49 protein-coding genes and 4 pseudogenes (1 of these 53 running past the window's edge) are annotated in these 57671 nt (G+C 69.2%); 23 read left to right on the forward strand and 30 right to left on the reverse strand.

The genetic code is table 11. The annotated features are described in order from the left end of the window. Positions 1-456: 456 nt before the first annotated feature. Positions 457-956, forward strand: a pseudogene (locus tag OG588_RS00005) (DEAD/DEAH box helicase family protein); the annotation flags it as partial. Positions 957-1005: 49 nt separating this feature from the next. Here OG588_RS00005 and OG588_RS00010 read toward each other — a convergent pair. Then, complete coding sequence (locus OG588_RS00010) at positions 1006-1218, reverse strand: hypothetical protein (RefSeq protein WP_405945420.1); 213 nt, start codon at positions 1216-1218, stop codon at positions 1006-1008. A gap of 130 nt (positions 1219-1348) precedes the next feature. On the opposite strand from OG588_RS00010, the gene OG588_RS00015 reads away from it, so the two are divergent. Both OG588_RS00015 and OG588_RS00020 read left to right on the forward strand, forming a co-directional pair. Continuing rightward, the gene (locus tag OG588_RS00015; RefSeq protein ID WP_405945421.1) at positions 1349-4273 is read left to right on the forward strand and encodes an NACHT domain-containing protein; all 2925 of its coding nucleotides are present in this window, start codon (positions 1349-1351) and stop codon (positions 4271-4273) included. 628 nt (positions 4274-4901) lie between these two features. Then, positions 4902-6473: a hypothetical protein gene (locus OG588_RS00020; protein ID WP_405945422.1), complete on the forward strand. Its 1572-nt coding sequence runs from the start codon at positions 4902-4904 to the stop codon at positions 6471-6473. Between the two features lie 207 nt (positions 6474-6680). On the opposite strand, the gene OG588_RS00025 is transcribed toward OG588_RS00020, so the two are convergent. Further along, complete coding sequence (locus OG588_RS00025) at positions 6681-7124, reverse strand: hypothetical protein (RefSeq protein ID WP_405945423.1); 444 nt, start codon at positions 7122-7124, stop codon at positions 6681-6683. 202 nt (positions 7125-7326) lie between these two features. On the opposite strand from OG588_RS00025, the gene OG588_RS00030 reads away from it, so the two are divergent. From OG588_RS00030 to OG588_RS00050, 5 genes and pseudogenes are all read left to right on the forward strand, one after another. Then, on the forward strand, positions 7327-8187 hold the full coding sequence (locus OG588_RS00030) for a hypothetical protein (protein WP_405945424.1): 861 nt from the start codon (positions 7327-7329) through the stop codon (positions 8185-8187). After that, positions 8187-10841: a Helicase associated domain protein gene (locus OG588_RS00035; RefSeq protein WP_405945425.1), complete on the forward strand. Its 2655-nt coding sequence runs from the start codon at positions 8187-8189 to the stop codon at positions 10839-10841. The genes OG588_RS00030 and OG588_RS00035 overlap by 1 nt, the downstream gene beginning before the upstream one ends. A 130-nt stretch (positions 10842-10971) precedes the next feature. Further along, the gene (locus OG588_RS00040) at positions 10972-11706 is read left to right on the forward strand and encodes a hypothetical protein (RefSeq protein ID WP_405945426.1); all 735 of its coding nucleotides are present in this window, start codon (positions 10972-10974) and stop codon (positions 11704-11706) included. Positions 11707-12191: 485 nt separating this feature from the next. Further along, positions 12192-13031 (forward strand): hypothetical protein, encoded by an 840-nt coding sequence (locus tag OG588_RS00045; RefSeq protein ID WP_405945427.1) that lies wholly within the window; start codon positions 12192-12194, stop codon positions 13029-13031. A gap of 689 nt (positions 13032-13720) precedes the next feature. Then, a pseudogene (locus tag OG588_RS00050) lies at positions 13721-14080 on the forward strand (helicase); the annotation flags it as partial. A 56-nt stretch (positions 14081-14136) separates the two neighbouring features. Here the strand turns inward: OG588_RS00050 and OG588_RS00055 are convergent. Genes OG588_RS00055 through OG588_RS00070 form a run of 4 tightly spaced genes read right to left on the reverse strand, consistent with a single transcriptional unit; the run spans position 14137 to position 17442 of the window. Then, on the reverse strand, positions 14137-14613 hold the full coding sequence (locus OG588_RS00055; RefSeq protein ID WP_405945428.1) for a Mov34/MPN/PAD-1 family protein: 477 nt from the start codon (positions 14611-14613) through the stop codon (positions 14137-14139). Beyond that, on the reverse strand, positions 14610-15887 hold the full coding sequence (locus OG588_RS00060; RefSeq protein WP_405945429.1) for a HesA/MoeB/ThiF family protein: 1278 nt from the start codon (positions 15885-15887) through the stop codon (positions 14610-14612). Before OG588_RS00060 ends, OG588_RS00055 begins: the two co-directional genes overlap by 4 nt. Continuing rightward, positions 15881-16468, reverse strand: a complete 588-nt coding sequence (locus OG588_RS00065) for a hypothetical protein (protein WP_405945430.1) — start codon at positions 16466-16468, stop codon at positions 15881-15883. The genes OG588_RS00060 and OG588_RS00065 overlap by 7 nt, the downstream gene beginning before the upstream one ends. Next, complete coding sequence (locus tag OG588_RS00070) at positions 16465-17442, reverse strand: SMODS domain-containing nucleotidyltransferase (RefSeq protein ID WP_405945431.1); 978 nt, start codon at positions 17440-17442, stop codon at positions 16465-16467. The genes OG588_RS00065 and OG588_RS00070 overlap by 4 nt, the downstream gene beginning before the upstream one ends. A gap of 468 nt (positions 17443-17910) precedes the next feature. On the opposite strand from OG588_RS00070, the gene OG588_RS00075 reads away from it, so the two are divergent. Together OG588_RS00075 and OG588_RS00080 are read left to right on the forward strand one after the other, a co-directional pair. Further along, positions 17911-18570 carry a hypothetical protein gene (locus tag OG588_RS00075; protein WP_405945432.1) on the forward strand — a complete coding sequence of 220 codons (660 nt, stop codon included), beginning with the start codon at positions 17911-17913 and terminating at the stop codon, positions 18568-18570. Positions 18571-18623: 53 nt separating this feature from the next. Then, complete coding sequence (locus tag OG588_RS00080; protein ID WP_405945433.1) at positions 18624-18995, forward strand: hypothetical protein; 372 nt, start codon at positions 18624-18626, stop codon at positions 18993-18995. A gap of 15 nt (positions 18996-19010) precedes the next feature. Here OG588_RS00080 and OG588_RS00085 read toward each other — a convergent pair whose 3' ends face one another. Next, complete coding sequence (locus OG588_RS00085) at positions 19011-20480, reverse strand: SAVED domain-containing protein (RefSeq protein ID WP_405945434.1); 1470 nt, start codon at positions 20478-20480, stop codon at positions 19011-19013. A gap of 367 nt (positions 20481-20847) precedes the next feature. Here OG588_RS00085 and OG588_RS00090 point away from each other — a divergent pair. Further along, positions 20848-21686, forward strand: a pseudogene (locus OG588_RS00090) (helicase associated domain-containing protein); the annotation flags it as partial. Positions 21687-21753: 67 nt separating this feature from the next. On the opposite strand, the gene OG588_RS00095 reads toward OG588_RS00090, so the two are convergent. Continuing rightward, the gene (locus OG588_RS00095; protein ID WP_405945435.1) at positions 21754-22737 is read right to left on the reverse strand and encodes a hypothetical protein; all 984 of its coding nucleotides are present in this window, start codon (positions 22735-22737) and stop codon (positions 21754-21756) included. A gap of 84 nt (positions 22738-22821) precedes the next feature. On the opposite strand from OG588_RS00095, the gene OG588_RS00100 reads away from it, so the two are divergent. Next, complete coding sequence (locus tag OG588_RS00100) at positions 22822-24174, forward strand: helix-turn-helix domain-containing protein (protein ID WP_405945436.1); 1353 nt, start codon at positions 22822-22824, stop codon at positions 24172-24174. A 403-nt stretch (positions 24175-24577) separates the two neighbouring features. Here OG588_RS00100 and OG588_RS00105 read toward each other — a convergent pair whose 3' ends face one another. Both OG588_RS00105 and OG588_RS00110 read right to left on the reverse strand, forming a co-directional pair. Next, entirely contained in the window at positions 24578-25414 is an 837-nt protein-coding gene (locus OG588_RS00105; RefSeq protein WP_405945437.1) for a hypothetical protein, read from the reverse strand. A gap of 429 nt (positions 25415-25843) precedes the next feature. Continuing rightward, positions 25844-26320, reverse strand: a complete 477-nt coding sequence (locus OG588_RS00110) for a hypothetical protein (RefSeq protein ID WP_405945438.1) — start codon at positions 26318-26320, stop codon at positions 25844-25846. A gap of 834 nt (positions 26321-27154) precedes the next feature. On the opposite strand from OG588_RS00110, the gene OG588_RS00115 reads away from it, so the two are divergent. From OG588_RS00115 to OG588_RS00125, 3 genes are all read left to right on the forward strand, one after another. After that, the gene (locus OG588_RS00115; protein WP_405945439.1) at positions 27155-27940 is read left to right on the forward strand and encodes a hypothetical protein; all 786 of its coding nucleotides are present in this window, start codon (positions 27155-27157) and stop codon (positions 27938-27940) included. An 84-nt stretch (positions 27941-28024) separates the two neighbouring features. After that, a complete protein-coding gene (locus OG588_RS00120) occupies positions 28025-29449 on the forward strand; it encodes a hypothetical protein (RefSeq protein WP_405945440.1) in 1425 nt (474 codons plus the stop codon). Further along, positions 29394-30185: a replication-relaxation family protein gene (locus tag OG588_RS00125; protein ID WP_405953026.1), complete on the forward strand. Its 792-nt coding sequence runs from the start codon at positions 29394-29396 to the stop codon at positions 30183-30185. The genes OG588_RS00120 and OG588_RS00125 overlap by 56 nt, the downstream gene beginning before the upstream one ends. Positions 30186-30582: 397 nt before the next feature. On the opposite strand, the gene OG588_RS00130 is transcribed toward OG588_RS00125, so the two are convergent. Then, positions 30583-30936, reverse strand: a complete 354-nt coding sequence (locus OG588_RS00130; protein WP_405945441.1) for an HNH endonuclease — start codon at positions 30934-30936, stop codon at positions 30583-30585. A 324-nt stretch (positions 30937-31260) separates the two neighbouring features. On the opposite strand from OG588_RS00130, the gene OG588_RS00135 reads away from it, so the two are divergent. Further along, on the forward strand, positions 31261-31551 hold the full coding sequence (locus tag OG588_RS00135) for a hypothetical protein (RefSeq protein ID WP_405945442.1): 291 nt from the start codon (positions 31261-31263) through the stop codon (positions 31549-31551). 164 nt (positions 31552-31715) lie between these two features. Here the strand turns inward: OG588_RS00135 and OG588_RS00140 are convergent, their stop codons facing one another. Next, a complete protein-coding gene (locus OG588_RS00140; protein ID WP_405945443.1) occupies positions 31716-32630 on the reverse strand; it encodes a hypothetical protein in 915 nt (304 codons plus the stop codon). Positions 32631-32952: 322 nt separating this feature from the next. Here OG588_RS00140 and OG588_RS00145 point away from each other — a divergent pair, with 322 nt between their 5' ends. The 3 genes from OG588_RS00145 to OG588_RS00155 are packed head-to-tail and all read left to right on the forward strand — an operon-like array spanning position 32953 to position 36871. Continuing rightward, complete coding sequence (locus OG588_RS00145; RefSeq protein ID WP_405945444.1) at positions 32953-33354, forward strand: hypothetical protein; 402 nt, start codon at positions 32953-32955, stop codon at positions 33352-33354. Then, positions 33351-35819, forward strand: a complete 2469-nt coding sequence (locus OG588_RS00150) for a caspase domain-containing protein (RefSeq protein ID WP_405945445.1) — start codon at positions 33351-33353, stop codon at positions 35817-35819. Before OG588_RS00145 ends, OG588_RS00150 begins: the two co-directional genes overlap by 4 nt. A gap of 56 nt (positions 35820-35875) precedes the next feature. Beyond that, positions 35876-36871 (forward strand): hypothetical protein, encoded by a 996-nt coding sequence (locus tag OG588_RS00155; RefSeq protein ID WP_405945446.1) that lies wholly within the window; start codon positions 35876-35878, stop codon positions 36869-36871. An 18-nt stretch (positions 36872-36889) separates the two neighbouring features. On the opposite strand, the gene OG588_RS00160 is transcribed toward OG588_RS00155, so the two are convergent. The 8 genes from OG588_RS00160 to OG588_RS00195 form a co-directional block, all read right to left on the reverse strand. Next, positions 36890-37891 carry a hypothetical protein gene (locus tag OG588_RS00160; protein ID WP_405945447.1) on the reverse strand — a complete coding sequence of 334 codons (1002 nt, stop codon included), beginning with the start codon at positions 37889-37891 and terminating at the stop codon, positions 36890-36892. A gap of 104 nt (positions 37892-37995) precedes the next feature. Next, positions 37996-38553 carry a telomere-protecting terminal protein Tpg gene (gene tpg / locus OG588_RS00165; protein ID WP_405945448.1) on the reverse strand — a complete coding sequence of 186 codons (558 nt, stop codon included), beginning with the start codon at positions 38551-38553 and terminating at the stop codon, positions 37996-37998. A 3-nt stretch (positions 38554-38556) separates the two neighbouring features. Beyond that, a complete protein-coding gene (tap, locus tag OG588_RS00170) occupies positions 38557-40827 on the reverse strand; it encodes a telomere-associated protein Tap (protein ID WP_405945449.1) in 2271 nt (756 codons plus the stop codon). Between the two features lie 17 nt (positions 40828-40844). Next, positions 40845-41231, reverse strand: coding sequence for a hypothetical protein (locus OG588_RS00175; protein ID WP_405945450.1), 387 nt, complete (start codon positions 41229-41231; stop codon positions 40845-40847). A 148-nt stretch (positions 41232-41379) separates the two neighbouring features. Further along, positions 41380-41991 carry a hypothetical protein gene (locus OG588_RS00180; protein WP_405945451.1) on the reverse strand — a complete coding sequence of 204 codons (612 nt, stop codon included), beginning with the start codon at positions 41989-41991 and terminating at the stop codon, positions 41380-41382. A gap of 75 nt (positions 41992-42066) precedes the next feature. After that, complete coding sequence (locus OG588_RS00185) at positions 42067-42819, reverse strand: ATP-binding protein (RefSeq protein ID WP_317775403.1); 753 nt, start codon at positions 42817-42819, stop codon at positions 42067-42069. Continuing rightward, positions 42816-44474, reverse strand: a complete 1659-nt coding sequence (locus OG588_RS00190) for a Mu transposase C-terminal domain-containing protein (RefSeq protein ID WP_405953027.1) — start codon at positions 44472-44474, stop codon at positions 42816-42818. Before OG588_RS00190 ends, OG588_RS00185 begins: the two co-directional genes overlap by 4 nt. 103 nt (positions 44475-44577) lie before the next feature. Next, positions 44578-45303, reverse strand: a complete 726-nt coding sequence (locus OG588_RS00195) for an AAA family ATPase (RefSeq protein WP_405945452.1) — start codon at positions 45301-45303, stop codon at positions 44578-44580. A 1231-nt stretch (positions 45304-46534) separates the two neighbouring features. Between OG588_RS00195 and OG588_RS00200 the strand changes: the two are divergent. Both OG588_RS00200 and OG588_RS00205 read left to right on the forward strand, forming a co-directional pair. Further along, a pseudogene (locus tag OG588_RS00200) lies at positions 46535-46948 on the forward strand (ATP/GTP-binding protein); the annotation flags it as partial. Between the two features lie 59 nt (positions 46949-47007). Then, positions 47008-47865, forward strand: coding sequence for a TniQ family protein (locus OG588_RS00205; protein WP_405945453.1), 858 nt, complete (start codon positions 47008-47010; stop codon positions 47863-47865). Between the two features lie 294 nt (positions 47866-48159). On the opposite strand, the gene OG588_RS00210 is transcribed toward OG588_RS00205, so the two are convergent. Continuing rightward, the gene (locus OG588_RS00210) at positions 48160-49197 is read right to left on the reverse strand and encodes a DMT family transporter (RefSeq protein WP_405945454.1); all 1038 of its coding nucleotides are present in this window, start codon (positions 49195-49197) and stop codon (positions 48160-48162) included. 160 nt (positions 49198-49357) lie between these two features. Between OG588_RS00210 and OG588_RS00215 the strand changes: the two genes are divergently transcribed. After that, positions 49358-49810 (forward strand): Lrp/AsnC family transcriptional regulator, encoded by a 453-nt coding sequence (locus tag OG588_RS00215; protein ID WP_366095571.1) that lies wholly within the window; start codon positions 49358-49360, stop codon positions 49808-49810. Positions 49811-49837: 27 nt separating this feature from the next. On the opposite strand, the gene OG588_RS00220 is transcribed toward OG588_RS00215, so the two are convergent. The 8 genes from OG588_RS00220 to OG588_RS00255 all read right to left on the reverse strand — a co-directional run bounded on the left by OG588_RS00220 (position 49838) and on the right by OG588_RS00255 (position 57259). Then, a complete protein-coding gene (locus OG588_RS00220) occupies positions 49838-51031 on the reverse strand; it encodes a histidinol-phosphate transaminase (RefSeq protein WP_405945455.1) in 1194 nt (397 codons plus the stop codon). 27 nt (positions 51032-51058) lie between these two features. Beyond that, entirely contained in the window at positions 51059-52045 is a 987-nt protein-coding gene (locus tag OG588_RS00225) for an ornithine cyclodeaminase family protein (RefSeq protein ID WP_405945456.1), read from the reverse strand. A 159-nt stretch (positions 52046-52204) separates the two neighbouring features. Next, a complete protein-coding gene (locus OG588_RS00230; RefSeq protein ID WP_405945457.1) occupies positions 52205-52798 on the reverse strand; it encodes a prephenate dehydratase domain-containing protein in 594 nt (197 codons plus the stop codon). A gap of 61 nt (positions 52799-52859) precedes the next feature. Then, entirely contained in the window at positions 52860-53858 is a 999-nt protein-coding gene (locus tag OG588_RS00235; RefSeq protein WP_405945458.1) for a branched-chain amino acid transaminase, read from the reverse strand. Further along, a complete protein-coding gene (locus OG588_RS00240; RefSeq protein ID WP_405945459.1) occupies positions 53855-55279 on the reverse strand; it encodes a phenylacetate--CoA ligase family protein in 1425 nt (474 codons plus the stop codon). Before OG588_RS00240 ends, OG588_RS00235 begins: the two co-directional genes overlap by 4 nt. A 341-nt stretch (positions 55280-55620) precedes the next feature. Next, complete coding sequence (locus tag OG588_RS00245; RefSeq protein WP_398842500.1) at positions 55621-56037, reverse strand: DUF2000 domain-containing protein; 417 nt, start codon at positions 56035-56037, stop codon at positions 55621-55623. A gap of 86 nt (positions 56038-56123) precedes the next feature. Further along, positions 56124-56417 carry a Dabb family protein gene (locus OG588_RS00250; RefSeq protein ID WP_405945460.1) on the reverse strand — a complete coding sequence of 98 codons (294 nt, stop codon included), beginning with the start codon at positions 56415-56417 and terminating at the stop codon, positions 56124-56126. Next, positions 56414-57259 (reverse strand): menaquinone biosynthesis protein, encoded by an 846-nt coding sequence (locus tag OG588_RS00255; RefSeq protein WP_405945461.1) that lies wholly within the window; start codon positions 57257-57259, stop codon positions 56414-56416. Before OG588_RS00255 ends, OG588_RS00250 begins: the two co-directional genes overlap by 4 nt. Between OG588_RS00255 and OG588_RS00260 the strand changes: the two genes are divergently transcribed. Further along, positions 57249-57398, forward strand: a complete 150-nt coding sequence (locus tag OG588_RS00260; protein ID WP_405945462.1) for a hypothetical protein — start codon at positions 57249-57251, stop codon at positions 57396-57398. The two genes, OG588_RS00255 and OG588_RS00260, sit on opposite strands and share 11 nt — an antisense overlap. On the opposite strand, the gene OG588_RS00265 is transcribed toward OG588_RS00260, so the two are convergent. Next, positions 57391-57671, reverse strand: partial view of a chorismate mutase gene (locus OG588_RS00265; RefSeq protein ID WP_405945463.1) — the 3' portion only. It continues 61 nt past the right edge of the window; only the last 281 of its 342 coding nucleotides appear in the window; its start codon lies off the right edge, out of view; the stop codon is at positions 57391-57393. The genes OG588_RS00260 and OG588_RS00265 overlap by 8 nt on opposite strands.

Raw genomic sequence — 57671 nt, forward strand, 5'->3', positions numbered from 1 at the left:
GTAACACATCGCTGCGCGATGTGCAAGTGAACACCCCCGCTTCGCGGGGGTGTTGCGGTTCGCTTCGCTCACCGTGCCCGGCTTCGCCGGGCTTGCTCGTTTCCGCTTCGCTTCAACGGCCGAGGGTACGGCCCGCGTTGTGGGCCGTCAGTCCGTGCTTCGCACGGCCTGGTTGATCGTATGTCAGGTACTGCCAATTCCTCATGCAGTATGGAGAGTTGGGGCGTGCTGCGCACTTCCCAACTGGGGTGGGTCCCCCACCCCGGGTCCTTCCGGCTGCGCCTCTCAGGACCTGGACCCGCTGCGCGGGTCCAGCCGGCGACAGGGGTGACTGGTACTCGACTGAGGGGGCTTCAGTGTAGTGCGTGTATCAGTGAGATGCGGCATGTAGGATTGGCGGAACAACAGCACGCCCCCTCCCTTCGCGACCCCGGGATATCAGACGGAGCTTTCTCGATTCCTGCAATTCGGCTTCGTGAACATCAGGTGACGCGAATTCGCGTATCCGTAAGTCGGTTGGATTCCCTTCGAATATTCCTGTGCCGGAACACGAGAGCCGTGCCACGGTCGTGTCCGCGACCAGCTCCGGGAAGACCTACACGGCCGCCGTGGCCACGCTGGACTGCTTCCGGGACGGCCGGATCCTGGTCATGGTTCCCACCCTGGACCTGTTGGTGCAGACCGCTGAGGCGTGGCGGACCGTCTGCCACCGCTCCCCGATGGTCGCGGTGTGCTCCCTGGAGAGGACGCTGTCCTGGAGCACCACCAACCCCATTCGGCTCGCCCTGTGGGCCGGGCACGGGCCGGTCATCGTGTTCGCCACGTACGCCTCCCTGGTCGACCGGGACGACCCTGAGGACGTGACGGGACAGGCCAAGGTCCGCGGGCCACTGGAGGCGGCTCTGGCTGGCGGAGAGCATCTGTACGGGCAGCAGATGACCGGCTTCGACCTGGCGGGGAATCCTCTCGGGCTTCGAGATCGACGTACTCGAACTCCACAGCGGGCTAGGTGAGCGTGCTGACCACCAGGGCGAGCAGCGCGATGAGCAGGGTGATCGTGCCGCCAAAGGCCACTCCGGCGCGCAGCAGGGCGGCTGGCAGGGAGGCGCCGTCCCAGCGGGCCAGCAGTCCGGCGGTGACGGCGGCCAGCAGCGCCAGGAGGACCGCAGTGAGCAGCGTGAGGGCGAGCAGGGTCAGGGAGGTCGGCGAAGGAGACACGGTTTCTTCCGTTCCGTCGGGCGTGTGCCGGTCAGGAAGGAAAGATGGCTGGGTGGGCGTGCGGTGGCGTTCGGGTGGATGAAGATGAACGGGTCGGAACGCGACCGGGGCTGATCGGGGAGGGGTTTGGGTGCAGACGGACGGGGGTCGGTCGGCGGCGCTGGACGAGTTGAAGGAGCGGCTGCGGCGGCTGCGGGTGGAGCGGCGGTTGTCGATGGCGGGACTGGAGCAGCGGGCGGAACTGGGCCACACCACTGCCAGCCGGGCGCTGAACGGGGCGACCGTGCCCAGCGAGGCGACGGTGGTGGCCCTGGCTCGCGCCCTGCGCACAGATGCCGTCCCGCTGCTGGAGCTGCGCCGCCAGGCCTTACCGCCCGCCCCGCCCGAAGCCAGAGCACTGGGCGATGCGGGCGGGGGTGCGGATGCCCAGTTCGAGGTCCGGTACCGGCGGTATGTAGAGCAGCGGCACGGGCAGTTGTCGGTGATCGGGCTGGATCTGTCCCGGCCGGAGCGGGCGTGCTGGCCGCTGGACGCCGCCTACCTCAGCCTCGAACTCTCCACCCCAGCCCACAGCGCCGCCCTGCCCAACGGCCCGCGCGGGATCGGAGCCGGGCCTGATGGCGGCATGGAGGTGCGGGTGGAGCGGGCCGAGCAGGCCTTGGCCGGACGGCGACGGACCCTGGTGCGGGGGCTGGCCGGCAGCGGCAAGACCACCCTGCTGCAGTGGCTCGCCCTGGCCACAGCCCGCAGGAACCTGCCAGGCGAACTCGCCCACCTGGACAGCTGCCTGCCGTTCGTGCTGCCGCTGCGCACCCTGATCCGCCGCGGAGAACTGCCCGCCCCGCAGGAGTACCTGGCCGCAGTCGGCTGCCCACTCCACGCCGCGCAACCGCCCGGCTGGGCCGACCAGGTACTGGCCGACGGCCTCGCCCTGCTGCTCATCGACGGCATCGACGAAGTCCCCCAGACGCAGCGGACCCACACACGGCAGTGGCTCCGCGAACTGCTGGCCGCCTACCCGCAGGCCGCCTACCTGGTCACCACCCGGCCCTCCGCCGTCCCCGAGGGCTGGCTCGCCGACAGCGACTTCACCGAGCTGACAGTACGTCCGATGAGCACCCGGGATGTCGCGGTCTTCGTCACCCGCTGGCACACCGCAGCCGCCGCCGGCACCAACGACCCTCAAGAACGCGCGCACCTGGCTGCCCTGGACGAAGCGCTGAAGGACACGGTGCGCTCCCAGCGCGACCTAGCCCGGCTGACCACCACCCCGCTGTTGTGCGCCCTGGTGTGCGCCCTGCACCGTGACCGCCGCGGCCACCTGCCCCGCGGCCGCATGGAACTGTACGAAGCGGCTCTGTCGATGCTGCTCCACCGCCGCGACCGCGAACGCGACATCGACGCCCCCGAAGGCCTCACCCTCACCGAACACCAGAGCATCCAGCTCCTGCAACGCCTGGCCTACTGGCTCATCCGCAACGGCCAGACCGAACTCGACCACGACACCGCCCACACCCTCATCGACGACGCCCTGCCCGCCATGCCCCACCTCGCCAGTCAGGCCGACGGGGCCGGTGTCCTCGGCCACCTCGTCGCTCGCTCCGGTTTGCTACGCACCCCAACCGCCGAAACCATCGACTTCGTCCACCGCACCTTCCAGGACTACCTCGGCGCCAAAGCCTGCGTCGAAGCCCGCGACCTGCCCCTGCTCGTCCGGCACGCCCACGACGACCAATGGGAAGACGTCCTGCGCATGGCCGTCGCTCACGCCCGCCCTCATGAACGCGCCACCCTCCTACGCCGCCTCATCGCCCGCGGAGATCGCACCCCCAAGCACCGCACCCGCCTGCACCTGCTCGCCACTGCCTGTCTGGAACACGCCACAGAAATCGACCCCGTGGTGCGCCAGGAAGTCCAGGACCGCACCACAGCGCTGCTGCCCCCACGCAGCAGCGAGGAAGCCCGAGCCCTGGTCACGGTCGGTCCGGTGATCCTTGATTTGCTTCCGGGCCCCGACGGCCTCGAGGACGACGAAGCCGAAGCCGTTGTACACACCGCACGTCTCCTCGGCGGCGACGCCGCCCTCACCGTCATGAAGAAGTTCCGCGCCAGCACCCAGGAGAACATTCAGGGGGTACTGCAGAATGCCTGGGACCGCTTCGACACTCATGACTACATCCGCGAAGTCCTCGCTCATATTCCCGGTCTCTCCGACGTGACCGTGACGTCAACGGAACAGTTGGCTGCCCTCCACCAACTGCAAACTCCCCAGTGGACGGCCTTCGTCGGAGACTTCCCCAGCAGTGCCATGACCGCCGCGCTTGACCCGAAGAAAATCCGGTCGCTGAGCTTCAACCACAATTCCACCCTGCAGAACCTGGACTTCCTCCGCCCCTACACAGCTTTGAGGAACCTCTACCTCATCAGGTGCCCGAACATCACGGACCTCACATACCTGGCCGAGTCCCCCTCCATTGACCGCCTTCAACTCTCGGATTGCGACGCGGTGCGAATCGAAGACCTCGAGGCCGTGACCGGACTCCGGGCCCTGGGCCTCGACATGGCACTCCCGTGCCAGGATCTCGGGGCGCTTCCCGTGTGTGCAGAGTTGACCAGCCTGTTTCTAGGGTCCAAGACATCCGGACACCTCCGCACGCTGCAGGGCATCACCCGCTGGCCACACCTCACCAGCCTGAACCTGCACGGACCCATCAACGACTTCGTGCAAGTGGCGGCACTGCCCAATCTGCGCGAGCTCGTACTACCGGTCGGCCCCGGTCTATCCATGTTCGAGCAGTTCCCGCCCGCCCCACAGATAGAAGAGCTCCACCTGGGCACGTGGACAGAGGGAGACGATCTAGCCCTCATCCGCAGGACACTTCCCCGGCTCAAGAGACTGAGTATCCGCTGCTACGGGGGACACCGGCACGTCGGCCTGACGCCGCTGCGAGGCATGCCCGATCTGACCATCCACATCAGCGGAGCCACCGAAGTCCTCGGCACCGAACACTTCCCACCCGAGGCCATCACCCGCAGCCCCCGCCCGCGCACCTGAAGCCCCGACGAATGGATCGCCCGGCACGTACCGAAGCCACTCCGCTCTCACAGCTCCTTGCGCCCTGCGCCCTGCGCCCTGCGCGCGGCCGGGGCACGGGGGCACGATCGTGTCCGCAACCGACTCGGGCAAGACGATCACAGCGGCGCATGCGCGCTGGAGTCCCGTGTACAACCGGGCGGTCCGCCCGGTTGTGGGCGCGGGAACCGTCGGCAAGGCGTTCTTCTCCCCCGCCGTCGGTTACCTCCCCGGGGTCTCCGCCCCGCCCCGGCCGGGGCGGTCGCCTTCGACCTCGATTCGGCCCACGCGGAGTTCCGGTCCGCCCAGACCGACTGGCTCGTAGTCTCCGGCTCCCGGGCCGTCCTCCCAGGGCTCCGGCACGGTGAACGGCAAGAGCGGCTACAGCTTCCGGATCACGGCGACGGACGGCCCGGACACCTTCCGCATCAAGATCCGGAAGACGTCCGACGGACAGGTCGTCCACGACAACAGTGCCGCAACGCTGGTCCGCGGCATCGTCACGATCGGAGTCCGCCACCGGTGGGGCAGCAGTGAGCGGCTAGGGTCATGGGCCCCCTGTCCTGTGGCAAGGGGCCCATTCCGTGGTCTTTCCTTGGGGGTTCGAGGCGTGCCGACACCTGACGAGATCTGGCAGGACGCCGACCTGCCCACCCGGCGGCTCGCCGGGCTGGCGCTGAATCCCGCCGCTCCGCTGGAGGTCCTGCTGCACCTGCTGGACGAGGCCCCGCTCGCCGTACGGATGGTGCTGTGCCGGGACCGGGTCCTGCCGTCGGCGGTCGTCGACGCCGTGATCGCGCACCCCGACCATCGCACCCGCAGCTTCTTCGCCCGCAACCCCCATGTCGATCCGGCCCAGCGGGCACAGCTCCTGGACGATCCGCACTGGTTCGTCCGCGCCCACCTCGCCGAGGGACCCGGGCCGGGGTACGACGGGCCGCCGTTGCCCGACGACGCCGTCGTGCACATGATCAACAGCTACGAGCAGGAGCACCTCGGTTCCCTCTACCGGCAGTTCTCGCCCGGGCTGCGCCGGTCCATGCCCACGCACCCGGATCCGAAAGTCCGCGCCTGGGGCGTCGGCATGTGGACGTGGCTGCCCGCCGAGACACGGGCCGCGCTGCTGACGGACCCCGACGACGAGGTCCGGTCGAGGGCTCAGCAGCATCTGCGCGACGAGGACCCGGTGTGGGTCGAGAGCGTCCTGCCCGACAGACCGTGTCACGGCCGCACCGACATCCTGATGCACCGGGCACTCAGCAGGGCGGTCGTGGACGCGGTCCTCACCGCGCCGGCCGGCCCGCAGGACCGATCGATGATCGCCGGGAACCCGACGCTGCCGCCCGACGTAGTGAGGCTCCTGGCCGCCGATCCGGACCCGGAGATCCGTGCGGAGATCGCCGGCCGCACCGACCTCGGCCCCGTCGAGCGCCGCACCCTCGCCGCCGACCCCGTGCCGGACGTGCGCAGGGCGATCGCTCGCCACCCGGACCTCAATCCTGCGGAGCGGCAAGCCCTCGCTACGGATCCCGACCCAGGCGTGCGGCTGGCGGTTTCCGTGCACCCCGCGTGGAGCGAGGAGGAGCGGGCCGGAATCGACTACACAGTCCCCTTGGACGGGCTCTTCCTGTTCCGTCCCGAGCCGTTGACGCCCCCGGACCCCGAGGCCGTCCGCCGGGACGCGCTGTCCGGTCATCCGATGCTGCGCAGAAACGCTGCGCGGGTGCACACCCTGCCGGCCGACCTGGTGGCCCGGCTGGCCGTCGACGACGACCTGGGCGTGCGCGTCCTGCTGGCCCAGAACCACCCCGACGCCCCGGCGGCCCTGCTCCTGCGCAGCTTCCTGGAGTACACCGGCCATCAGCGCGACCGCCTCCTCACCCGCCCGCACTTCCCCAGTGACGGACTGGCCGTCCACGCCGACGACGAGGATCCCGCCGTCCGGGCGCTGGCCGCCCGCGACCCCAAGGTCCCCCAGGCCGCCGTGGAGCAGCTCACCCGGGACCCCGACCCCGGCGTCCGGGCCGCGTTCGCACGCCACCCGAACCTTCCGTCGTCCCGGCTGGCGGACCTCCTCGACGACGAGGAGCTGGTCCACCATGCGGCCGCCAACCCGGCGTTGCCCGCACCGGCGATCCGTGCTCTGGTGAGCACCTGCGCCGGGTCAGCCGTCGGCGAGTAGCACTTCCAGCGCCGTCGCGGTCTCCGGGTGGCGGGCGAGCAGGGCCGCTCCGGCGGGCGACGGTCTCCCACGTCCCTTCGCAGCCCAGCAGGTCCGCGAGTGTCGGCGTACACGTGATGGCCTTGGGGCTGGTTCGGGCTCGCTGACGTCGCCGCTCTGAGCGCAAGGCCAGACAAGCGTCCTTGGCGAGCAGCAGCGCGGTGGCGGTCATGCCGCAGTTGCTGCGCGGGCCGATCCGAAGACGTCGTCGAAGCGGTGTGCTTGCTCTGTGCGTACGAGGTGGAAGGCACCGCTGCGGTGGCGCAGGGCGTGGGCGGTGTAGTGGACCACCTCGGCCGGGGTGAGGACCTTCAGGTCGCCGAAGACGTAGTACAGCGGGGTCGGGGCGTGGGCCGCGGTGAAGAAGAGACCGGCGGTCACGGTGTCGGCGCTGACGGCGTAGCGGTCGGTGTCGGTGCTGGGCATGCGGTCTTTGGCGTCGATGGTGATCAGGTCGGCGCCGCGGGCGGCGATCAGGTCGGGGAAGTGCCGCAGGGCGGAGCGGGTCCGGCGCAGAGCCTCCTGTACAGCGGGCGGGTAGGTGCCCTGCCCGCAGGGCTGGACGGTCCAGCCGCGGGCTCGCAGCGCGGCTGCCACCCGACGTTCGTGCATGTCGCCTATCACCTGACGGTCCTGCCACTGCGTCAACTCCGGTTCCCCCTCGGGTACGTTCCGCGATCCCTGCGCGTGATACGAAGGACTCATAGTTCGTCCTACCCTCCTGGACGCTATGATGCTCCTCATGGCGGCATACGTTGACCCACGCTTTCGTCCTACGCTCTGGCCCGGGACGCCCGTGCCGACACCGGAGTTGATGCCTCTTCGCGGGGCGCGGGCCGACGGCGAGTGGATCGTCTGGACCCCGCAGCTCCCTTCCCGCGCGCACACCGTCCCCATGCTGGAGGACTTCTACCTGCGCGAGTTCATGGAGGTCAACCCCGAAGACCTCGACGCCGTGGCCGCCTTGATGCGCACTTACGGACACCTCGGCGGGAGCATCAACACCGGCAGCTGGGACGAGGACGAGGACGAGCGGCTCAAGGAGCTCACCGAGCGCGAACACCCCCGCGCGCCGTTCGCCCTGCACGGCGAACTAGCCACGCTCTACGTGACGCAGGCCCAGACGGCCATCACCACCTGGCTGGCCCTGCGCCGCGAGGGCGGACTCGACGCGCTCATCGCGCCGGAAGTCTCCGAGGAACAACTGGCGCAGTGGCAGTCCGAGAACACGCATCGGGACGAGGTGTGGCCACGCGACCTGGACCATATGCGCGAGCTCGTCCTGGGAATGAGGATCAGCGACCTGGTGGATGAGCTGAACGCCGCGCTGAAGCGGTTCAGTATCGGCATCGGCAGTCTGGGCGACCGTTACCCCACCGTCCTCGCTGTGGCGTTCCTCCAGCTCTACAACCACCTCGCCGAGGACGCCACGATCCGCGAGTGCGCGAATGAGACCTGCCGCCGCAGCTTCGTACGCCAGCGCGGCCGTGCCGCATACGGGCAGAACCGCACCAGCGGCATCAAGTACTGCACCCGCGAATGCGCCCGCGCCCAGGCACAGCGCGAACACCGCCGGCGCCGCAAACAGCAGAACCCGCTCCTCCATCAGCCACCGGCCGAGAACCCGACGCCGCAGGACCGCCCAAAGCCCGTCGGCCAGACGGGAGCTGAGTGATGATCAGCCTGCAGGAACACCAGGTGGAAGCGAACGCGCGCATCCGCGCGTGGGCGGGATTCCCCACAAGGTCATCGGTACCGGCGCAAGGGCTGCGCGGGACCGTCGTCTCCGCGACCGGCTCCGGGAAGACGATCACCGCCGCGTGGGCGGCGCGGGAGTGCTTCCGCGGCGGGCGGATCCTCGTCATGGTCCCCACCCTCGACCTGCTCGTGCAGACCGCCCAGGCCTGGCGGAGGGTCGGCCACCACGGGCCGATGGTCGCCGTGTGCTCGCTGGAGAAGGACTACGTCCTGGAGCAGCTCGGCGTGCGGACGACCACCCACCCGATCCAGCTCGCGCTGTGGGCGGGGCGCGGGCCGGTGGTCGTGTTCGCCACGTACGCCTCGCTCGTGGACCGTGAGGTTCCCGAGGACGTCACGGGCCGGGCGAAGGTGCGCGGGCCGCTGGAGGCCGCTCTGGCGGGCGGGGAGCGGCTGTACGGACAGGCGATGGGCGGCTTCGACCTCGCCGTTGTCGACGAAGCCCACTCAACCACTGGTGATCTCGGGCGGCCGTGGGCGGCGATCCACGACAACTCCCGGATCCCGGCGGACTTCCGGCTCTATCTGACCGCGACCCCGCGCATCCTCGCCTCCCCCCGGCCGCAGAAGGGCGCGGACGGCGGGGAGCTGGAGATCGCGACGATGGCCAGCGACCCCGACGGGCCGTACGGGGAGTGGCTGTTCGAGCTCGGGCTGTCGGAGGCGATCGAGCGGGGCATCCTCGCCGGGTTCGAGATCGACGTGCTGGAGATCCACGACCCCTCCCCCGTCCTCGGGCTGTCGGAGGAGGCGCTGCGCGGCCGGCGCCTGGCGCTGCTGCAGACCGCTCTCCTGGAGCACGCCGCCGCGCGCAACCTCCGCACGGTCATGACGTTCCACCAGCGGGTCGAGGAAGCCGCCGCGTTCGCGGAGAAGATGCCGCAGACGGCAGCCCGGCTGTATGCGGCCGAGGTCTCCGGCGAGGCCCTGGCCGGCGCGGACACCCTGCCGGAGTCGTCGATCGACGCGAAGTTCTACGAGCTGGAGGCCGACCGCCATGTCCCCCCGGAGCGGGTGTGGGCGGCATGGCTGTGCGGCGACCACCTCGTCGCCGAACGCCGCGAAGTCCTGCGCCAGTTCGCAAACGGCATCGACGCCGACAACAGGCGCGTGCACCGGGCCTTCCTCGCCAGCGTGCGGGTCCTGGGCGAGGGCGTCGACATCACCGGCGAACGCGGTGTCGAGGCGATCTGCTTCGCCGACACCCGCAGCTCCCAGATCGAGATCGTCCAGAACATCGGCCGGGCCCTCCGGCCGAACCCCGACGGCACGGCCAAGGTCGCGCGCATCATCGTGCCCGTCTTCCTGGAACCCGGCGAGGACCCCGGCGACATGATCGCCTCCGCCTCGTTCCGCCCCCTCACAGCCGTCCTCCAGGGCCTGCGCTCACACTCGGAACGCCTCGTCGAACAGCTCGCCTCCCACGCCCTGACCAGGCAGCCGCGGGCCAAGCCGCACCACCTCGTCCGCGACGGGGACGGGCGTATCGTCGGGGCCGGCGGCGAAGGCGACGGTGCCGAGAAGCGGGACGGCACGCAGGGGGCGGTGGAGTCCGTGCTGCTGAACTTCTCCAGCCCCCGCGACGCGGCCACGATCGCGGCATTCCTGCGCACGCGGGTCTACCGGCCGGAGTCGCTGGTGTGGTTGGAGGGCTATCAGGCCCTGCTGCGCTGGCGGAAAGAGAACGGGATCACAGGGCTGTACGCCGTCCCGTACGACACCGAAACGACGGTGGGCGTCACCGGACGTTTCCCCTTGGGGCGCTGGGTCCACCAGCAGCGGCGCACCTACCGCGCCGGTGAACTCGACGACCACCGCCAGGAACTCCTCGACGAGGCCGGAATGGTGTGGGAACCCGGCGAGGAAGCCTGGGAGACCAAACTCGCCGTCCTGCGCTCCTACCACCGCGCCCACGGCCACCTCGCCCCCCGACGCGACGCCCTCTGGGGCAACGCCGACAGCGAACTGGCCCCGGTCGGGGAACACATGGCCAACCTCCGCCGCACCCACGGCCTCGGCAAAAACCCCGAACGCGCCACGGCACGGGCAGCGCAGCTGACCGCCATCGATGAGGACTGGGACTGCCCGTGGCCGCTGGACTGGCAGCGCAACTACCGCGTCCTCGCCGACCTCGCCGACACCGAGGCCGGCGCTGTACTGCCAGCCATCCAGCCGGGCGTCCTGTTCGAGGGCGACGACCTCGGACGATGGCTGCAACGACAGTCCCACGACTGGTTCCAGCTCTCCGAGAAGCAGCAGCGCAGACTCGCAAGCCTGGGAGTGAAACCCGCCGAACAGCCCGCACCAGCAACCACAGACGGCTCGAAGGCATCCGGGAAAACATCAGCCTTCCAACGCGGTGTCCAGGCCCTCGCGCAGTACATCGCCCGCGAAGGCAGAACTGTCGTGGGAAGAACACACGTTGAAGAACTGCCGGACGGTTCGGTGGTGAAGCTAGGGGTGTTTTTGAGCAACCAGAAGACCAGGCGGGAGCGTCTGAACGCGGACCAGCGAGCCGTTTTCGCCGAGCTGGGCTACGCCTGGGCCGCAGAGCAGACCGAACACGGCTGACAGCCGTCTGCGGGGCACAGACGACCCGCAGGACCGGCGGGTCCGGGGTGCTCCAAGATGGGGCTCCAGTGTCGTCACGGAGGGGAATCAGGTGCCTGGCCTTGGGTGGGAAGACTGGACAGCGGCGAAAGTGGACCCGAACCGTCTGCCGGCCGACTGGGGCTGGAAAGTCACACGCCCTTCAGGCCGCGGCTTCGAAGACGACCCGATCGACTACGCCGCCTGTCTGCGCGACCGCCGCAGCATCCTCATCGAGGAAACACCCGGCGTGCCGCTGCGGCGCCGCAAGCAGCCATGGCATCGCGCAGCACCGCATGCATCAGGCGCGTCCTACCTGCCGTTCACGACCGAGATCCCGTTCGGGCTGTGGATCATGAGTCTCGCCCCGAACGACGACGAGGAGCGCTCCGGACGGACCTGGGGCCAAAGAATATGGTTCCGGGCACCGGCCTGGTGGGCGCTGGGACCCCAAGGGCGAACAGCAGCAGCACTCCTCGCCCGACTGGAGAAGCTGACCTGGGACGAAGTCCTCACCCTGCGCCGCTCCTACAACAAGGCATGGCCGACCGACCGCGAAGACCCCGCCTGGTACGAGGCACAGGACCACGCCGCGACCGCCGACCGGGCCACGCTGAAGAACGCCCTGATCAAGCACACCGAAACAGCACTGGACCGAACAGCCCGCTCCCACAGCAAACGCGTACGGGACTTCTCCGACGAACAAAAAGCCGTGTGCTTCGCCGCCACGGCCCTCGCAATCGAAGACCTCTCCCCCGGCCTCGCCCACCGCCTCCTCGGACCACTCCGCCTCGCACTCGGCGACGTCCACACCTACCCCGTCCCCTCATGGGCCCACAGCCCGTAACCCAAGGCGAACTGCGGACCAGCCGTGACCAGCCCACATCCGTAGCCGCGGCACAGAGGCGGCAGCATTGGCAGGGTGGCGCCCCCAGCGAACCCAGGGCCAAGTAGAGGTCAGCGTCTGGGCGTCGAGGTCCAGTTCAAACAGGACGGCGCGTCCAAACGCCGCCGCATACCAACGACCACTGAACCTGCACCCTGCCCATCGCAGGTGAGGCCCCGGGGACGTCGCCCGGGGCCTCCTGCTGTCGATCGGGGAGGGTAGCGAACTTGCTGTTCAGATCTGTCCATTCGCGCCATACGCGTTGGGAGGGTTTCCCCATGAACATCGTTGAGAACGTCGCGTCCGGCCTCTTCGTCGCACTGGCTGCCTGGGGCGCCCGGTGGGCCCGGCTCGAATGGCGCCGACGTCGAATCGCTCGCGCTGGATGACGTAACCCCGCTGCCCGCTGATACGACGAATCCGCATGAGAGAAGGGCAAGAGCCATATGGGAGTCATCGAACGGCCGGACCTGCCACCCGGTGCTCGTCGAGACCTCAACCAGGAGCTGCACACCCTGCATCGCCGGGCCGGGCTGCTCAGTGTCCGGGAGCTGGCCGAGGCGGTCGCCAAGAGCCCCACTAGCGTCCACAACGCGTTCCGCCTGGCCAAGGTGCCCGAACAGCGTCTGACGATGGCCATCGTCGGCCGGTTGACGTTGTGGGTCCGCGACTGGGGTGTGGGGATCAGCCAAGCGACCGGTATCGAGAAGACCCTCCGTCGGTTCGAACGGCTCTGGCACCAGGCCAAGTACGAAGAGGAGGCACTTGCCGACCAGGGTGCGCCGCCCCGCATGTCCGACGCCACCCGAAGGCTCCTGTTCGCGCTCAGCCCGGAGTGCTCAATGTCCCACCCGACCCGGCAGCTCCCGCAGCCCCACGACATCGTCGCCCTGGAAGACCCCGCCGCGACGAAGCCCCCGGCGTTCCTCCGTAAGACCGGCCTGCAGCCGGAAGCCCCCAACCCCTGGCATCTGATCCATCTATGCCGCGGTTGCCAGCGCCGCCGCGAAGCCGGTGAACTCACCGAACCAGAACTCCGTGCGGCCCGCTTCGCTCTGGACCGGCGCCCGGGCGCGGCCCGGCACTACGCCGCGTACCTCGACCAGATGCTTCTGGGCGCCGAGGGCGTCATCGACATGAACGTCGCTGGGTCCGCTCTCGCGATCATCAAGGCCGATCCGGAGATGGCAACAACCCCATACACCCTCAACCACGGGGAGATTGTGATCGACCGCACCCATGGTTCCCTGCAGTGGGGACACTACCCATGCGAAGACGATCACTAGCACAGGCGGTCTTCCGGGAGGCTCTTCCCGGAAGACCACTGCTCTGCGCCGGCTCCACACGGGTTGCTCAGGAGGATGCGCTGGGCTCGTGAAGAAGAGTCTCGAACCGGTCCAACGTCTCATCGTCGACCTGCCCGACTAGCGCTATCAGAGGCGTGCCAGGACTCGCTGCAAATCGTCTCGGTCGAATGCGTGGCCGGAGACCAGCAGAGTTCGGGTGTAGGAGTCCAGAGCAGAGATGAGATCTTCCGAAAATCCCGCTACTGCGGGTAGATCCCAGGCACCGGTGAGCAGGTCGTCGAGGCGGCTAGGGTCGGCTGGCAGGTGGATGTAGATCTCCCACGGCGGGACACCTTTGAGTCTGGCCCGCTCGGAGCGTGGGGACATCCGGTTTCCCGCTCGCTCCAGAGCCCGCAGCACTGCCAGTTCCGGTGCAGCTGTCATGCCTAATGTTGTCGCCATCGCAGTCGGGTCCATTCGTTCGAGTAACGGCTCAAGCAGCGCTCTCCCCAGAGCCCTGCCGACCTGGTTGATCCCGGCCTGACGCTAGGCAGTGAGCCGGGGCGGACGGGCGTTGCGGCGAATTTTGACTCGATTGAGTGGGGCGGGCCACGAGCACCCTCGCCATCGCGGAGAAGGTGCGGGAGCTGGTGCAGGCGAAGGCCGAAGGCCAGGAGGTCGCGTCAGCCGAGGAGGCGGCAGCTTTCGCGGAGAAGATGCCGGAGACGGCCGCAGAGCTGTACCTCAACGACGCCTGCGACGACGACCTGGCGGCCGCGGACCGGCTCCCCGCGTCGTCGATCGACGCGGAGTTCTACGAACTGGAGGCTGGCCGCCACGTCCGCCGGACCGGGGGTGGTCGGCGTGGCTGTGCGGCGACCACCTCGTGTCCGAACGGCGCGAGGTGCTGCGGCAGTCGCCAACGGCATCGACGCGGCCGGCCGCCGGGTCCACCGCGCGTTCCTCGCGAGCGTTCGCGTGCTCGGAGAAGGCGTCGACATCACCGCGAGCGGGGCGTGGAGGCCGTGAGGTCTGCTCATCTCCTCGGTCAGGCTGGCCCGCCACGCTGACGCGGCGTGAGTCAGTCCTCCTCGTCGTCCTAGATTCATCCGGCAGGGCGGGAGAGCCGCAGTTCTACCGGCGCAATGCTGCCGAGGCGGCATGCCCAGGCCGCGCCCTCCCAACGGCCCTCGTGGGGCGTGAAAATCACCGCGATGACGCTGCGGAAGCCCAGTTCCGGGTCGTCGAGAAGTTGCCTGTACGTGGCGGCGTCGCGAGCGCTGGGGGTGGGGCGGCTGGTGGGGTGGGTGTGCCACTCGCCGACCCAGATGCTGCCGTCGCTCGCGAACGCCTCGTCGGCCAGTGCCTGGGCGTGTGCCAGGTCGCGGAGGAAGTAGGTGGGGGTGCGCACGGCGGCGGGGCCGGGGGTTCCAGCGTGGTGGACAGTGACGGTGTCGTGAGTGTGGTGTCCCAGCAGGATGCCTCCGGTCTCTGTGGTGTGGTCAGCCGTGCGCAGTTCGGTGGTGATGACCCGGGCGGCCGGAGCGGTGAGGTGCACGGTGGTGACGGGCTGCTGGGTCATGGTGCTTCGCAGGTGGGGCAGCCGGATCTCGGTGGTGTGGCGGGGAGCCAGCGCAGTTCGGCGCTGTGGCCGAGGTCGAAGGGCGGGGCCCAGTCTGGCTGGCGGCGCAGGCCAAGCAGGGCGTGTTCTCCCGGCAGTCGCTGGTCGGGGTGTCCGGCACGTTCGAGGACGGTGGCGACGGCGGTTTTGGCGGCGAGCTGCGCGACCAGGTGAAGGTCGGAGCCGACGGCGCTCATCGGCCGGTGGCGGGTGCCGGTGCCGTACCCGGCGTCCAGGGCGGGCTCGGGGTCGAGGCCGCCTGCCTCGGCGAGGCTCTGGCGCCAGCAGGTGAGGCAGCCGTGCCGGGGCCAGGGGCGCAGTCGCAGGATCTCGCCGAGGGCACCGTCCTGCAGAACGCATGCGAGCACTGCGGTGAGGCCAGCACGACGGGCCAGGTGACCGGTGACACGGCGCGGGGCCACCCCGTCTGCCGTGCATACGACGAGGTGGGTGTCCGCGAGGAGGGCCCGGATGCGGTCGGCGTGCTCGATGACGTTCAGGGGCAGCGAGGTGACGGCGGTGTCGGGCCGCAGCGAGGCGAGTTCCTCGGCCAGGGTGGTGACCTTGAATCGGCCGATGTGCCGGCGGGCACTGGTGTGCCGGACGAGGTTGTGCCAGTCGAGCCGATCTGGGTCGATGAGGGTGAGATGGCCGACACCGTAGCCGGCGAGTGCGTGCGCGGTGGCCGAGCCGATGCTTCCCGCTCCGATCAGCATGATCCGCGTGCTCTGTAGCTCTTGGACGGGCCAATGGTCCTCAAGCTGGCGGATCCCGAGGACGTCGGGCTCGACCGACACGGAGATCGGCTGGGCGCCTTCACGGGTGACGTGCCAGGCGACGAGATCCGGCAGATCGTGTTCGGGATAGGCGTCCTTCAGGCCCGGGGCATGGGTGATGGCCCAGTAACCAGGATCTCCGGGCGCCTTGTAGCCGTTGGGCACGGCTGCCCTGAAGGCGTCGAGCTTCATGAGCATGCCGCGTCTGGCACGCAAGGCAAGCCAGACCAGGTGGAGGTCCGCATGGACGCGGCACCACCAGCCAGTGGAAACGGCCGGATAGCTGCCGAGCAGGCGCTGCTCGGGCGGCGGTTCCACCGGAAGAATGCCTTCGCCGCGTTCGGAGAGACCGCGCACGACAGCGAAGCGTTCGGGATGGTTGATGCGCAGGGACAGCCGACCCCACGGCCCGGAGCAACGCATGATGGTCGCGGCAGCCTGCGGGATGAGGATCAGCACGCTGGATCGTCCTGTCCGCCCGTGTCGTGATCGCTGTGCTCGGTGTTGTCGTGCGGGCTCGGAGGCCTCGTGAGGAAGTGGTCGAAGCGGTCGTCGTCGACGATGCCGTTGTCGGTCATCCGCTCGATCACGCTGCGCTTCATGAGGGCGTACTCGACTCGCCAGCCCGCTGCCTTGAGAAGCAGGTCAACGACCGAGTCGCGGCCCGTCCACAGGGTGTCCTCGCGCAGGAGGCACAGGGCGGCGTCGCCGTTGACGTGCCAGCGGGTCTGGGTCCACTCGTACGGTTCGGGCAGCGGGTCCACGGGGACGAGCCGGGGCGCCACCATGGGGTAGGCCTGGCTGTATTCCAGACGCAGCAGGAGTCCTTCGTCGCCGATCCAGGCGGTGAGATGCTCGGGCTCAGGCCGGTCGAAGGGCCAGCGGGGCAACCTGCCCTCCCAGCTTCCGGCCCCGTCGTCGTTCCAGACGAGGCCGGAGAACTGAGCGGTGATCTCCTCGTGGTCGCGGCGCAGCCTGCGCGGTTCGCATGCCCACCAGGTGGTGGGCATGCGGTCGTTGGGCGTGTGTGCGGTGGTCATCCCTGGGGTGCGTCCTTGATGGGCCGCCGGGTGATGAGCGCGGGGGTCCCGGTGATCAGCGAGGCAGGCTTGGCCGGTGCAGCGGATGCCGGGAAGTCGTCTCCGAAGATCTCCTGCCACAGTCGCAGCGCGTCGTCGGTGTCGCCCTCGGTCGCGGCCGCGCAGGCCCGCTCGGCGATGTCCGCCGCGTTGGTGAACGCGGCGGACAGGCCCGTACGGTCCAGGTCCGGCTGGATCTCCCCGCACAGGCCGGCCGGGTCCCAGACACCCTCGTTGACGCGGACCGCAGCCGCGGTGAAGAAGGTCCTGAGCGCCTGGGGCCGGTTGCCGGTCCTGGGCATGCAGTTGAGGGCGAGGACTTCCATGACGAGGGACTTGATGCCTCCCTCGACCGGGGCGTCGAGCCGCCATTGTTTGAGGACCCTCACCAGAGGGCGGAAGTGCGACCAGTCACGCTGGTGATCGGCGACCTGCTCGATGAGGTACTCCGGATTGGCGGGCACCCAACGAGTGCTGAGCTTCTCGGGAATGAGCAGCGTGTCGTCGGGCTGGCGCAGTGCGGGCATCACGTCGACCGTGAAGGCATCGGGATCCTCGGGATCGTCAAGGAAGCACTTGACCGCATGGTTACGCAGGAGGGTATGCCGGACCTCGTTGGCGTGAGTGCCGTCGCTCTGGCTCAGCAGTCGGTTTACTCGGGTGCGGACGTGCTTGAGAGCATCCTCTGCGCTTGAGCCCTCGCTCCCCCACTCGGGCTGTTCAGCCTGGTCGTAGACAGCGATGATGTCGACGTCGTGGATGGGCTTGAGCTGCGTGCTGCGGCTCAGGGAGCCCGAGCCGAAGGTGTCCAGGACATCGGGCTCGCTCAGCAGGGCGGTCTTGAAGAGGTCCCGGCGCTCGCGAGCCAGTCCGGTCTTGTCGATGTCCTCGTTGACGGCCTTCTGCAGTGCGTCGAATGCCTCGTCGATCCCCATGCGGTGTGCCTCCTCGGGCGCGTCGTTCAGCCCGGGTGCACGCCGTGGCCGCTGGCTCCCGGGTGGGGTGCGGCGGCCGCAAACAGGCATCGGTGGCTGCTCGTTTACCACAGTAAGACCCGCCACTGACAAACCCTCCTGCACCAGGACTAGCTGATCATTTGCGGCGATGTTCCTGCGCATCGGATCGGCGCGCTTTGTACAGGTGGGAGGCGCCTTCAGGGGCTGCTGCCTCACGCTGGGGAGCCGCCTGGTCCGGGCCAGTGTCTATAGGGCTCAAAGCGGGCTTCGGCCGACGGCAGAAGGACGTGGTGGACGGCCAGAGGAAAGATCGCTCCTGGCATCCTCGGCGTCTGCAGGCGTACAGCGGGACACTGCAGAGGAAACTTCGACCGGAGGGCGGAGGCACATGTGAGGTGGTATGGGCAGCTGAGGCGGCTGCTGCTCTCCCGGGAAGGCGGCGGCACGGTGCTGATGGCGGCCTCCACGGCCGTCGCGCTCGGTGTCGTACCGAGCATCCTGGAGCAGTGGACCAGGCGGCAGTGGGTGTTTGTCGCGGTCTTCGCCGGCGCCCTCGTCCTGGTACTGGCGGGATGGGTGCTGCAGCGTCCCCGTGGGCTCGGCGTGGTGGTCAGCCTGTACCCGGCGGACCGCACCCAGGCCTCGCGGGTAGTGGCGCTCAAGACCGCTTCCCGCACCGCGCACAGCACGACACTGGTCATCGATCGCGCGGTCCTGTGGCCCGGCGAGCGCTCTGTGCAAGGCCGTTCGGATGTCGCCGACTTCGTGGCCAGACTCATCGACGCGCAGATTGAGGAGCTGCGAACGGCCGACAGAGCGGAGCCCGAGGTCGCGCTGTACGTGCTCGCTCATCTGCAGGACGGCTTCCTTCTGGGCCGGCGCCTGGCCGACGATGCACAGCTGTCGCTGGCCGTGATGCATCTGTCTCAGCAGGCCGGGCGCTCCGTGGTCCCGGGAGTCGACCTCGGCAGCTCGCTGCGTACTGCGCTCACTGACCAGCAGCGGTCGCAGGTGACCGGGCTTCTGGCGGCCCCCACACGCGGCCGTCCGCAACTGGTGGAGATCCCTGCACAGCAGCCGGACAGCAGCGTCACCGGATCGCGCTGATCGTGCGTCTGGCGTCGGCCGGCTCCATGGTTGATGACGCACGCCATGTGGCGATGACCGGGCAGGATTCCTACGGGCCGGGGCACCACACCGGCTACCGCCTCCCGCCCGCGGGCCCGGGCAGCACGGACGGCCCGTGCGGCGCCTATCTCGTCATCGACACCGGCAACGCGTACGTGCCCGAAGATCCCGGTGTCTACGCCGCGGTGACCACGTACGTCTGGGAGTGCTGGCAGGCTGCGCGGCAGGAGTGGGCACAGCTGCTCGGCGGCACCACCGCGGTGGAGGGGCTGCTGTTCTTCCACGGCCCGCTGCCGATCGCTGTCGCGCTGGGCTGGCTGACGGCCCGCGACCGGATATCTCTGATCCACCACGACCTGCGGCTGGCACAGGGCACGGCCCCGCCTTCGGCAGCGGGATCGTAGTGGTCTACCGGGCCGTCATGCGTCGATGACGAACGCCTTCTCGTACACCTGATGCGCGTTGACGTCTTCGTACACGGTGGTCGGGCGCAGCCGGTTCCACCGGTTGCCCAGCAGCAGGGACAGGCCCATGGGGCCGGCCTGGAAGAGGTGGATCGCGGGGTGAGCGCGGCAGGCACGGCGGAGGTGTTCCCGGATGCCGACGGCGAGGGCATTGGCCGTTGCGGCATCCGGGATGGAGTTGTCCTTGGCCCCACCGGGCGGGCGCAGCACCAGCAGCCGGGAGACAGGGATCTGCTGCTCAGTCAGGAAATCCAGCACATCCTGCGCCGGGTCGGTGGCGACCGCGATGGCGACAGCGAGGTCGGGCCCGAGATCGAGGGTGTGCTCGTCGACGGCCGGCGGCAGCGGGGTCTCGTAGGGCTCGGCCGATGACCACAACTGGCCGCGCTGGACCACGGCCAGGTCGGCGCCGGTCACCATGCGGAAGGCCGCACCGACCACAAACGCGGGTGCCAGACGCAGGCTGCCGGTGACGGCAACCGCGGTGGTGCCGGGCGGCATCCGATACGGTGCGGCTTCGATGTCCTCCTGCAGCTGAGCCCAGGTTGCCGGGGCCAGCGGGCGCCTCTTCAGATAGGCCGAGGCGCCTTCAAAGCGCTCCGCCCAGTCCACCGCGTAGTCGGCGTCCTCGGCCATCGGGTCCGGCTTCAGGGTGGCGATGGACACCACCGCACGTGACGAACCCGCCGCAAGCCGCAGAGCCTGGATCGCCTCCCGGATGTCCGCCAGGGACAACCGGCGCTGCCCGTCGGCGACTTGGCGGGCGACCCAGTCGGCGCCGGCATGCATGGCCTCCTCATCGAACCGCAGGCCGGCTGCGAACATCAGCATCTGCAGGTGCTCATGAAGATGCATCACGTCCCGTGCCAGATCGAAGCGCAACACTCGAAGCAGGTCCAGCAGCATCTCCTCGCTCAGCCCGGCGCCGTCGGCCCACCGCGTCCGTGCCTGCCCCTTCTTCGACTTCGGGCCCTGCTGGGCCGCCTTCGGCACCAGCAGCTGGGTGCGGGAGTCCCTCAGCGAGACCAGCGGATCCTCCGCGTCCGGGGACCGGTTGCTCAGCAACGCGAGATCGACCGGTGCACCGTCCTTGGTGAGCTGCTGCCAGGCCTGCGCCATCTTCCGCAGGATCGACGGGCCACCGCGATCACTCGGCTTGAGCAGATAGTCCTCGTTGACCGGGGTGGAGCCGTCCGCCGCGTACTTGACCTGCATGTAGGTGTGCGGTGGTGCCTGCCGGTACAAGACGACGTCGTCCAAGTTGCCCGCATCGTCGACCTCGACGCCGACCGCCACCACCGGGTTGGGCGCGCGCAGCGCCGCATCGCGTACTGCGGCGACACACCCCTGCCAGGCGACCAGCCACTGGTAGCGGTCCCCTGCAATACGGACGCCCGTCGAGCTCGGGGCGGGTAGGTCAGGCACGGAAACAATCTCCCAGGCGTCGGGGCACCACACACGCGGCCATCGGCACGCTCAGCAGATCATCGCCGCAAACAGGGCCGAGCCGAAAGCTCTCACACCTACCGGTCGCAGGGCGGCGCATAGGCTCTCGCCCCCCACCGGCATAGCAAAGGCCCCCCGAAAACCCTCCCCGGCCGCTGCTTCATACCGCGTCCGAGAGCAGTTGATGTGTGTCCGGACTGAGTTGCTGCGTACCAGATCAGAGAGCCTTCAATCAGAGAAGTAGCAGGTCAGAGGTTCCAGAAAGTTTTCCGGCTCTAGTCGAGATGCCGCAGACCAAGGGCTCTCAAGTAGCTCACACAGGCCTCGCATACTGCTGGTCGTGACACACCAGCAACGGAAGGCGCTGCGCGCCGGGGAGCTGGAGGAACGGCGCAAGGAGCTCCTGGACCCCCCGAGGCCGGGATGGTGTGGGAGCCCGGTGAGGAGGCGTGGGAGAACAAGCTCGCCGCGCTCCGCTCCTACCGGCGGTCCACCGGACACCTCGCACCCCGGCAGGACGCGGTCTGGGGCGACGCGATGGTGCCGGTCGGGCAGCACATGGCCAACCTCCGTCGCAAGGGCCAGAAGAACGGCCTGGGCAAGGACCCGGAGCGGGCGGCGGAACGCGCGGCGCAGTTGAACGCGATCGACCCGGACTGGGACTGCCCGTGGCCGCTCGACTGGCAGCGGCACTGCCGGGTGCTCGCCGACCTGGTCGACGCCGACGGCCCCCTCCCCGACATCGCACCCGGCGTGCTGATGGACGGCGATGACATCGGCAAGTGGCTCAAACAGCAGAAGAATCCGGGCACCTGGGCGCAGCTGTCCACCGAGCAGCAGGAGCGGCTGTCCCAGCTGGGCATACAACCACTTCAGACACCCTTTCCCGCCCCAGCGGCGAAACGTACGGCGAAGGGTCCGCGCAAGGCGGAACAGGCGTTCCAGCGAGGCCTGGCGGCCCTCGCACAGTGGGTGGAACGAGAAGGCGCTCACCGGCCCGTACCCCGCGGACACAGCGAACAGATCACGGCCGACAGCGAGACCGAGCCCGTGACCGTGAAACTGGGCGTATGGATCTCCAACACGCGTGCCAGGCGAGACAAACTCATCGCAGAACAACACGCCACCCTCGCGGAGCTGGGAGTACCCTGGGCGAAGCCGGTTGTACCGGGCGTGGGTTCATGATGGTCACGTCCGAATCCGGCACGAGGTGCGCCACGACCGTTGTGCCGACGGCCGTGGCGGCCGTTTTCTAGACGGACTTAGTCCCGGGGGACCACGCGGAACGGCCAGCAGGGTCGGGGTAGAGCGTGGCCTCGATCCGGTCGGCGATGGGTGTATCGCACCCCTGCGCACTGAGTACGTATCCCGTCGCATAGGCGGTCGCATACAACGCGGTGCACCGCAGTTGGTCGGCCGCCGTCCCAAGGCTTGGGGCCGCCCTCACCCTGACGAACGAGTCGCTCGGTCGGGTGGGCACGTACTGGTCGAGAACGGTCATGGTGGCGTGAGTGCCGAGTCCGGACAGCAGGCGGTAGTAGAAGTAGAGGGTGCGAAAGCTCTCCGTGGCGAAGCCGTGTGTCGGCCCCCACTTGGTGAGAGTGTCCACCATCTCGGAAACCGTCAGCTCCTGGGCCATCAAAGATCCGAACTCCGCGATCGCCTCGCTGAGGTCGATGCCGATCGGCTTCAGTTGCGGCACATGCGGCAACTCGCGCAACGGCTTGGCCACTTCGGCGGGGTTGGCCGCGTTCCACCGAGCTATGCCGGTGTTCGCCTTCTCCACCTTCTTCCGCCGTCTCCGGGCCTCCTTGCGATCGGCCGCCAGCATGGCATCGATGGCGTCGGCCTCCTGCTGGAGTCCGTTCAGATGGCGCAGCTCGGCCTGGCCGAGCCGTTCCAGGGCCGGGTACTCGCCGAATTGGATGTACAGGCACACCACCCAGGCCTCCAGATGTGCCCGCCCCAGAAGTCGCACCGCCATCTCCTGATCAGCCCGGCCCGCCCTCTCCATCTCAGCCAGCAACCGGCAGCAGTGGCTCAGCGCTGCCCCGGCATACACCAGCCACTTGACCCGTTCGGTGCTGGAGTTGATCAGCGCCCAACGGGAGCTGGCGAAAGCCCGCTTCACCTCGGCAAGGAGAAGCGGGACAAGTTCGGAGACGTCGTCAGAGGTGAGTGGCGACGCGCCAGGAACAGCGTCCCCAGTGATCTGCGGCCCGTGCCTGTCGTTCATCTGGGGAACGGTAGACCGTCGAGGGACGGTCTACCGTGAATATCCGCCTCCACCTGCGTCCACAAGCGCGTAGGGTCCATCGGCATGGCCGCCGACAGCATGGTCCAACTCGTCTCCTATCTCGCCGCGCAACAGCCGGGCGAGATCAACGGCACGCCGGAGAGCGAATGGGTCGATTTCAAGAGCGTCTCGCCCAACGGGCCGTACGACCTGAGCACGGATAAGGGCAAGTTCGAGTTGGCGAAGGACGTCGCCGCCTTCGCGAACGCAGGCGGTGGCCTGCTCGTGTGCGGGTTCAAGGCGAAGAAACGTCCGAACGAGCTCTACGAGGTGGCGGAGAAGGCGACGCCCTTCGACAAGAAGCTGGTGAACACCGACTCCTACAAGGACATCCTCACGGAGTACGTGCGCCCGCTGATCAAGGTCAAATTCTTCTGGTACGACCACCCCGAGAACGCCCCGGAGACATCCGGACACTACTTCGTGATCGAGGTACCGCCGCTGCCCGAATCAGACCGGTGGGCGATGGTCACCCGAGGCATCACCGACAACGGGCAATTCATCAAGAACAGCTGGACCATCCCGATCCGCAACGGCGACACCACAGCCTTCCTCCCCCAAGACGAGGTCTACCGGCTCCTGAACGACGGCCTGCGTGCGCGGCGCGCGGCCGATACCACCGTGCCGGCGCCCGAACCGGCTGCCGACCGCGTGAAGGCTCGGGAGATCCTGCGCGCCGCCCTCGGGCTGGAGGAGTCGCCGGTGCTCTTCTTCCAGAGTGTCCCCGATCGCCCGCGCGGACTTGTCCCCGGCATGTACGCAGGCGGCGGCCTGCGAGACATCCTGAGCAACCAGGACACGCTTCGGAGCCCCCACGCCTTCAACTGGTCCTCGGAATACACGCATCCGGCACCCCGCGAAGGTGGTCTCCTACTGACCGACGCTCCCCGCCGTGGACTGCAGGTCGAGTCGGACGGCGGAGTCACCGGGGCCGTGTCGGCGACCGGGGAGATGCTCGGTTGGGCGATGGAGCGCTACAACGACGGCAGCGGTGTGCGCAGGATCAACGTGTTCGTGCTCACCGAGGTCACCTTGGAGTATTTCCGGCTGATCAACCGACACGTTCTGCCGCTGGTCGAAGGCGTGTGGACGCACCGGATCGTCGCCTCGGACTTCGCCCGACCGCCTGGGCGCGTGCTCGCGTCCGGTGAAGACCCGGTCTTCCCGTTCGTGGGCCATATCGAGATGGCCACGAGCGATGACTGGAACCACAGTTGGAGGGCTCTGGGCGACCCGGAACGCGACGCCTACGAAGCTCTGCGCTGCATCTACGCGCTCTTCGGCCTAGATGTCTCCGTCAACCCGTTTGTCGACGGAGACCGCGTGAGCGCGGCAAAGCTGCTGGAGAAGGGCAAGCGGTTGGAGACTGGGCAGTAGCCGCTCTCTTGCCGAGCAAGCGACCAAACAGCAGGAGGATGGCGGGCACATCCGCTGACCGACACGTCCCAGCCCGGGCAGCTTGCCTGCCCGCCGTCGCACGCGGCCCCACCGTCGCGCGCGAGCAACACCAGCGGCGCCCGGTCCCCTCGCCCGCCTCCCGGGACCTGTCCAACCCACCCACTTCTCTCTTCCTACTGTGGGGTGTGGACTCGGGGCGTAGAGGGGATGTCGGCCTCCCGACTCCTCGAACAGTACGGACCGCCCTCCGAGCGGGAGAACTCCTACTGAGACGGTCTCCGCCCGCCCCTCATCGGTCTCCGCGCCTCGAAAGGCGCGGAGACCGATGTTGCTTGTAGTGGGCTACCACTGGCAGCGGTGGGCAGTCGACGAACGGTATGACCTACATCTGTCCGCTCCACGCGGTCACTTCGAGAATCGACCATCCCGAGCGGTTCCATCGGAACACTGCCTGGTTGGCGTGGAACGAGGCGAGCCAGATGGTGTGCACCTCTGCCGGAACGTTCGGGCTGTCCGTGGGCACGAACCCTCGGGACAGCGACATGGTGATGTCCATATGGGCGGGATCGGCCCACAGGAAGAGATGCCCCTCCCGGTCGGGGTGCCGGGCCAACTTCTGCACCTTGTTCTTACCCTTCGAAGCGAGGAACGCGTCGACGTAGGGCGAGATGGTGTCGACGGTGCTGCTGGCCACGGAGAAGTTCAACTGGGTAGGAAAAATCCGGCCCGAAGCCTTGTCACTGCGGATCCGGACCGCCCGCACGACTTGAAGCTGTGCGAGCTCTTGAAGGTCGGCCGCGTGCTGTGAGGTGGGCAACCGATCGTCCGGGGTGCTGTCGTCCCAGCCGTCCAGGCCGATCGTGTCCAGGTTCGCCTGCTCCTGGCGCAGCAGGAGAGCCGCCAGAGGCGCAGAGATCTTCTTGAGGTGGGCCTGGGAGGTGAACTCAACGATCCAGTCGCCGTCCAGTCCGGGAACCGGCTGGTCGTACTGGCGATTCAAACCGGCCCACAGGTGCTGGCGGTCCGGGTCGATCGTGGAGGACACCTCCAGAGCGACCTTCGGTCCCTCTCCGTCGACGGCGGGTTCGAGCAGGAAGTCGACCATGCCGTTCTCGGTCTGATCGTCGTGGCCGTCCCGCCGCGTTCCCAGGATCTCGTTGACGGCCGCCTCTGCCCGGAGCTCATCCGGGGCCGGGGCAACCGGCTTCTTCTGCTTCACAAAACGACCGTACGCCGCAATCCTCGCCGCTACGAAGCGGATTTCCTGTGCGGCTGACGGTGAACGCCGTCTCCCGAGCACACCACATCCCGAGGGCCTACTGAGAGTTGACCGGGCGACGACATGCAGCGGCCCCAGGCGAGGAAGCCCGGAGCCTCTGCTGTCGTACGGACAGGACGCCTCGTCAGATAGACCGCACGAGGATGTTGTTGGCGCGGGCGGTGAACTCGCCTTCTCCTATGTGGAGTTACCGCCGCCTGCGCGGCAACCAGGACCTGCGTTGTCGCTTCGTGACCGCGGTCGAGCCTTCCTGGTCGGCGATCTGGTCGGGGCCAGCTGCTGCCGTGAGCCGTACGCGCGTCGCCGGGCAAGGCGGCGCACCGTACGGGAAGCGAGCGGATCCGTGCTCTTCCTGCATGGACGTGCGTGTTACGCACCGTCGTCGATGTGCAGCGTCCAGCGAGACGTGAAGCCGCTGTGAGATCCGAGCCGGGTGGCAAGTCCGCGCAGCGCCGCGTAGCCGTCGTCGCGTTCATCAGTGATGCTTGCGCAGAGCAGCTGTTCGCAGGGATCGACGAGGTGGGCTCGGACAAGGGCAGGTCCATCGTGGTCCACCATGCTTGCCCACCAGTCACAGCCAGTCCGGGTGAATGTGACGAGCTGAGCTGCGTCTTCTCCTGCATGCTGGCCGGTGTCGCGGGCGTGGTGGATGGCCAGGCCGGCGCGACACAGTTCCCGCGCGAGAATGCCGAAGCTGTGGGCCGGGGTGTCGGCGAGCCGGTCGCGTGCTGCGCGGGCCAGCTCGGAGAAGGCATAGGACTTGAAGTCAGGGAGGCTGGTGGCGAGGAGGCTTCGGACTTCGTCCGTGCCGAAGAGTTCCGCGACCCGATCAGTGCTCGATCTCATGGTGCTCTTTCTTGTCGGCCCCGCGCCGGTCACCACCGTCCTCCGCGACCAGCCCTCGCACAACACTGAGTGATGTGACCGTAGCCACAGCACGGGGAGGGATGGCGTTGAGCCGACCGTCAGGCTGCACATATCGAGTCCGCCGCCGATGAACGGCTGGACGGGCGGGCCCGGTTGGACCGCACCCACTCATTCGGCTCATCCGTACGGTTCTTCCACCTCGGTCGACGGGGTCCGCCGCAGCCCCCGAATGCATGCCAACTGGAAGTTGTGCCGGGCGATGGCGGCACGTCCCAATTCCGTCTCCCAGGTCTCCCACATCCTGCGACACGGCATCAGGGAGTCCAGGATCGCGGCGCAATGCGCTGAGCCGCCGCAGTCGGGCTGTGGGCGGTGCGGGCGGGAGTCGTGGTCGGCCTAGAGCGTTTTATCCTTCGAGCGCGCGAGCCATTGCTGCACCACTCTTCGACCACGCTGCCGCACCACCGGCGACCTGGTTGGCGTTCCGCGCGGCGCGAGCCGTGCGGAACGCTGGCCCGGCGCCCTGTAAATCCAGGTGTCCGACGCACTACGAACTGCCAGGCTTTTCCCATGGCGTCAACCTTGAGACAGCTCGCATGGTTCACCATGCGCGGCGTACTTCCCTACCCGGACCTACCTCGGCGGCGTCGGGTGCGGCGAGCCGCGAAGGCTCTGATCACGTGTCGATCGTGGCCGGAAGACGACAAGACGACGGGCCTCCATGTCGCACAACTCGCGATGCTCCGGACTCTCTGGCTTCAACGGGAGACTCGGCGGCTCACCCGCGGGCGCCACCGTGAAGCCGCCGTACTCATGTCACGCTCCGCTCTGGAGACGTGCATTCTCGGCGTCTACTGTCTCTACGCCGAAGATCCCGTGAGCCATCTGAGGGAAGACAGCCTCCGAACTGGCCTTGCAGCAGCCATGGCACTTTTTGACGGGATGATTCCGCCCGATGTCCTGAAGGACGCGGTCAGCAAGCTTGGTACCACCGGCCGGCCTGTCGGCGTACGCGACATGGCCAAGCACATCGATCGGACACTCGGAGAAGACGGGGCGTCCAAGCTGTACGACCTGGTCTATGCCCCGACATCGAACCACTTCACGCATGCCAACGCTGGATCGCTCATCCGGCACGTGGGGCTGGACGACAAGCTGACCAGCAAGCCCAGCGCCCCCTGGGTGCGCCGGTCTCCAGTCCGCCTGGCGGATGCGAGCGTGGGGGTCCTGGCGGTACACCTCGCCCGCCGCGAAGCGGTCCCGGACGGCCTCTTCGCTCGCTACGCAGAGGCCCATCTTGGTCGGATTCTCCCGCCACTGGCGAGCCTTGTCGGCAAGCGCATGGGCAAGACGACGGGCCTGCTGCCGCTTGTACGCATGATCATCCGCGCTCAACGGCTGCGACCGGTCGTGAGCCGTCCAGACCTCAGCGATCGAGACAGGGAGACACTGGCACGTCAGCTGTACCAGGACCTGTTGGCGCTGCTGGAAGGTGCACCGGGGGAAGCTGTCGCACCGGTGATCGAGCACTTCGTCCAAACGATCGTCAGGGAATATGCGGCCGAGACCCGGGCCACTGACACCGGTTCGCTGACATGAGACCAGCCGCGGAAGCCGATCAGCCCCTGGAACACCTGGACATGGCTACTGCCGGAATCCCCCATTCTCTGCGACCATCTGCCCATGGCTGGCAGCAGCGATCGTTCAGTGCTTCGCTCACTGCTCGGCACCGCCGTCGCGCCTCTCAGCGACCTGACGCACACCGTGCTGAGTCAGGCCTTCGAGCGACTGAGTATGCCGGTGATTCCCCAGAGCGCCGGCAGCAAGCCGACCCGGGTTGAACTGAGCCTCCAGCAGGTACCCGACACGGAACTGCCACGACTGGCCCAACGCTTCCTGCAGCAGCAGGACTTCCCCTTCCCTGTTCGCCCGCCGCTCCGCCATCAGCTCGAGGACCTGCTGTGGGAGGAGGGCGCACCACCCGCCATACCCAAGAAGGCCCGCCGGGAACTAGCGCGCTCTCTGTCTCTCTCGGAGCTCACCCAGAACCATGACCGCTTCCTGCATCTGCTCGATCGCCTCTGGGTGATCGAGGGACCGGACCTTTCCTTCGACGAGCTCAGCGCGCTGCTGCTGAACGGGACGCGGCCGGTGACGCTGAAGGACCTCATCGAAAAGCACGTCTTCCGCAATCGCGATAAGAAGGACTGGTCGGCCGAACGGCTTTTCGAGAGCCTCGGTGCGTTCGAGGCAGGGGACGCCAGGTTCGCCCGCTTCCTGGAAGGCCTGGTCTCAGCGGACGTTCTCCTGGACGAGCACCTGCAGGAGAAGACAGCCAGCACGATCAACGATCACATCCGCGCCCATGGGATCGAGTTACGGCCGACCGGCAACGATGGCGGCTATCCGCTGTTCACCCTGGTGCCGACGCGGCTGCACAGCAACCGGAAGCCGAAGAACATCATTTTCGCTTCCCTGGGAGGGAAACCGGACATTCGTTTCCATTCCTCGGTGGACAACGACATCGAGATCGTCGGTGGGCGACCAGGTGCCACCCTTGTCTATGACCGGGAGATCCCTGTCGAGGGTCTGCGGTGGCGTGACCTGCACCGCTGGTGGCAGGACACCCACGGGTTCAACAGCGAGAGCGACGCCGGTGAAGATCTTTACCAGCGTCTCCTCAAAAGCCTGCCGGGCAACTCACCTGGTCAGAGGAACCTCTTCACGGCCTACCGTACGGCTCGCCCGTTCTGCGCGGATGACCTTGCTCTTCTGCCCGAGGTATGGCTGCACTGGGATCCCAAGACCGTCAAGGAACGCGGCCCCGAAGCGTTGCTCCGGTCCCGCATGGACTTCCTTCTGCTGCTGCCCTTCGGGCAGCGTGTCGTCCTGGAGATCGACGGAGTGCAGCACTACACGCGCGATGAAGGGCGTACCCCCGACACGGCCAAATACGCGGACCTGGTCGCCGCCGACCGAGATCTCAAGCTCAGGGGATACGAGGTCTTCCGCTTCGGCCACGACGAACTGAAACGCCCCGAGGACGCCAAGGATCTTCTACTCCAGTTCATCCCGGACATGTTCAGCCGCTTCAGAGCCAGACTCTGACGCCACCGTAGGGACGCCGCAGGCCGGACGGACCCGGGTCTGGTTCCCGACCGCGTACGGCGTGCAACTCGCCTCGGAGTGGCCCGAGATGCGCGGGCACCGGCCCTCCAGAACCGTGTCCGATCCCACCACCGTACGGCTGAAGGCCGGCCACACGCTGACCGTGACCGAGACCGCGCTCGCCTTCCTCGAGGACGCCCGTCGCCGCGGCGACGTGTGCGAGCCGTTGGACTGGCTCCCCGAGGTCCACCATCCGATCGGGAGCGGCGAGGCGGTCATCCCCGACGCGCTCCTGTACTACCGGCGCGGCCCCGTCGACGGCGCAGGCGGGGCGATGCTGCGGGCGTTCGTGGAAGTCGACCGGGCCACCATGGGCCCCGAACGCCTCGCCGCCAAGCTGACCGCATACGAGCGCCTCTACCGCTACGTGCCCATGGTCCCGGGGCGCCGGCCGACCCTGCAGGAACCGGCGGTTGAGGAGTGGCGGCGGCGCTACCCGCTCTTCCCCCGCGTCCTGTTCGTCCTGGACGGCACCGGACCGGCCGGTGTCGAGAACCGGATTAGCGCCCTGCGCGCCGGGGCCGGGCTGCTGGCCCGCTTCCCGTACGAGGTCCAGGTGCTCGTGGCGCCGCTGGCCGACCTGCTCCAGCACGGCCCCTCCGCACCCGTGTGGCGCCCCGTCCATGAACCCGGTCGGCGAGTCCGCTGGACGGAGTCCGGGCATCGGCAGACCTGACGCACGGCCGCCGCAGACGACGGCACGGGTCTGCACTGCACCCGCAGACCCTGCGTAGCGAAGTAGTTGGCCACCGCATCGGCGCGTATCCGCCCCTTGTCGACCTGGTCAGCCATGCGTCCGAACGCCAACGGCCAACCGGTCGAAGCAACACGAGGGGCACCAAGAGGGGCCATACGAGAGGCAACCAGCCGCGACGCGGCCCTGGGGGCGTCAGCGGTGCGCTGACCAGCCGTGGTCGGGGCTGGACGCGGCACGACCGGAGGCGTGGTGGGGGTCATGGTCGGGGCGACCACGCTGCCGACCACGTGGCGGCTCCCGCGTTCCGCCGGACGCCCGGACGACGGATATCAGTAGTTGCGGAATAGCGCTCCGTGCCCTTGAACGTACCGGCGGCTCAGGTCTGCCAGGCCGCTAGGTGCCTTTCCCGCGCCACCCGCGCCAGCGCTTCCCGGAGCGCATCACGATCCATGCCCCGGGTCTTGAGGGCGTGGCAGTTGGGGCACAGGGCCACCATGTTCACCGGGTGGTCTGCGCCGTCCAGCTCGAGATCGTGCACGTGATCAACCTCCAGGATGGGCTCCCCGACATCGGTGACGGCCTGGAAGCCCGGCGAGGTGCACTCAGGGTTCTCGCACAAGCCTCCGCTGCGGGCCAGTACCGCAGCCCGTGCCCGCGCCGAGCGCTGGCGCCGGTTGATGGTCGATGACCGGCGGGCGTTGACGCTGCCCATGGAGTCCAGGGCGTTCACGAGCTCCCGGTAGTTACGGCTGGTGGCACTGGCCGTAGCCAGTGTCGCAATTCGCTTCGCAGAAAGCTCAGGTGCGGGTGCTGGGGGCGGCGTGGAGAGCGCAGTCGGTAAGGCAGATGCTGGCTCGGTATCACGTAGACGGCCGGGCAGTTCCGTGCGTGTGCGGGTCTCGCTTGCTTCCGGTGCCGGATGCGGGGCAGCCAGGTGCCTGGGCACGGGTTCAGGGTCTTCCCGGGGGCGATCCTGCTGTGGTGGCAGCGCGGGCTTGGGCTCCTTCTTCCGTGCGCGGGGCTCCTCCGGCGGCGGAATGTAGACGCGGACCGCTTGGGGCTGCTGCACAGCTTGGCGCGCTGCTTTCTCCCCCTGCCTTCTGCGATGCTCCTCCCTTCGCTGTTCGTCCTTCTGCGCCTGACGCCGTCGCTGTTCGCGCTGTCTGGCGGTGGCTTCCTCGACCATGCGCCGCACGGATGGCTCGGTGGCTGTTCGGCGGAGCCATGCAGCGTCGAACGCCTGTGGGGCGCGCTGCAAGAAGGACGGCATCGGCTGCGGTTGCTGCTGCTGATGCCGCTTGCGCAGGTAGGCGATCATCTCTGCCGTCCAACCAATGTCCGCTAGTTCCTGGGCGGTGATGCGCCCGCTGCGGGAAGGGATCTCGTTGGACGGCCGCACATGCTTCTTTTTCTTTGGCAATGCGCCCTGCCTTAGTTAAACGCCACACAGTTTATTGGTAACTACGACTAACGGAACCTGCGGAATGAGAGTGGCTGGCCTGAACGCCCTCAGATGTCTTCGTCCACTGGCGGTTCGTTGTCGATGTGGTCCTCAGGGCCAGCATCCAAGAAGATGCCGTAGGCGATGCCCACGTGCGAGAGAAGCTTCGTGCCCACATCGAGGTCGCACGCTGCGCAGTGAAACCTATGGGGGTGGAGGAAGACCTCCTCCTGTGAAATCATGAGGCCGCCGTCCTCGTCGTGGAGGTGGACGGCCTCCACCTCGCCAGCCACCCACCCCTGAGAACCGCAGGCCGGGCACTCCATCGGGGCTTCCCGGCTCATAGTGATCAGCGGCTTACTGGTGATCGCGGCCAGAACTACGTCGTGCTCCTTGCGTGACATGTGCCCGAAGCGCTGTTCGAACAATGAACGTGCCTTAATCAGGAGAGCTTCCGCCGCGACGCGTTCCTGTCGCACCTGCTCTTCGACCAGCTTGTCGTGCAGGAGCAGGTAGGGGCCCCAGTAGCTGTTCGGATCAACTTTCAGTTCTTCGAGAACTGGGTCAACCAAGCGCAGACAGAGTGTGAACACTGCTTCGGCTTGCGCCGAGTCGTGTATCGCACTGTGGGCAACTCCGTTGCGAGCGTCCGCGAGGGGTTCGAGATCCACTTTACTGATCGGAATCTTCTTGGGAAGGAGTTTGTCCACCCTCAGGTAGGCGTCGACAAGGCCGATGGTCTTGATCTTGGTCAATGGGCCTGCATGGGAGCCTAGGCCTGTGGCATGGAGCAACGAGTCGAAGTGCTTGCCGTCGACGATCAGAGCGGGATGCATCCCTGCGAGGTATGCCTTGAGTAGGTGCTCCGTAGCGACTCCAGCGTGGTGGACGGCGAAGTCGTAACTCTCGGGGCCCTCGACAAAGGCGGCCAGTGCGGCATTCATCCACCTGTGGGATGAACCTTTCAACTGCTCTGCATCCATGTCCGAAACGATAAGACCGCTGGACCGTCAAGCGCTGCGAGTTTCACCGGCGCCCGCTGTGCGACTCAGCGAAACAGGTGGGTCGTGCGTCGGTGCTGGTGGGACGTGGCCGGCCAATGCCACCGCGGAAGCCTCGGCATGGCGTGGGTCGCCTCGAAGTACAGGGTGATCTCGTGAGTCGCGCTGGCCAACACCGTTGCCCCTCTGCGACATGACGTCCCGGCAGCCTACGCGCCCCGGATTGTTCGGCCAGAGCTGGAATGCCAATCAAGCGGCAGGGGTCTGGGCCAGCTCAGGCCTCGTACTACACACTGTCCTGCACATGATCGAGGTCCGACAGGCGGGGGACGACATGCTAGACGTGACGCTCAAACTACTTGAGGGCGACACCGATCATGCCAGCATCAGCAGCGCTGACCTGGTCCGGCTGCGCCGCCAGCTAAATGCGGAACCCGATCTGCGTGGTCACGTGCGTCTGGTGTCCAAGCCCCCAGCGGAGGGACAAATGGGGGCGGGCATCGAGCTGCTGGCCATCGCCATCGGGAGCAGCGGCGCCGTCACTGCACTCATTCGCTCGCTTCCTGCGCTACTCAGGGCCCGACGGTCGGCGGCCTCGGTGGAGCTCTCGCTTCCCGACGGCCGCAGCGTGAAAGTCACCGCAGACTCCGCCGATGACGCCCGTTCCCTCCTGGACGCCGCGCTGCGTGATCAGCAACAGCTATGACTCTCCGACTACCGGACCCGCGAGGCTCCCGTGCGGTGCTCATTGGGACGTCCCGGTACATCGACGGCAAATTGCCGGACCTTCTCGCCGTGCGCAACAACTTGGAGGTCTTGCAGGAGCTGCTGACCGCCGACGCCTCCGGCAGTTTCTCGCCCCAGCGGTGCACGGTGGTACAGGATGCCACGGACCCGCGCTCGGTCTGCGGCACAATCCGCGAGGCCGCGATGACCGCCACCGACACCTTGCTCGTCTACTTTTCCGGGCATGGCGTCCTCAACGAGGACCTGACGGAACTGCACCTCGCACTCACTGACACGGACGAGAGTGATCTGCGGTGGACGTCCATACCGTTCCAGGCCGTGAGGGAAATCTTCGAGACGTCTCCCTGCCCCAACAAGGTGCTGATTCTGGATTGCTGCAACAGCGGCCAAGTGCTGGACTCGCTGATGGGCATCCGGGCCACGGCAGGTGAGGCGTGGCGCATCCGAGGAACCCACATTCTGACGTCTTCGGCACGTGACCTCCCTTCGTACGCTCCTCCCGGCGAGCGCTACACCGCCTTCAGTGGTGAGCTCATCCGTCTGCTCCGCGACGGTCTACCAGGCAGACCGGAGCTGTTGACGCTCAGCGAGTTGTACGGTCCCCTGTCGAAGGCTTTGGCACTCAACGGCTACCCAGAACCGCGCCAGCAGGGCTCTGACGGGTACGCCCGGTTGGGGCTGGTCCGCAACCGGGCGGCAGACAGGCGAGTCGGAACCGTGCCCGAGAGCCATACGGGGGAGGCCCAGACGGACACGGCCTCTCGCGACACCAGGGGCGAAGAGATACGTTTCGGGCCGAACCGTACCTTCGCTCGTGTGCGCAAGTGGGGCATCGGACTGCCGATCTATCTGACCCTGCTGGTGACTATCGCGCTGAATCTTCAAAAAGGCGATACCCAAGATAAAAGTAACGATCACCTCGATCTGACGAACCCTCACCATTGGGTTGCGGGCCTGTCATTCCTGAGCTTCATCGCGGTGGACTGGGCTCTTGGAAAAAGGAACCCGACTGACTATTCGCTGGTATTGAGACCGGGCGGTCTCGAGGTGCGGTACGGGGCCTCCGAGCACTTCTCCTATCCGTGGCACCGGGTCAGCCGATGCTGGCTACGCCGAAAGCCCGCAACCCGGCTGCACGGCCCCCGGTACGACCTAATGGTCCGCTCCCTGCCCGGCGTATTCCCGCATACCGCGCTCCCGAACACCCCGGGACCCCGCCAGGACGACACCGAGGACACACTCCGCTTCGCCGACCTACGCAGACTCGCGACGACACCGGAAGCCGTCGAAACTGCGCTCGCCACCTACGCTGGCGCGGCTTGGACCCCCAGCCCCAACATCGCTGTACACCAAACTTCGATCTCGGAGGCGGAGCGGGTCTTCACCGCTGACCGCCGCGTCCTTGCGACCGTGGGGGTGCTCGGCACGACGGTCCTGTGTTGGCAAGTTCCTCACTTGTTCGTCCGGCCCTTTGAGACCTCGGTGGCTCTTCTGCCACTGGTCATCTTTGCGCTCTCCCTTACTGCGGCCTGGTTCGCCACGTCACGGTTCATACGGCCGGCAAGGCTGGTGGTCGGAGCAGCTGGTTTGACCCTGACCCGCGGCGAGTTAGAGATCTCATACGCGTGGACGGAGATCGAGCGAATCGGCATCGTGAACTGGCCGCGCGGCGCCCGGCACCTTGGGCTGCTGGCGATCCGTCCTTCTGCCAGTGCGGAGGGGAGAGTCGACCGTACAAACATGCTGCTCCCGAAGCTGGCGCCTGGATGCCTGACGCTGTGCCTGCTTCCAGAAGTGACGCATCACCAACAGAGTTTGCAGGCCGCGCTGTCGCGGTTCGCGGATAAGGAACAGCTCGCCATGCCTGCCGAAGCATGGCTGCGGATATCAGCCAAAGCACCGAAAGCTCCCGGGGTTGGGGTAACACTCCGCGGTCGCCAGCCAGCGAAAGTCTCCGCTTTTATAGGCATGGTACTTTTCGTCGCCCCTCCGATGATCAGCACGCACCTGCCCTCGAAGGCCGACTGGGGCCAAGTCGTCGACGGACTGCTGCTGAGTCCGCTCTTCTTCTTGGGACTTCTCGCCTACTTCCTCACTGGCAGACACCATGTGTCTTTCCATGTCGGCCCAACAGGGATAACACTCAGTGCCTTCGGCAGGGCCCGACTGCACATTCCATGGGGCGACATGGATCGTGTCGGCGTCGTGACCCTCTCCAATCCAGAGGAAAACGCCCTTGTCCTGTGGCCGCGTCCAGGCGTTGTCATACCCCGATCGGCGTGGTTGCCCTTCCGCCGGCGTCACGGAGGACTACGCATCCTGACCCTGGAGAAATACCGAATCAAGACTTCGCCCGAGGACATGGATCAGGCACTTGCGCGCTACGCGGGTCGGCGGCACACGCAGATAGCGCTGCTGAGGTAGACGGGTACAGACAGGATGCCGAAACGACGGAGCCCGACCATGGAGAAGATGATCCGATGAAGCGCCGCAACCTGCTGCGCGGCGCACTGGCCGCCAACCTCACCGCTCCGGCCCTCGCCGCGCTCACCGCCGCCCGGACCGACGTCGACCAGACCCTCTCCCCCAACGTGCCCCAGGACCTGGCCGACCTGGAGGCCGCTGCCGAGAGCTACGGGTACGGCTACCACGACCAGCAGCCCACCCGCGTCCTGGCCGACACGGTCGTCGACTTCACCACTCTGCGCCCCCTGCTCGCCGTCCCGCAGCCCGCACCGGTCCGGGCCAGGCTGTGCCGGACGGCCGGGCAAATGGCCGGGATGACCGCGATCGTCCTGCACGACGTCGGCAACCGAGCGGAGTCCCGCGCCTGGTTCGCCACCGCCGCCCGGGCCGCCGCCGAATCCGGCGACAATCAGCTGTACGCCTGGGTCCGGGCACGCGAGGCGATGGTGCCGCTCAACTACGGCGCTCCGAAGGCGGCGGTCGAACTCGCCGAACAGGCCCGCCGCGCCGCCGGCACCCGGCCGACCGCCGCGGCAACGTTGGCGGCCGCGGTCGCCGCCCGCGCCTACGCCCTCAACCACCAGAGCGAGCAGGCCCGCACCGCGCTCGCGGCCGCCGACGCCCTGATGAACCGGCTCCCCGAAGGCGAGCGGTCGGACACGTGGCTGACGTACGGCGAACAGAAGCACCACGTGCACCTCAGCCACGCCTTCACCACGCTCGGAGACACCCGCCGCGCCTTCGAGAGCCAGCAGCGGGCGCTGGAACTGTCCGCGCCGACCAGCAGCACGCCCCGGACCCTGCTCAACATCGACACCGCCGCCTGCTCCCACCACGACGGCGACACCCAGCAGGCCTGCCGCCGCGCCGCCGCCGCGCTGACCGCGCTCCCGGACGGCTACCGCACCGGCCTGGTCCGCCGCCGCGCCCTGGACCTGCACGAAGCGATCCCCGCCCAACACCACCACGAACGCGCCGCAAAGGAGTTGCAGGACGCCCTCGCTGCTTGAGGTACAGACACCGGGGTTCTATTCAGCAGGGTTATCCGGCCACACGAGGCGCAGGACGACCGTCCGTCCTACTCCGGCATCCCGCATCGCCTGAACCCGGTGCTGGCCGTTAATGAAGCCGTTGCTGATGTAGTCGTCACCAGAAGGCTGGATGGCGACGGGCGGACAGTACAGGGAATAGAGCGCTGCTCGTTCCCACTTGCTCGCGCCGGCCACAGCAGCGTACGCATCGGCGTAGCGCCTCATGTCGTCCGCTTTCACATCCTCGTCTCGCGCACGCGAGAGCGCGGTGAGCGCCATGTCGTTGACGCGGTGCCAGTCGCCTGAGTGGTACCAGCAGCAGCGCCGCCGCAAGAGACGGTCCGTCCAGCTCCGCGCCCGGGATGTAGCGCCCGAACCACCGGACATGCATTCTTCGCGGAACGGGAGGGGCTGCGCCAAGCGCCGCAACTCGATCGCCTCGAACCGCAGCTCCGGCTCTGCTTCCGGCTCGGGCGGCAGGTATCCCTCGCCTCGGTCTTCAGCGACCGGTCCGCCGACCAGGTGCACGATCTGCTCGGTGCTGATCGTGCACCAGTGCGGCTGGTGCACCTGGTACTGCTCGCTCTCGCCGAAGGTGACCAGCTGGAAGGCGGGTTCTTGACCGAACGCGCCCGGGAACTGCCGCTCGATCCACACCGGCGGAAGTTCCTGGCCGGGGCAGTGCTGCTGCCATACCTCCGCTGCGCACAACTCGGCCTCGTTGGTCAGGCTAGGACTCTCATCCTCGGCCTGGGTTGCCACCGCCACTGCCCGCTGCCCGGGGGCGGTGAACAACTGCAGCCGAAACGAGGTCCGCCCCGCACGGAACATGTGGTCGTCCACAGTGCGCTCGCGCGAAGCAGCGAGGCGCAGTACACCCGCCACCGCCTCTCCGGACAGGCCGGGATCTGCTGTCTCAGGCCGGGCGGGCGGTGTGTCCCGGGGTGCGTCGTTCATGCCGCCATCATGACCGCCGATCGCCTCGGTCAAGCCGTACATGCACGACACAGTGGTCGTCTGGGAGCCCGCCGGGATCAAGGAGATCCCATCACCACCAGCGCCCCGTCGCCCTCGCCGGTGCTTGCAGGCTGCTCAGGATGCGCCTACAGGTCGAACTCCAGGTGCTCGATGTCGGTGAAGCGGACCTCCTCGAGGCTGCCGGCGCGGCGGCCGTTGTCCTGGAAGTACACCTCCTTGAGCGCGTCGGCCGCGATCTCCTTGAGTTCCTGGTCGGTGGCGCCGGCCTCCTGGGCGTCGAAGAGACGAGCCGCGTACTGCGGTGGCAGGGCGACGGTCAGGTGCCGGATGCGGTCCTGGTCCGTCGTCCCGATCGGTGCGGTGTAGCCGAGGCGGGCGCGGGTGTCGATGACGATGCCGCCGGTGCTCGCCGCCTTCGCGCGGGCCTTCGCCCGGATCTGCGGCTGCCACCGGGCCTTCACCTCACGCTCCAGCCGGGCGGCGAGGTCGGGGCGCGGCTTCTTGATCTGGTCCTTCACGTACCGCTCCACGGTGCGCTGGGAGACCCGCAGCATCTGGGCGACCGCCTTGGTGCCCCCCAACTGCTTGACCAGGTACCGCATCCGCGCGCCCGCGCTCTTGGGCGCGGGGCGGGTGAACGCCTTCTGCACCGCGGCGTCCAGGCCCTCCCCGAACATGGCCATCTCCTACTCTCCGTTGTCGACGCCGGTGACGGTGCCGTCCTTGATGTACCGGGCCAGGTTGAGTGCGGGGGCGTCGAACTGCTCGCGGACGCCTTCACCCCACAGCAGTTCCTGGGTGCCCTCCCACTTGACCAGGCCGGGGTTGATGCCGAGCTTGAAGCCGCCCGGCAGCGGCTTGCCGTCCCTGTACGGGAGGAAGTCCAGCGGGCTGGCGCCGTCGACCGCGTACACGACGCAGTCGGAGAGGATCGCGACGGGGTACTGCCTGGTGAACGCCGCATGCCTGATGATCTTCCGGTGGAAGTTGATGCGGGTGCGGGAGATGACCCCCGCGCGGATGTGCGGATTCCACGTCGGGCGGGACAGGGCCCGCCACGGCTCGCCCGGCTTCCAGCCCTCCCCGCGCGGGCGTTCACGCAGCTTACCCAGACCGCCCTTCACCGTCGCCTTGATCGCGGAGACGACGATCGCCAGGTCCGGGTCACGCTGCTGGTAGCCGTCCATCGCCGTCAGGAAATCGGCTGGCGCCAGGTCCGCGTCGACACCGAGATCGGCCATCGTGGCGAGGAAGGCGTCGCGCAGCCGGTTGTACCAGGAGTCCAGGTAACGCCCGCTCTCGTAGCGCACCCACGCCTCGACCGGCGTGACGTCGTAGCCGAGCTCCACCGCGTACGCCACCGTCGGCGTCGCGTACCAGGCCGGACCCGTCGGACGCTCACCCGACGGCGTGAACGGGCTCGGCAGCAGACCGCCGTCCAGGTCCACCCACGTGTCCTTGCCGACCTTCACCCTGGACAGGTCGACATGGGACAGGTCAACCAGCCACGAACCGGGCAGTTTCGCGTCGAAAACAGGGTTCGTGACGTGGGTCGGTGCACAGAGGCCGACGGTCAGGCCGTTGGCTCCGGCGGCGAAGGCCATGTTCACGTCGATGCCCACCAGGTGCCGCCGGGTGTATTCGGCGTCGGTGAACGGCCGCGCCCAGTCGTAGGCCTCCTCGAACAGCTTCTCCGCCGGACCGCGCACGTGGAACCGGGGCAGGTCCGCCAGCAGCGGGTGCCCGTCGGGAACCTCGCACGGCGCCGGGTCGACGGGGTCCTTGCCCAGCGAGCCGGGGTTGTGCTCGGAGTGCCGCTTGCCGTCGGCGTCCGGCGCGGAGGCACGGGTCGGCGGGTGCAGCGCGGTCATCAGCTCCAGCCCGGTGACGGCGGTGGAACCGCGCGGCGTCATCACCCGGGTCGCGTACACGCCCAGGAGCCGGGCGAGGTCCGCCGGCGCGAGCTGTGCGGCGTGGCCCCAACTGCGGGGATCGAGCGCGTTCCACGACGGGATACACAGCTGCACGCAGGCCCGCTCCGAACCCTGCGCTGGGCGGTAGATCCGCGCCCACGGCCCGAACCCCCGCTTGGTCAGCTTCCAGCCGGCGCGCACCAGTTGCTTGATGACCTTGTGGCCCTCAGGGAGCCGTCCGGCCAGCCGCTCCTCGTCGGTGAGGGCGGCGGGCAGACCGTAGCGCTCGCACGCGGCCTTCGTGAGCACGAGCAGCGGGTCGGCGTCCTTGCCCGGACCGCTGAGCTTGGGCTGCCCCAGCTTCGCCTCGGCCAGGGTCCAGTCGACCAGGGCCGGAACCGATTTGGCGGGTACGTCCAGGACCAGGCCGCCGACGCAGTACGCGAGGACCTCACCGTCGTCGTCGATGTCGACGACCGCGAGCGGCCCGTTGGCGAACCGCGGGTCGACGGCGGCCGCGGTGGTCGCCGGGGCGGTCTTCCTCACGGCCGGGCGCCTCGACGCAGACGACGGCCCGGCGGTGGTGGCCGGTCTCGATGCGGCGGCCGGGGCAAGGCTGGGGCGGGGCGGGGTGTTGTGTTCGGTGGCCGTGGCCGCAGCGTCGGATGTGGGGGCTGTGGAAGCAGCCCGGGACGGCGACGGCCCCGGCGCAGGAGTGGCAGGCTGCTGCGGTGTGGGCGGCCCCGGCAGGGAGCCGGGCTCGCTGCCGGAAGGCGCGGCGGGCGCAGGGTAGCGGTGTGCGAGGCCTTCAAGCAGCCTGCGGTAGCCCTCCAACCGCTCCCCTCTCGGCTCGGCCCGGCCCGCCTCCCACGCGGTGATGCTCGCCACGCGCACGCCGAGCACCTGAGCAACGGCGGCCGGCGTCAGGCCGGCCGCCTCCCGCAGCCGTACCCGCTCGGCCGGCACGGGCAGCACGGTGCCCTCGTCGACGGCAGCAAGCAGCGCATCGACCGCGGAGAACAACTCCGGCGGCTGGTTCGTCATCTGCAGCTCTTCCTCTGTCACCGCACGCCCTGCCGGATCTCTTCGAGCCGGGTCATCAGCCGCTGATAACGCTGCGAAGCGGCCTGGGAGGAGTTCAGCCCTTGATGCCCGGCAATCTGGCGCCAGTCCATGCCACACCGCCGCGCCTCGATGACGACCTGGGTCTCCAGCCGGTCCAGCTGCTCCCGCATCTCCTCGAACAAGCCCAGTGCGGCAGCCACATCATCCGCCGTCACCGCCAGCTCCCGCCCACCGCTTCCCCGACCGCCTGCAGCAGACGCCAGCAGCCGCCCCAGCAACAAGGCGTCTTCTTCCAGACGGCGTGCCGCAGTGGTGCCAGACGCAGGAGCATCCTCCAGCGCGGCCAGACGGTCACGGGCCTGCTGGCGGGAGTCTCGTGGCATACGGCCACCGTACCCCATACAGACAATTAAACAACGATTCGTTGTCTGATTGATGTCGTGGGCTGACGCGTAGCCCCGGGGAGCAGCGAAGGGCGCGCGCAACGGCTCTACCGCGGCCCGGCACAGGTCAGCACCCAGGAGCTGTCGGTCACCGGTGCCGTCTGTCCACGCAAGACTGGCCCGATGTCTCCGCCGGCGGGTGCAGCGCCCGCACGGTGGCGTAGGCGGTGAGGATGCGGTGGTCGCAGTGGCGCAGCAGATGCGCCAGGTCAACGGGCAGTTCGGCATGGTGTACCACGGTCACGTCCGTGCCGGTGCTGTGGTGCAGGGCCATCAGGTCCGCCCATACGCCCCATCCGATACGGTGCGCGCGCAGGACGGTCATCCGGTGCATGGCCGCGGCCTTCAGGGCGGCGCGCGCCGCCCGCTCCTGCGCGGATGTGTTGCCGCGGGCTGCGCACGACGGGGCTCTCAGGGGCCTGCCGTCGGCCACCGCGTGCAGGACGTCGTGCCACAGCAGCCGGTCGCCCCCGCCGACGGTGGGGTGGATGACGACCCGTCCCGCCGCCGGGTGGTGGGCGGCCAGCACAGTGCGGGTGAAGCGCACGTCGTCTGCGCGGTCCACGACCACGGTGAAGGGCGAACGGTTCGCCGTACGCAGCGCCTTGCCGGGCGGGCAACGCCTGGAGGCAGCCCGGCCGCACACCAGAACATCCACGGCGATCTCACCCAGCGGGTTGATCGGGTCCAGCAGCCCCACCGCAGTCCGCCTCCTCGCATTCCACTGCTACTCCCCCGTACCGGCGATGGGTCATGGGCCGCGTGCGGCCGGGTATCAGGTGGAGCCGCCCAGCCGGCCGAACGCCCACCGCAGCACCTCCCGGTCCACCCGTGGCCGGCCGGTGCGGGACAGCGCCAGACGCACGTGGGCCGTGAGGCGGGCCCAGTCACGGAAGTTACCGTGCGCGGCATGCTGGTCGGCGAAGGTGATGTCGTCCGGGTCAGCGTCGGCCCACACCGGGTGGAACAGCGGGATCGTCTCGCTGACCTCGCCGGGGGTGAGGCGGGTGAAGTGCTGCCAGATGAAGATCCGCGACGACAGCATCGGCTCGCGGCGCAGCACCGTGTGGCAGCCCTCGCCGCCCACGAAGATAACCGCGAGCCGGGTTGCGGGGTCGTCCCACAGATAGCGGAAGTACTCGAACGCCTCCCCGTTGAGCCACTGGGCCTCATCCACCAGGAAGGTGCGGGGGCGCTCGGCCAGGGCCGTCTTCAGCAGGCGGTCGAACTCACTGGGGTGGCGCGGCGGTGCCCCGGGCAGGTCGAGCGCGGTGAACAGCTCGTAGCGCACCGCGCGGGCGGTGGGACGGGCACGGAAAGCAAGCCGGCGGACATCCTCGCCAGGTTCGAGCTCACCCAGGCACATGTTGACGGCCAGGGTCTTGCCGAAGCCAGCCCCGCCGTGGATACACATCATCGCGCGGGCCGCGACCGTGTCGGCGATGTTCTCCCGCGCGGTGAGCAGAGCGCGGGTGGTGACCACGGACGCGTCCGGCAGATCGATGTACTGGTAGGAGGCCGCGCTCACAAGGCATCTCCGTCTTCATCGGTAGTGGGCTGTACGGTCCGCCCGTCCGGGCCGGGCTGAGCGGAATCGGAATCACGGCCGGATGGCACGGGGGCAGGCAGACCTGGTGTAGTCAGCACCGCCAGGGAAGCAGGGGTGCGCCACCCGGCCGGCGGCGCGGCGGGCGGGATGAGGTCCCGCAGCGCCAGATCGGACAGGTCGGTACCGGTGGCCTGGGCGAGTTCGGCCTCGGCCTGCGCGGTGGTCAGCGCGCCGAGCCGCCGGGGCGCCTCGGGCTGGGTGGCGGCGGCGTAGCGCTCGCGCTGGGAAGCCTGAAGGTCCTTCTTCAGACGGCGAACACGGGCGGACCGCGCTCGCCGTACGGCGCTGATCTGTTCGTCGGTGGCCTGGTCGGCCAGGTCCGCAGGACCGAGGTAGCGGCCGGTGGCCGCGTGGTAGACCTCGATGCGGTGGTCGTGGTGGGGCATGAAGCGGACCCGGACCTGGATCCCGGCCTGGCCGGTCATCCACGGCCCCACGTAGTCGCGCTTTTTGAAGCGGATGCCGCGGGTGGTCAGCGTGCGGGTGCCGGCGTCCTCCAGGGTGAACGTCCACAGGTCCGCGGCCGGCACGTCCCGCAGCGGGGTGGGATCGTCCTGCCACGCCTCAAGCGGCGTCTTGCCCCGCAACGGCGCCGGGCGGTGCTCGGTGTTCCACCAGAGCATCCAATCCAGCAGCCGGGTGGTGAAGTCCTCGAAGCCGAGCAGCACTTCGTCCTTCGGGCGGGAAGCCCGTTTGCCGGGACGCGGCTGGCGGGCATAGCCGGGCAGCGCGGCCAGGAACATGCTCTCCACCGCCCGGTTGAGGCCCTCCACCGTGCCCTTGAGGTGGGGGGTGTAGGCGGGCAGGTCCTCCACCGTCACGTCCAGGAGACCGAACGCGGCGGTCACCGTGCGGGACAGGAAGTCCCTGCCGCGGTCGACGCGTACCTTCTCCGGCAGACCCCCGAACGGACCGTAAGGCTCTTCGCGCAGGACCGCGGAACGCAGCGCGGACAACACCGACTCCCGCGACGGATCCCCCGGCGTGACGGCCACCCCTGTGATCGCGTTCGTCGCGCAGTCGGTGAACCACGTGATCCACGGCCGCCGCGCCACACCGTCGACTTCGACCAGCACCGGGGCCTGGACGTGGTCGGTCTCCCACACCTGGTTGCGCCAGCCCCGCGGCCGGGCCAGAAACACATCGTGCTTGCGCGCCGCCCGCTCCCCACCCGCAAGCCCCGCCCGCTCCCCCGGCGTCAGGTCCCGCTGGATCGCCCGGTGCAGCGTCGTCAGCGACGGCACATCCGACGGCAGACAAGTACCGGGTGGCGCCCCGGCCTGTGCACCGGCATCAGCTACGGGGCGCCCGGCCGCACGGGCAGCGAGCTCACGCTGCACCGCGGCGACATTGCCCTTCCACAACGCGAGCAGCGCACGGACCTCCGGCGTGATCGTGAACCTCGTCCTGGTCTGGGCCCGTGCGCCGGGCTCGTCCGCCGCCCGTTCGTCGAGGCCAGCTTCGGCCAGCCACCGCCACACCGTGCGCTCCGACACCCCCAGCGCATCCGCCGCCACCCGGACATGACCGGTCGTCAGCCCGCCCCGCACCCGCAGAGCCAGCAGCCGGCGCACCGCCACACCGCGCAGCGCGGTACGCGACGCCGCCGGAAGCCCGCCCCGTACAGCGCCGGCCGCACCGCTGTCTTCCCTCTCCCCCTCCTGTCCGCACATCCGCTCAGGCCGGGGGGCTCAGACGCCGGAACAGACCACGCAGCAGCGCCCGGTCCACCGTCGCATCCGGCACGGTCAGCAGCGCGTTCTGCAGGTGCGTCGTCAAGGCGGCCCAGGTGCGGAAGACGCCGTGCGTGCAGGACTCGTCGATCCACGCCACCTCCCCGCCACCGACGCCGGCCCACAGCGGATGAAAGGCGGACACCACCGCAGCCACCTCACCCGCGGCAAGACGCCCCACCTCCTGCCACGCGCAGACCCGCGACGCCAGCTGCGGCACACGCGCCACCGAGCGCTCGCTGCCCGCCCCGCACAGCACCAGCGCCATCCGGACATGCGGGTGGTCCCACAACGACTGCAGATACTCCAGACACGGCACCGGCAACCGCTGCGCCTCATCCACCACCAGCACCCGAGCCCCGTCCAGGACCCCGGCGATCCGCTCATCGGCCTCCGCCGAACGGTGCGGAAACCGGCCCGGCAACACCAGAGCCTCGAACACCGCCCGCCGCAGTTCCGACACCGACGCACGCACCGGCACCCGCACCCACGACACACCCCAGCCCACCGGCGGACCCGACAGCGCCATCCGCAGCGCCACCGTCTTTCCCCGCCCCGCATCCCCGAACACACACGCCGCGCCCCCGGCCGCCATCGCCTGCCCCACCGCCTCGGCCACCGCACGCACCGACGCCGTACGCACCGCCTGAGCCCCCACCGGCAGCACCACGCCCGGCGCCCCGCCACCAATCCCGCCTCCCGCGCTGCGGGCGTCAGCCCAGCCGGACCAGCCGCTGCAGAAGCAGACGGCGCGCCGGTACCGACACCCGCGACGGCGAGGTCTGCCAGAGCCTGCCGGGTCTCCCGCTCAGTCCGCGCCCGGGATACCGCGGCACGCTCCGGCAACACCCGCCCCGCAGCCAGCTCACGCTGCACCGCCCGGTACACCGAGGCCAGCGACACCACCGCAACCCCGTCCCCGCACTCCTCCAAATGCCGGTACAGCACAGACACATTGCCGCCCGCCTGCGCCAGCACCTCCCACGCCTGCTCCGACAACTCAAACCGCGAACGCCTGCGACGCTCCACACGACCCTCACTGCGCGCCGCCTCCACCCACCGCCACACCGTCCGCGGATGCACCCCCGCCAACCGCGCCCCCGCCCGCACATGCGCCGACGTCACGCCACCAGCCGCATCAAGCTCCAGCAACCGCCCCACCAACACCGGCCGCGACACCGACGCCAGACCCTCAAGCTCCCACTCCCCCACACGGCCCTCCCCGGCCACCCGCCCGACAGAAGACCACCGTGAACCCGCCCACCCCGCAAAAAGATCAAAAGCACCGTTCCCATGACAGCGACACGAGATGGGGTGTACCACCCCACGGCAGTGGCATCGGCAACAAATACCACCCCACGTCAGTGACCCCGCTCAGCCTCAGCGCCCACCAGCAAAAACACACCAGCCTGACACCCCGTCACTGACACCCACCCACTGACACCAAACCGGCACATCGCACCGAAGCTGGTCCCGCCCAGTGGCCCGTCCGTCCTCGCGGCACCCTGGGCCCGTGTGCCGAGGCCACTGTGAGGACCAGCAGAAACGGATCCGTGCACTGGGACTGAAACCGGCTGAGGTGACCTCAGGTGACCTCCGGCTTGGCGAAGGAGCCGAGAGGCAGCTTGCGAAAGAGATCAGCTCTTCAGCCGTTCTCGGGGAACCGGTTTGCTTGGATTCCGCTGGCATCCCTTGCGAAAGCGCCCGCCGGGACGGCGGACACGAGACCGGGGTGGAGTGACCCATCACCCCGGCCTGCTGCGGACGCTCCCCTGCGGGCGGAGACAACCTCGTCGCTGATCTGCCGCATCGCAAGCCGCTATGGGATGGAAGCGAAGGTGTTGCGGTCGTGCTGGCACTGGCGCAACTACCCACCCGGGCACGACGGCGGGGGCGCGCGGGCCACGTTCGTCTACGCGGGCATCGACGTCACCGACAGCGCCGTGTTCACCGGGGTGCGCGGCGCGCAGCTGGCCGGGCGCGCCTCCCTGATCGACTGCGGGGCACTGCCCGCACGCGCCGGCAAGCGAGAGCCGTTCCGGGAGCTGATCGCCTCCCTCGAGCAGGCCCTCGACCTGCACGCCCACCGGGCGGGCAGCCTGCCGAAGCTGGCCCCCTACCTGCACGAGCGGACCGCCGGCCGGATCGGCAGCCTCTCCCGCCTGATCCGCCAAGCCGCCATCGAAGCCATCCTCGACAGCAGCGAACGCATCACCAAGACACTCCTGGACGGCATCGCGCTCGACCACCTCGCCGAAGAGCACTACCGCCCCCGCAACCCCGCCCGCCGCCGCACCCGCGCCAGCGGCCGGTGACCTCCCCGGCCGCAACCAGGCCATCGCCCCCGGTGCGGGCCGCCACCATGTGGCCATCCGTGCCCGGCCCGCTGCGCGTACGGCCGCTGCCCGGCGAGGCCACCGCCTCCTACCTCACCCGCCTCGCCGCCACCTACCGCCTCAGCCCCGCCCAGCTCCTCGACGGTCTCTGCATCACCGTCACCGGCACCGAGCATGCCCCGCCCGCCGCCGAGATCCGCCTCAACGCCGAAGCCGCCCGCCGCCTGTCCGGCTTCACCCGCATCCCCATCACACACCTCACCCGCGCCCTGCCCCATCTGCGCCCGCCCGCGCCCTCGTCGGCCCACACCGGCGCGCACGGCACCGCCACCGCCCACTGGCATGTGGTCGAACCCGCCCTGCAGCCGCTGCCGGCGTGTATCGCCTGCACCATCCGCCGCAGCCCGCACACGGCAGCCCCCGCGTGGATCCACCCGTCGCCGGGCCTGCCCCGGATCATGATCTGCACCCGCCACCAGCAGGCATCGAGCGACCCCCGGCATCCCGCGCCCCTCGACATCCGAGCTGTCCCCGAACTCACCCAAGCCCACCTGAGCGCGCGCCGCCCGGCCACACCGGTCTCCCTGAGCTGGGCATCGACGATCACGACACGCTGGTACGACCACCAACAGCACCTACACGAACGCTGGCACACACGCCTGCACCGGCTCACCGCCACCAACCCCCGCATGTCCCCGGGCCCGGCCTCCCCCGCCCTGACCTGCCGCGAACTGATCACCTACCCCGAGACCCTCACCCTCGCCACGGCCCTCGACCGCCTGCCCCCCAACCCCCTGACACGCACACAGCAGACCGCCTTCCTCCACCAACTCGCCGGCCGCCTCCAACTCCCCGCCTCGCACCCGCCGACCACGACCTGCTCTGGAAACGCCTGACCACCCGCTGAACCACCCACGTGCCCCTGCTGCCCCGACCTCAGCAAATCGGCCGACAAGTCCCCCTACCTGTAGGCGCGCCAACCACCCTGCGCAAAAACCACTGCCCCACCCAGCACACTGCGCAACACCAAACAGCCAGCTCAGCCCACGCACCACGCGTCACCGACCCACCAGCCCCGCACCAGCCGTTCCGACAAGGCGAACACACCGCTCAGTACAGCTGAACAACAGCAGGCCACAACCAAGATCACTAAGCAGCAGCACCAGCTACGCCACAGGCAGGCAGGGGGGTTATCGGGCCGCGTCGATCGCGCACTCGGCGGCCGGTGCGGTGGTTTCGGGGTCGCCGGGCGCAGACCCGGCCGCTGTCCGGGCCCGGGGGGTCACGGTCGCGGTTGCGGGCGTCTCGCCGTCGCCGTTGTCCGCGTCCGGCGCCGGGGCCCTCTCCCCCCGCTCGATCAGCCCCAGTGCCACCCCGGTGACGATGATGACGCCGCCTGTTGCCTGGGCCAGCCGGATCGTCTCCCCGTTGATCACGACGGCGCCGATGACGCCGATGACCGGAACCAGGTTGAGGATGTTCACGGCGACGCTCGGCGGCATCCGGCGCAGGCCGTAGTTGTAGAGCAGGAAGCCGCCGACCGAGCACGCCACGGCCAGGTAGACGAGCAGTGACGAGGCGGTCGCGCCCGGCATCCGCCAGTCGCCGGCCTCCAGCAGGGAGGCGAGGAGGAATCCCGCCGCGCCCGCCAGGGTCTGGTAGTACGTGACGCTCACGGCGTTCTGGCCGGCGCTCACGCGCTTGGTGAGCACGTTGTACCCGGCCCAGGCCAGTCCGCCGAGCAGCAGGAGGATGTCTCCCGCCCACCGTGAGCTTCCGCCGACCTCGGCTCCGTTGCGTACGACGAGGAAGGCGCCGGCGGTGGCCAGCAGCACGCCCGTCACCCGCAGCAGCGGCATCCTGGTGCGCAGGAGGACCAGTTCCAGCAGCATCGTCATCATGGGGTAGGTGGCCACGATCAGGGACGCGTCGGAGGCCGTGGACAGATCGACGCCGACGTTCTCCAGGACGAAGTACACGGTGATGCCGAGGAATCCGCTCAGGTAGAGCTGCCGGCGCTGGCGGGCGTCCGGCCGGGCGGGGCGGTGCCGGTTCAGGCGTATGAGCAGGCCCAGCAGCAGGGCCGCCAGGGTGAACCGGATGGCGCCGATGCTGAGCGGGCCGACCTCGTCCAGCAGCTGTTTGGTCACCGCGTACGAACTGCTCCAGAACAGGGCGGCCGCCACCACCGCACAGACCGCCCTCGCGCTGGGCCCTCGCTCACGCATCCGAAGTCGCCTCCCTCTACCACCGCTACCACCGCCGGACACGCAGACATACAGCCAGCGTCCGAACAAAAATCAGCCGATCCATCAGGAGGCTAACAAGATTCGCAAATAAGCTGCGTACAATCCGAATTACCTTCGGATTTTGCAGAGTGAGGCACGTGTGGACGAACTAGATTCGGCGTTGGTACGGATGCTCCAGGAGGACGGACGGCGCACCAACCGGGACATGGCCCAGGCGCTCCGCATCGCCCCGTCCACCTGTCTGGAGCGGATCCGGTCGCTGCGCGAGCGCGGCATCCTGACGGGGTTTCACGCGGAGGCCGACCTCGCGGCGATCGGCCGGGGCCTGCAGGCCGTGATCGCCGTACGGGTCCGGCCGCCGACGCGTGCGGTGATCGAGGCCTTCCAGACCTTCCTGGAGCAGATGCCCGAGGTGATATCGCTCTTCGTCCTCACCGGGAACGACGACTTCCTGGTGCACGTCGCCGTCCGCGACACCGACCATCTGCACGCGGTGGTCCTGGACAAGCTGACGAAGCGTCCGGAACTCGCCGACGTACGGACCTCGGTGGTCTACGGGCACATGCGCAAGAAGGTCATCGGGCCGGCCTGACGCCCGCGGGGACCCCTCGCGGGCGGGTCAGCGGGCCGGTGGTGCGGTCTCCTTCGCCGCCGTGATCAGCAGGTCGTTGGCGTCGGGGCTGCCCAGGGTGACCCGCAGACCGCTGCCCGGGAAGGCCCGGACCAGCAGACCGCGCCGCTCCCACCGCGCCGCCACCGACTCCGCCTCGCCCGTCGCCAGCCACAGGAAGTTGGTCTCGCTGGGCAGCACCTCCCAGCCCAGCCCCAGGAGCGCCTCACGGGTCCGCTCCCGCTCCGCCACGATCCGTTCCACCCGTTCGAAGAGCTCCGTCTCCACGCTCAGCGCGGCCAGCGCGGCCTCCTCGGCGATGCGGCCGACCCCGCACGGCACGGCGCACTTGCGCAGCGCCTCGGCGATCACCGGCTGGGCGACGCCGTAGCCGACGCGCAGCCCGGCCAGCCCGTAGGCCTTCGAAAAGGTGCGCAGCACCAGCAGGTTGGGCCGCTCGTGGTGCAGCGCGACACCGTCGGCAGCGCCCGGCGAGCGGTAGAACTCGAAGTACGCCTCGTCCAGGACGACCAGGACATCACCGGGCACCCGGTCCAGGAACCGCTCGAGTTCGGCGGTGCCGACGGCGGTGCCGGTGGGGTTGTTGGGCTCGCACAGGAAGACGGCCCTGGTCCTGGGGGTGATGGCGGCGGCCATGGCGTCCAGGTCGTGCACGCCTTCGGCGAGCGGCACCTCCACCGGGACGGCCCCCGCCATCCGCGCCACGATCGGGTACGCCTCGAACGACGGCCAGGCGTAGACGACTTCGTCACCCGGCTCCAGCATGGCCTGGCCGACCTGCTGGTAGATGCCGACCGAGCCGGGGCCGGTGACCAGATGCCCGCGCGGGACGTCGAGCCGCCGGGCGAGGGCGTCCGTCAGCCGCTCGGGGTGGATGGTCGGGTAGTGGTTGCTCTGCGCCGCCGCCCGGGCGATGGCCTCCCGCACGGAGGGCAGCGGCGGGTAGGGGTTCTCGTTGAGGAACAGCCGGTGGGAGGGGCCCTCGGCGGGCGGGGCCGGCGGCTTGGGCACATAGGCCGGGATGCCGGCGAGCACCGTGCGGGGCGCGGGGGCGGCCGCACCCGGGGTACCCCGGGTGCGGGGTGCGCCCGGGGCATCTGCCGTACTGGCTGTGCCGGCTGTGCCGGTCGTGCCGGTCGTGCCGGCTGTGCTGGTTGTGCCGGCTGTGCTGGTTGTGCTCATGACGGATTCGGTGTCCTCTCGGTCGTGTCAGTCCTGGTCCCAGGCTTGGCCGAGCCCCTGGGCGGCAGCCGCCCGGGCGATCGCGAAGCCGGACATGATGTCCTGCACGCCGAGCCCGAGCGACTTGAAGACGGTGATCTCCCGCTCGTCGCGGCGGCCCGGATGCCGGCCGAGCAGCACCTCGCCCAGCTCGGCCAGGATGTGGTCGGGCCCGACCAGCCCGGCGTCCAGCGGCGCCTTCAGGTCGCCGGACTCGGCGAGCGCCGACCGGCGGCTGTCCACGAAGAACGCCGACCGCGCCACCGTCTGGGCCGACAGCTCGCGGTGGTCCACGAAGGAAGCCCCGGCCGCGTTGACATGGGCGCCCGGGGCGAGGTCGCCGGCCTCGACGAGGGGCTCCCTGGCGGCGGTCGTGGTGCACACGATGTCGGCCCCGGCCAGGGCGGCGGCCGGGCGGTCCATCACCTCGACCTCGATGCCGGGTTCCTTGGCGGCCCACTGGCGGTAGGCCTCGGCGTTGGCGGCAGTCCGGCTCCACACCCGTACCCGGCGCAGCTCGCGGACCACGGCCATGGCCTCCAGGTGGCTGCGGGCCTGCACCCCGGAGCCGAGGATCGCCAGGTCACCGGCGTCGGGCCGGGCCAGTGCGGCGGTCGCCACCGCCGAGACCGCGGCCGTCCGTACGGCCGTCACCGCGCCTGCGTCCATCAGGGCGAGCGGGGCACCGGTCTCCGGGTCGAAGACCATGACGATCCCGATGTGCAGGTCCAGGCCGCGCGCCAGGTTCTCCGGCTTGAGCACCATGGCCTTCAGTCCGTATCCGGCCAGGTCCGCACCGGCCACGAAGCCCGGCATGGTGCCGAGCAGCCCGCTGTCGCGCTCGGGGCGCAGGATGGTGCGCAGCGGCTGGTCGACGAGGCCGGAGCTGTAGCGGCGCATGGCCTCGGCCATGACCTCGGTGGCGCGCTCCAGGGGGTAGACCCGGCGGACCGTGGCACGGTCGATCAAGAGCATGTGCGGGCGTTTCCTTCCTCGGTGTTCCTCGGGGGCGGGGCAGGCGTGGTGCAGAGGTGGTACGGGGGTGATGCGGGGGTGATGCGGGGGCCGGGCAGAGGCGGTGCGGGGGTGGTGCGGGGGAAGCGGCCTGTACGGCGTCCCTGTCCCGGCCGGGGGTCAGGACGTCGGAGCGGCGAGGGTGAACACCGACCAGAGCATGCGGATCGGGCGGGTCCGGGAGATGAACTCCAGCTCGTTGGCCTTGGCCGCGGGCTGGGTCGTCAGGGCCAGGTCCGTCTCCCGGCGGCGGGCCTGGCCGGCGGCGGCGCTGGTGGAGGCCGCGTAGAGGATCTCCTCCACCGCGTACCCCTCGGGCAGGAGTTCCTCGACGAGGGCGACCGGCGCGGGGTGGGTGGCGATGCGGGCCCGCTGGGGGATGGCGTGGCCGGGGGCGACGGCGATGCCGTAGTGCGGGGTGTCGAAGAGGAAGGCGCCGGCGAAGCGGAGCCCGGGGTCCATGTAGAAACTGTGCACGCCCGCGTACGCGTTGGCGATCACCAGGTGGCTCACCGTGCGTTCGCGCAGGGCCTCGCCGACCTCCTCGTAGGAGTCGTACAGCCGGATCTCCGGTACGTCTTTGCCCCGGTCGGCCCACAGGTATAACGCGGCCTGTTCGCTGCTCGTGCCGGCGGGGCCGAGCGTGCCGATGGTGTCGATGGACGGTCCGTTGGTCAGTGCCGTGTCTATCCAGCCGGGTGCCTCGGTGGTCATGCTGTCCCCCTGGTAGCTGTGCTGCCGGTAGCTGTGCTGCTGGTGCGGAGCCTGTCTTCGGTCACACGTGAACGGGGTGGAGCCAGCCGTCGTAGCGCGGTTGTCGGCCGCGGACGACGTCCTGGTAGGCGCTCATGAGAGCGGTGGTGAGCGGGCCGGGGGTGCCCCCGGCGACGGGGCGGCCGGCGAGTTCGGTGACCGGGACGATCTCGGTGCCGGTGCCGGTGAGGAAGACCTCGTCCGCGCCCGCGAGTTCGTCACGGCCCAGGTCGCGGAAGTCGGTCGGCGTCCGCAGCAGGTCCGCGGCGAGCGTCACCGCGGTGTCGCGGGTGATGCCCTCCAGCAGATCGGCGGTGACCGGCGGGGTCACCAGCCGGCCGCCGATGACGGCGAACACGTTGGAGGTGCTGGCCTCGGCGACCTGTCCCCTGCTGTTGAGGAGAATCGCGTCGTCGCAGCCGGCCGCGCGGGCCTCGTCCACGGCGAGCGCGTTGTTGACGTACCCGCCGGTGACCTTGGCGCGCACCGGCAGCGCGTCGGAGGCGGGCCTGCGCCAGGAGCTGATGGCGCAGCGGATGCCGGCCGGGTCGGTGTAGGAGCCCATCCGGAAGGCGTTGACGGACAGGGCGTCGGAGACGCCCGACAGGCTGACGCCCGGTTTCTGGCCGGGCAGCAGGGCCCGCTTGTAGGCCAGCGGCCGGATGTAGGTGTCCTCGCTCGCGCCGATCCGGCGCAGCAGTTCGGCGGTGAGCTCGCACAGTTCCTCGACCGTGCCGCCGACGTCGATGCGCAGGGTGCGGGAGCTGCGCAGCAGCCGGCGGTAGTGGTCGTGGGCGCGGAAGACCGCGAGGCCGCCGCCGTCCTGGGCGTAGGCCCGGATGCCCTCGAAGACCCCGGTGCCGTACTGCAGGGCCTGCGTGGTGACGGGCAGGACGGCACGTTCCAGCGGCATGAACTCGCCGTCGTGGTAGGCGATCTGGGCGACGGCCGGGGAGACCTGCGCCGGGGGAACCTGTGCCGGGGGGACCTGTGCCGGTGCGCCGTTGTGTGCGACGGTCACTGGGCCCTCCCGCCGGCCACGGCGAGCGCGGCGGTCTGCTCCTCGTCGGGGACGGCCAGCCGGCGGTCCTCCACCCGGGCGGCCTTCCAGCTGACCATGGCGCCGGTGGTGGTGACGCTGCCGAGCGGGCCGTACTCGAAGCGGAGCGGCACCTCCAGCCGGCCGTCGACGGCGCGGCTGATCTCGTCCTCGTCGAGGCGTACGGCGCGGCGGTCGTCGGGGAGTTCCAGGCGCAGCGTCAGCTCGTCGCGGCCGTCCACGGCGTCGATGACGATCTGGTAGTCCAGGTAGCCGCGCGGGTGGGTCAGCAGCAGCTCTTCGAGGTCGTAGCCGCTGATCTCGCGGCCGCCGATGCGCAGGGCGTCGCGGGTGCGGCCGAGGACCTCGAGGGTGGGCGCCGGCAGGGCGCGGCCGGCGGCGGGCGGGCCGAGCCGGACGAGGTCGCCCGTGCGGTAGCGCACCAGGGGCTTGCTGCCCCGGTAGAGGGAGGTGACGACCAGCTCGCCGGTGCGCACCCCGTCGCCGCCCGGGGCGACAGCCTGTCCGGTGTCCGGGTCGATGACCTCGTAGACGTTGAGCAGCGGGGCCGTGTACAGAAGGCCGTCGGCGCCGGCCGCTCCCATCACGGAGGCCTCCTGGGAGGCGTACAGGGCGTTGTAGACGCGGGCGCCCCAGACCTCGCCGATGTTCTCCAGCAGGCTGGGCGAGGCGAGTTCGCCGGTGCACATGATGACGTCGAGGCGGAAGTCGCGCCGGGGGTCGAGGCCGGCCGCGCGGGCCTTCTTGGCGAGGGTCAGGGCCATGCCGGGCGTGCTGAACAGGCCGGTGACGGGCAGCGTCCGCAGGGTGTCCAGGGCACGGTCGAAGCCGACCATCGGGGAGTGCGGCCACATCTTCGCCACGGCGTGGCCCAGGTTGCGGCACACGTCGCCGAAGGTGTCGCCGAAGGCGTGCAGCTCGGTCGGGCCGGAGACGCCGATGATCTGCTCGTCGCCGTACTGCCGGAAGATCGTGTCGTAGTACACGGTCAGCGCGGTGTTGTTGTGCAGGGAGTCGGTGTTGTCGCGCGGGCACGGGGTGCTGCGGCCGGTGGTACCGGTGGTCTCGTAGAAGATCCACGCCTTGTGCAGCGGCAGCGACAGGACGTCGGCGAACTCCTGCCTCAGGTGGTCCTTGGTGGTGAACGGCACGGCGGCCAGCTGCTCGGGCGCGAGCGAGGTGATCGCCCCCGGGTCCACGTCCGCCAGGTGACGGCCGTAGAAGGGGGAGTGCGTTGTGACGTACTCGACGGTGGCGCGGAACGCGTCCGCCTGATGGGCGGCCAGTTCGTCCTCGGTCCACCGGCCCGCCGCGTAGGAGCGGTGCCGGTCGCGTATCTCACGGGCGGTGCGGGCGAGTTCGTCGTCGAAAACTGTGAACATGCCTTCCTCTCGCGTCTCGTTCGCGTGTCTCGTGTCTCGTTCGCTGTCTCGTTCACATGGGGCGTTGCGGGGCGGGGCGGGGCGGGGCGTTGCGGGGCGGGGCGGGGCGGGGCGGGGCGGTGATCCTGCGTGCGGTGCCCGCGCCGGCCGTGCCGGGCCGAGGCGGGCGCGGCGGCCGAGGCGGGCGGCGCGGCGCCGGTTCCGGTTCCGGGGCCCGGCCGGAGCGTGCGGGCATGCTCCGGCCGGGCCCGCCGGAGTGCCCGGTGGCCCGCCGTGCCGCACCGGCCGGGTGCCGCACGGGCCGGGGTGCCGGGCCGGCGGGCGCGCCGGTGCGGCTGCGGTCAGCGGTACAGCGGCAGGCTCCCGGTGAGCCGGTCCACCGCCTTCCTGCTGCCGCACAGGGCCACGCCGATGTAGGGGAGTTCACCGGTGGGGATCTCGGCGGTACGGCGCGTGTACTCGTCGTAGGAACGCGACGACTGGGCCACCGACGTGAAGTCGACGACGAAGACGTCGCTCGCGCCCAGCGCCCGGACCGCGACGTCGCGCAGTTCCCCGGCGTCGGCCCTCAGGACGGGCAGCGGGATCGAGGTGATACCCGTGTGCAGCCGGCCGTCGGCGTCCTTCACGTCGTCGCCGACGATGTCGTCGGTGAATTTCCCGACCGACAGGGCGAGTGCGGCGACGGTGTTCATCGCCAGTCCTGCGGGAAGCTCCTTGTCGACGACAATGGCGCACTTCTCGAACTGGTACCCCACGTTTTTCCCCATCTCATGTACTCGTACAGAATTCGGACGCCACTCACCGGAGAGGTGACAGAATTCTTCTCAGGTTTATCCGGAAATCATTCTTCGACATCCGCGATCACCCAGTCGCTGATCTCCCGCCAGGCCCTGATGGCTTCCTGATGGAACGGGTGCACCAAATAGCGCTCCACCGCGTCCATGTCGTCCAGCAGACCCACGACGATGAAGTCGTACGCGACCGGCCGGGTCGATATGTTACGGCCGATTTTCCACTCGCGGAGTTCCGGCACCTCGCCGCCCACCTTGGCCGCGGTCTGCTCGGCCTGCTGGGCCCTGGCGTCGTCCCACGAAACGCCGGGCTTGAACTTGAACAGCACATAGTGGCGGATCACGGACGGCCTCCTGGTACGGGCGAAAGGGAGCGGTTTTCGGGGACCTCGCCGCGGGCGGCGGCGCGCCGGGCGAACTCGCGCACGGCGGCGAGCTGCCGCTCGCCCAGGGAGTAGTCGAGCACCCGGTAGTAGTCCAGGAGCACCTGTTCGGACAGGCGCCCGCCCGGGCCGCGGGCCGCCTCGGCGGCCGCCGAGGCGGCCACCTCCTCCGGGTGCGCGCGGGCCCGCCCGGCCGCGTCCGTGAGCGCCGCGGCCACCGCCCGCACCCGCTCGGGGTCCTCGCGCGCGACCTCGCGCCGCACCACCCAGACGGCGAAGACCATGGGCAGGCCGGTCCACTCGCGCCAGAGCGCGCCGGTGTCCCGCACCCGCAGGCCCGCCGGGGGCCGGGCGTGCAGCCGCAGCGCGTCGTCCCCGATCAGGACGGCGGCGTCCGCGACGGCCAGCATGCCGTCCAGGTCCTGCGGGACCCAGCGGTACACCGGACGCACACCCACGGCGTCCTCCAGCAGCATCCTGGCCAGCAGGGCCGTGCTGCGGCTGGCCTCCGAGAGGGCGACCACAGCCCCGTCGAGACTGCCCAGCGGGGCGCGGGAGACGAGGTGGCAGGAGTGCACCGGCCCGTCGCTGCCCACCGCGACACCGCCGGGCAGCAGCTCCCAGGCATCCGCGTGCCGCAGATACCGGACCAGACTGACGGGGCCCGCGTCCAGCCGCCCCGCGAGCAGTTCCTCGGCCAGCCACTCCGGCGGCCCGGACACCATGCCGAACGCCTCACCGGCCCCGCTGTGCGCCAGGCCCCAGCGCAGCGGGGCACAGTTGAGGAAGGAGATGTCCCCCACCCGCAGCCGGGCGGACCGGGCCGCGGAGACGGCACGACGGGAAACGGAAGCCGAGGCGGAAGCGGAGGCTGAGGCGGAGGCTGAGGCGGTACGGGAAGCGGCCGGCGGCCGGGAGACGGCGTGGACCACGGTCACGTGAGCTGCCGGCCGCGGCCGGCCGCGGCCGGTGCGCCGGCCTCGGGGGCGGGGCCCCGGCACAGTCGCAGAATGTCCGTCACCAGTGTGGTGCCTTCGGGGCCGAGCGCCTGACGGTAGCGGTCGATGACGACCGTCTCACGCGCCAGCTCGGTCCGCGGGCCGCCGCCGCTCTGGCGGCGCCGCTGGATCCGGGAGGAGACCCGGTGGCGGCTCTGAATCAGCTCGATAATCTTCGAGTCGAGAGCGTCGATCTCTTGCCGGTCGTTTTCTATTG

It is taken from the genome of Streptomyces prunicolor, assembly GCF_045162825.1.
Taxonomy (GTDB): domain Bacteria; phylum Actinomycetota; class Actinomycetes; order Streptomycetales; family Streptomycetaceae; genus Streptomyces; species Streptomyces prunicolor.

Bases quoted from the DNA above. Each gene is read 5' to 3' on its own strand.
- OG588_RS00025 (WP_405945423.1), bottom strand. From the start codon at position 7,124: ATGCACGAACGTCGGGTGGCAGCCGCGCTGCGAGCCCGCGGCTGGACC.
- OG588_RS00030 (WP_405945424.1), top strand. From the start codon at position 7,327: ATGCCTCTTCGCGGGGCGCGGGCCGACGGCGAGTGGATCGTCTGGACC.
- OG588_RS00035 (WP_405945425.1), top strand. From the start codon at position 8,187: ATGATCAGCCTGCAGGAACACCAGGTGGAAGCGAACGCGCGCATCCGC.
- OG588_RS00045 (WP_405945427.1), top strand. From the start codon at position 12,192: ATGGGAGTCATCGAACGGCCGGACCTGCCACCCGGTGCTCGTCGAGAC.
- OG588_RS00055 (WP_405945428.1), bottom strand. From the start codon at position 14,613: ATGACCCAGCAGCCCGTCACCACCGTGCACCTCACCGCTCCGGCCGCC.
- OG588_RS00065 (WP_405945430.1), bottom strand. From the start codon at position 16,468: ATGACCACCGCACACACGCCCAACGACCGCATGCCCACCACCTGGTGG.
- OG588_RS00070 (WP_405945431.1), bottom strand. From the start codon at position 17,442: ATGGGGATCGACGAGGCATTCGACGCACTGCAGAAGGCCGTCAACGAG.
- OG588_RS00080 (WP_405945433.1), top strand. From the start codon at position 18,624: ATGACCGGGCAGGATTCCTACGGGCCGGGGCACCACACCGGCTACCGC.
- OG588_RS00095 (WP_405945435.1), bottom strand. From the start codon at position 22,737: ATGAACGACAGGCACGGGCCGCAGATCACTGGGGACGCTGTTCCTGGC.
- OG588_RS00100 (WP_405945436.1), top strand. From the start codon at position 22,822: ATGGCCGCCGACAGCATGGTCCAACTCGTCTCCTATCTCGCCGCGCAA.
- OG588_RS00110 (WP_405945438.1), bottom strand. From the start codon at position 26,320: ATGAGATCGAGCACTGATCGGGTCGCGGAACTCTTCGGCACGGACGAA.
- OG588_RS00115 (WP_405945439.1), top strand. From the start codon at position 27,155: ATGTCACGCTCCGCTCTGGAGACGTGCATTCTCGGCGTCTACTGTCTC.
- OG588_RS00120 (WP_405945440.1), top strand. From the start codon at position 28,025: ATGGCTGGCAGCAGCGATCGTTCAGTGCTTCGCTCACTGCTCGGCACC.
- OG588_RS00140 (WP_405945443.1), bottom strand. From the start codon at position 32,630: ATGGATGCAGAGCAGTTGAAAGGTTCATCCCACAGGTGGATGAATGCC.
- OG588_RS00145 (WP_405945444.1), top strand. From the start codon at position 32,953: ATGATCGAGGTCCGACAGGCGGGGGACGACATGCTAGACGTGACGCTC.
- OG588_RS00150 (WP_405945445.1), top strand. From the start codon at position 33,351: ATGACTCTCCGACTACCGGACCCGCGAGGCTCCCGTGCGGTGCTCATT.
- OG588_RS00155 (WP_405945446.1), top strand. From the start codon at position 35,876: ATGAAGCGCCGCAACCTGCTGCGCGGCGCACTGGCCGCCAACCTCACC.
- OG588_RS00160 (WP_405945447.1), bottom strand. From the start codon at position 37,891: ATGTACGGCTTGACCGAGGCGATCGGCGGTCATGATGGCGGCATGAAC.
- tpg (WP_405945448.1), bottom strand. From the start codon at position 38,553: ATGGCCATGTTCGGGGAGGGCCTGGACGCCGCGGTGCAGAAGGCGTTC.
- tap (WP_405945449.1), bottom strand. From the start codon at position 40,827: ATGACGAACCAGCCGCCGGAGTTGTTCTCCGCGGTCGATGCGCTGCTT.
- OG588_RS00175 (WP_405945450.1), bottom strand. From the start codon at position 41,231: ATGCCACGAGACTCCCGCCAGCAGGCCCGTGACCGTCTGGCCGCGCTG.
- OG588_RS00210 (WP_405945454.1), bottom strand. From the start codon at position 49,197: ATGCGTGAGCGAGGGCCCAGCGCGAGGGCGGTCTGTGCGGTGGTGGCG.
- OG588_RS00220 (WP_405945455.1), bottom strand. From the start codon at position 51,031: ATGAGCACAACCAGCACAGCCGGCACAACCAGCACAGCCGGCACGACC.
- OG588_RS00225 (WP_405945456.1), bottom strand. From the start codon at position 52,045: ATGCTCTTGATCGACCGTGCCACGGTCCGCCGGGTCTACCCCCTGGAG.
- OG588_RS00230 (WP_405945457.1), bottom strand. From the start codon at position 52,798: ATGACCACCGAGGCACCCGGCTGGATAGACACGGCACTGACCAACGGA.
- OG588_RS00240 (WP_405945459.1), bottom strand. From the start codon at position 55,279: ATGTTCACAGTTTTCGACGACGAACTCGCCCGCACCGCCCGTGAGATA.
- OG588_RS00260 (WP_405945462.1), top strand. From the start codon at position 57,249: ATGTCCCCCACCCGCAGCCGGGCGGACCGGGCCGCGGAGACGGCACGA.